The following is a 56225-nucleotide window of genomic DNA, read 5'->3' as shown; positions in this document are numbered from 1 at the left end:
ATCTTCGACAGGACATCGGAAGCCATGCGCGCCTTGCACAGCCGCTGGGTGGAATAGTAGATGCCCGCAAACATCATGTTCCCCACAAAGGCAAAGATCACCGCATTTGTGTGCAGCGGGCGCAGACGACCAAAGGACAGCCAGGAGGTGAGATTGAGCTGATGGAAATTCAATTGAGACGCAATGATCACTCCCACCAGCATGCCCACGATGCCCCATAGAATGGATGCCCACATGAACTGACGGACGATCTGGTCATCAAAGGTGATGAGCTGTTTTTTAGCGTGAGTATTCATGGCAGATCAGCGGTCGGCAGCATCAGATTCCAGGGGCAGCAGGGACATCTGCTCCAGCGAGCGACGCTGCCGCTGGGTGCGTTCAGCAAAAAACAGGACGGCAAAGAGCACCGCAAAAGCGAGGCTCATAAAAATGGTGACAGCAAAGACTTCCATACTGCGACCAAGGAAGCCGAAGGCCTCCTCCATTGCTCTCCGCACCTTGTTTGATGCTGCACCGATCTTGTGTCTGATAAACCAACACCGGAACAACGTTTGTGTTGGCAGCCCATGAACCGTCGCCGCTTTCTCCAGACCACCGCCGCTTCCACCCTCGGTTTTCCTGCCATTTTGCGCAGTGCCTCACCGAATTCCATGCTCCAGGTCGCCAGCATCGGCGTGGCCCGCATGGGTGGCAGGACCATGCAGAGCGTGGCCACGCATGAAAAAGTGAAAATCGTCAGCATCTGCGATGTGGATGCGGCCCATCTGGCGCAGGCAGCGAAACTTTTCCCCGATGCCAGCCAGCACAAAGACTGGCGCGAAATGCTGGCCAAGCTGGGGGATAAATATGATGCAGTGACTGTCGGCACGCCGGACCACAGCCACGCAGGCCCCTGTGTGACCGCCCTACGCGCCAAAAAGCACGTTTACCTGCAAAAGCCCATGGCCCCCACGCTGCATGAGTGCCGGGTCATCACCGAAGAGGCCAAAAAAGCAGGTGTGGTCACCCAGCTCGGTAACCAGGGGCGCTCCAGCATCGAGGCCCGCATGACGGTGCAGATCATCCAGAGCGGGGCCATCGGCAAAGTGAAGGAGGTAATCATGTGGGAAAACAAACCGCTGAGCTGGTGGCCGAAAAACACCGAGCTGCGCCCGCAGGCCGATGTCTTGCCTGAAGGGCTGGACTGGGATCTCTGGTGCGGGGTGCGCAATCCAGTGCCTTACCTGAAGGATACCTACCATCCGCAGAACTGGCGCGCATGGTTCGACTTCGGCTGTGGCGAGATGGGAGACATGGGCTGCCATCACTTTGATGCCACCTTTGATGCACTGAAACTCACCACGCCCACCCGTGCCCGGCTGACGCACGGCGGCAGCAGTGGTGCCCTGTGGGGTGAGAAACGCATCGTAGAACTGGACTTCCCCGGCAGTGAATACACGGCGGAAAACACCCTGCGCATCACCTGGAATGATGGCGGGATGGAGCCCGACATGACCAAAGTGAAGATGCCCAAAGTACTGACCAAGTTCCCCCAGTCCGGCACATTCTGGGTGGGCACGGAGGGCAGCATCTTCAAACCTTACGGTCAGCGCCCCTTTGTGCTGCCCGAGGATAGTTTCCCTGCGGAAAAATACCCGAAAGGGCTCAAAGGTCAGGATCACTACCACGACTGGGTGGACGCCATTCTCACGGGCAAAAAGAGCTGTGCGGATTTCAGCCACGGCGGCCCCCTAACAGAAAGTGTTCTCGTGGGCACAATCACCGATCGTTTCCCAGGCCAGTGGCTGGAATTTGACCGCGAGACCTGCCAGATCACCAACCACGAAGCCGCCAACAAGCTGGTGAAACGCGCCTACCGCGATGGCTGGAAAGTCGAAGGCCTGGGCTGAGAAATCACGCTGCTAGCCGTTTGACTCCTGCTCACTGAGCCCCTGCACAATCCTTTGCAAAGTCTCCAGTCCGAAACCGATCTTTTGGAAAAAGGACGGGTGATGGGGGACGAGGCTGAAGGCAGGATGGCGGGACCAAAGGGCGCGGAGTTTCGAGTCGAGGGCGATGGCTTGGTCCAGCGTTTCGTTGCGCACCGGGTTGCCGCCTTCAATGGATGAGCCTCCCACGGCGGCTGTCTCAAAGAAGATGACGGCATCATAGCGGGCGAGCTCGGTCTCATGGGTGGTCTGGTGGGCGGCGAAGTACTCTTCCTCCGGTCCGGGCCAGTAGGCGGCTCCATCGATGGTGCCACGATCACAGAGGAGGATGCGGCCGGGGTAAATGGCCCGGTATTCGTCCTCCAGATGGCGCTGGACGTGATAGATGGCACTCTGGATGTGGCGCAGCGCGCCGGGCTGGGTGGCGCGGGGAAAGCCGCCCTGAAAGAGAATCGTGGCGGCCTCAGGCACGATGACGACAGAGTCGCCGATCTCGCGGCGAAAGAGGTCGGCTGAGGTCGTCTTACCGCCACCGGGTCCACCGGAAAGTGCGATGCGAAAGGGATGGGGATGCATTTGTAATGAAGCGCCTGCAAGTAAGAGGTTTCTTCCAGATAAAAGCAACATCGGTGAAGAATGAACCGCCGGATCGGCGTTCTGGCTCCATCACCCGACCTTTATGAAATCTCTTCTTTGTCTCCTTTTGCCACTTTCTGCTTTGGCGGCAGATTCGCTCCCGGATCCTGCGGAGGTGACCACGGCGATGAAAAAAGCGGCGACGTTTTACACGGAGAAGCTTGCGGTGCACGGCGGCTACGCTTCAGCCTGGACCAAGGATCTCAGCATGGCCTTTGTGGAAGGAAAGAAAGGTCACGAGTACATCTCCATGCAACCGCCCGGGACCACGACGGTGGGTCTCTCGCTGCTGAAAGCCTATCAGGCGACGGGGGATGTGCAGTTCCTCGAGGCGGCCAGGGGTGCGGCGAAGGCCCTGATCGAATGCCAGCTCGCCAGTGGCGGCTGGCTCTCGGAGTATGATTTTTCGGGGGCTTACGAGAAGAAATACCACCTGCGCCAGCAGGTGCTGGCCGGAGATACGGAACCGGGAAAGCGTAACTTTTACAGCACGCTGGATGACAACAAGACCCAGTCCGCTCTGCTCTTCCTGCTGGAACTGGCGAGCCTGCCAGAGAGCAAGGACGACAAGGCGCTGCACGACTGCCTGAAATTCGGGATGGACAGTTTGTTAGGCGCTCAATACCCCAACGGGGCCTGGCCTCAGCAGTTTGGAAAACCCGCAGATCCCGCCACACCTGTGCTGAAGGCAGCTTATCCAAAAACCTGGCCGCGCACCTTTCCCAAAGAAAACTACGTCAGCTTTTACACGCTCAATGACGGTAACATGCAAAAGATCGTCCAGTTGCTGCTGCGCGCGCATGATCTGACCCAGGATGAGCGCTATCTGAACTCCGCCAAGAAGGCTGGGGACTTTTTCATCCTGGCGCAGATGCCCGAACCTCAGACCGTCTGGGCGCAGCAGTACAATCACCAGATGGAGCCCGTGTGGGCGCGCAAGTTCGAGCCGCCTTGTGTGACCGGCGGGGAGAGCCTGAGCACCATGGAGACACTGCATGAGCTCTATGTGGTGACGGGCGACGAGAAGTTTCTGAAACCCATGGCGGCCGCCTTTGCCTGGTATGAAAAATCTGCGCTGCCCGATGGCAAATATGCGCGGTTCTATGAATTGCAGACCAATAAGCCGCTCTACTTTGTGAAAGACACCTACGAGCTGGTGTATGATGACGGCAATCTGCCGACCCACTATGGATTCAAGCTGGACTATGTGCAGCGCGACCTGGAACGGCTGAACGAGGCGCTGAAAAAACCGCGTGAGGAGCTGCTGGCAAAACGTGCCGCTCCCACGACTGAAAAAAGCTGGGCCAGCCGCGCGAAAGGTGCAGCAGACAAAACGGTGCAGGCGCTGAAGACCCAGGAGGCCGAGGGCTTCTGGCTGAAAGGGGATGAGATTGATGCGGGGGAGTTTGTCCGTCACTTCAATGCCATGAGCTTGTATGTGGAAGGGGCTAAAAAGGGCGGCGAAGCCTTTGCGAAACTACAGGGCCGCTAAGGCGGGGCCACTCCCTGGCCCTGGGGGCGCAGGTTCAGGGAGCGGCCATTTTTGAAAGCTTTCAGCGTGGCTTCCGACTCACGGAAAGCGATGCCGATGCTGCCATCGGCTTCGAGGTCAAAAAGAGGCAGCCGCTGCTCGAGGCAAAAGTCTCGCAGGCGCTGCGGCAGGGCCTCTTCGGGGCGATAGGAGTCGTTGGAACTGATGATGGCCTGGGGACGGGCGGCCAGCAGCAGTTCCGTGAGGCCCGAGACATCCGCGCTGTGCTGGTGGCGTACCAGGAGGTCGCACTTCAGGTCAGTGCGCCGTTCCAGCAGCCGCTTTTCAGTGATGAATCCTGCATCGTTCAGGCAAAGAATGCGAAAGCCGCCCACCTGTAGCAGCAGCACAAGACCACGGTCATCGGCCTTTTCATGAAGGTCGTCAGTGCCAGGATGCAGAACCCTCGCTGTTACGGGCATGACTTCCCCCGACGTCAGCGGGATGGTTTCCTGGAGACCATGCCGCCGCCAAACAGGACCATCTGGGGCCACCTGGAGGCTCAGCTTTTTCAGGCTGGCAAAAGGGGGATCAGGTTTCCAGGGTTCGAGCACACTGGTGTGGATCTGGGGCACCTTTTGGGCAGACATGACCCAGGGCACCGCCCCGACATGGGAAATGTCGGCATGGCTCAGCACCAGGCCGTCCAGGCGGTCCACTCCCTGGTGACGGAGAAAGGGGCGCAGGACATAGCGCCAGTTGTTTTCATTGCCGGTATCCAGCAGCCAGTGGTGGCCGCCGCTGCGCAGGTAGCTGGCACCCCCTCCGTAAGGGAGCTGCAAGACATGGAACTCGGCAGCAGGCGGATTTTTCTCAAAGCGCAGATCCAGCGTCTGATTGGCCCCAGGCAGACTGGCAAACCAACTGGCCCAAGTGACCATGACGCTGGCCAGGGTGGCATTCAGATGATTCATCGCGACCACGGCCCAACTCCAGGATGTCGCGGCGAGCAGCAAACTCAGGCAGGAAAGCAGGAGGCAGATCTCCGAGGCGGGAACCAGCACCAGATTCGAAATGAGCGCCACGGGGGTGACGGTCTGGAAATGGCCGATCATGAAAGGTAGGCTCCCTGCCCAGGCAGCCAGGGAGGTGCAGACCAGGGCTGCGGCAAAGGTGCGACCGCGCACTCCATAGCGCTGCATCCGGGTGGCCAAAACCGGCGGCAGGAAAGGGTCCAGATCACACCAAGGTTTGATCATCTCCATCAGCCCCGCAGCCACCAGGACGATGGATAGCAGGACCACGAAAGAGAGCTGAAAGCCCGGCAGGAAAAGCTGGTGAGTATCCACCACCAGCAACAGCAGGGCGGCAGCACCCAGCGTATTGGCGATCTGGGATTTCCGGTTCAGCAAAGGGGCCGCGAGGACAAAGGCCGTCATGAAGGCGGCGCGTGCAGCGGAAGGCCGCCAACCGGTGATGAAGGCATAGGCAAACACCAGCACGATGAGAAAGACGCTCATGCGCTGTTTGCCCAGCCACTGCAGGCCAAAGGAGGCGATGTGTGCCAGCATGGCGACATGCAGTCCGCTGACGGCAAAGACATGCAGCGTGCCACTGTCGCGAAAGGCATCCTCAATGTCCTCCCCGGCGGCATCAGAGGCACCCAGGGCCATGGCCAGAATCACCCCGGCATGGGGCTGCGCATTTTCCAGGCCCTGGGTGAGCTGCCGCGTGATCCATTGGCGGGAAGCCTCAGCCGCCTCCTGCAGACGATAGCGGAGGTCCAGCGGATCCTCCTTCACCAAGGTGACTTTCCGCGCCTGGCTCACCGCGATGCAGCCCATGCGTAGCGAGTAAGTCACGCCATCAAACTGGCCAGGATTGGCAGGCGCGCCCGGCAGTGTGAGCGGACCTTCGATCTCATAAAGGCCAGGGGCGGTCAGCCGTATCCCTTCAGGCAGGCGCACCTTGATTTTTGCTTTCACTGGCTTCCAGTCGCCTGCTTGGCCCCAGCGCAGTTGGCTGACTTCGCAGAGGGCAGCATCGGGATCCATCTCCGCACCATCCACCCAGGGATAGAGGAGGCCGCGCACCGCCGCCGTCTTCTTGTGTTCCGGCTGGGTCAGCAGGTGTTCCCGCACCGGATGGGCAAAGGTGTCCTGCAGCCTGAGAGCATGCAAAAAGACAAAGCTGAACAGCACCCCAGGAAGCGCCATCCACAGGGTGGGTCTGCGCCAAAAAAGAAGCCAAACCAAAAGTGTGGCAACGGCCAGGCCCACTCCAGGGCGGCAGGTCAGCCATTCTGAAAGCAGGATGCCCGCGACTGCGGCCACCGTCAGCACCAGCATCGGGTGCAGATGCAGCCAGGAAAGAAAACGGGAGCGTGAAAACATCGTCCAGCAGCGCGAAGGCTCAGTGTTCGCGCTGGCTAGGACGGATGTCCAGCACCACCTCTTTTTGCCGCCGCCCGATGATACTCCGCTTGTTCCAGTTCATGGATCTTGTGATAGGCGTTGCCACTGTGACGGGTGTTCGGGAAGTCCGTGATGATTTGCTCCAGCATGGCCCGGGCGGTCGCCAGATCCTGGAAGTGATGGATCTCCAGGTCCACGAGGCGGAATCGCAGAAAAGCCGCGTCATCTTCCGGCCAGGCTGGGTTCTGCAAGTGGGTCTTCAGCACCTGCCTCGCGCGCTGGGGATCGCCCAGTCTTTCCGCGCAGATTTTGGCGATTTCGGCAATCGGATGAGTCTGTAGAGGTTGGGCCGCCAGCGCCTTCTCGTGTTCAGCGATGGCTCCCTCATAGTCGCCTTGAGCGAGTTTGGCGGCCGCCTTCAGGCCACCATTATTCGTGATTTTTTCGCCGGAAGAATACACCAGGGTGCCCACCGCATCACCAAACCGGGGCAGCACAAAAAGCACCACCAGCACGCCGCCGATGCCCCCCAGCGCCACGAAGTAAATCAGCATCATGCCGATGTCATCCTCCACCCGGTCCCAGCCAGCTTTGGCCAGCAGGAGGGCAGCGGCGATGAGGCACAGACGGAGGATCAGTGTGCGGTTCATGACCGCATTTTAGCGGGCAGACCCCGCTGCTGGCAAGCCTGAGGTCAAGGCTTCTTGACTTCGACTCCTGCTTCCTTGGCCACCTCTTCCTTTTTCTTGTCCACGGCTGCGTCGGTCAGCTCCAGCAGCTTTGGTGCCGCACCGCCCTTGGGCACATAGTTCAGGGCCACGCCGTTGATGCAAAAGCGGCGCTTGGTGGGAGTGTTGGCGGAAAGTTGTTCGCCTTCAAACACATGTCCCAGGTGGGCTCCACAGCGTTTGCACAGCGTCTCCACGCGGGCCATGCCATGGGAGTTGTCCGTGCGCTCCAGCACGTTTTTCGCGGTGGAGGCATCGTAGAAGGAAGGCCAGCCGCAGCCAGAATGAAATTTTTCCTTGGAGGTGAACAGCTCCACCCCACAGCAGATGCAGTAGTAGGTGCCTTCGCCCTGCTTTTCGAACTCTTCATAAATGGCACCAAAGGGCCGCTCGGTGCCAGCTTGGCGGGTCACGGCATACTGCTCGGCGGTCAGGCGTTTTTTCCAGTCGGCTTCAGTGAGGGAGACTTCAGGTTTTGGCATAGGATCAGGGGATTTGGGTTTCTCATCGGCACAAGCGGCGAGTGAGAGGCTGGACAATGCGATGAAAAGTAACGCTTTTTTGTTCATGGTAATGTATTCTTCAAACGTGCGAGAATGCGTCTTGATTGCTTATTCCCGCAAACTTTGAGATTACGAGACGCTCTGGCGGAGGTGGGCGAATTCTTCTTTAGCGGCGGCGGGGTCTTCGACGGTCTGCAAGATTTCCTGGTGCAGGGCTTCTTGGTAGTCCGCCATCATGCGCATTAAGGCCGTGCGCAAGGCCCCGTAATTCATGCCAGCGGCCTCTGCTAGCAGAGGGCCCTGTTCGCCACGCAGGCTTCCTCCATCCATGAGCACGGGCCGCAACACCTTGAAGAGCTGTTCCCGGCCTCGGGCCTTATACAGCTCACCCACGCGGCTCAGGGCGGCACCCAGCAGGGTGAGCGTCCACTTCCGGCCAAAAATCTGGTCGGGCGTTTCATGGTCCTGAAAGTTCTCGTGCTGGTAGCGTCGCTCAATGTCAGAATCCCCAGGAGCGGGGTCTTCCTCGATGCTGAACTCCGTGCGGCGGTGCTTGTTGGCACGTTCCCAACTGATCACAAAACGTTCCAGGCTCACATGCAGCATGCAGCGCAGGCGGCCTTTGGAGGCATCGGCTGAGGCAAAGCTCTCATTGCGCAGCAGTTTCATTAGGAAATCCTGAAGGATGTCGTCCGCATCCGAGTGCTGGTAACCTCGCCGCCGCAGGTAGCAATAAAGGGGGTAGCGATATTGGGAGATGAGCTCGTCAAGCGCCCGCTTGGCGTCCTGCGGATCGCCATGCCGCAATCGGGCAATCAGCGTCCACTGGGTCGCAGGCAGGTGGCTTTCAGCGTGGGGGGACGACATGACGAACACTCATAGCGAGGTTTTGCCGAATGCTCAAGCATGTGCTCTTTTGAACAATTTGTAGGATCTCAAACTTTGATCTAAAAGGTTGATTTCCAGGAGGCTGTGAAATGGCGCATGACTGAACAATTATTCGGCCGGGCAACAAAGAGGCCTCCTATTCCCCCCGCAGATCATAACAAACGATGCGGGTGCCGTTTTTCCGATCCAGCGATTCTGCCTGCTGGTGCACGTAAAGCAGGCCGTGGCTCAGGGAGGGCAGGCTCCAGGTATTCAATGCGTAAAAGAGCTGCGTGCGGGAGATTTCCTCACACCCCTGCGGGGAAAGTTTCAGCGTGTGCAGGCTGCCGGTTTCCCCCAGACAAAGAAAGTGGCCATCCACCTTCAAAAGGCTGGCGCGCAGGATGCTGAGACGCACCGGTTTGCTTCGGCCCTGGGCAGCGGCAAAGGCCGCATCTTCCCACTCAATGTTTTTTTCCCACACCTCCGCCCCCTTCTCCGCATTCACGCAGACGAGGCGGGAGTTGTTTTCGCGCTCGCCATCAATCGCGTAGAGATGGCCTTCATGATAAATGGGCGTCATCCAGTGCACGCCGATCTTTTTGGACTGCCAGACTTCCTTGGCCTGGAACTTCGCATCATACTCCACCATCACCCCGCCTAACGGTTGATTCTTCGGGTAGCAGGTGGTGATAAAGGCGCGGTTTTTCCCCGGCACCACCACGGGGCTGCTGCCAGTGGCTTGGATGTACTCCTCATCCCGCCAAGGGAAGCGGCTGTGCACGGTGCCGGTGGCGGGATCAATGCACAGCAGGCCACCGATGGCGGGATCACTCTCTCCCCCTGCATAGATGAGCACCTTCGTCTGGCCATGCAGCTTTGCCGGGATGGGCGAGGCATAACTGGCACCCCATTCATCCTCCACCTTCCATTTGACCGCCCCTGTGGTTAGGTCAAAAGCGGCCACGCTGACACCTTTCGTGGCCAGCTTGGCCGCACGATCCCGGCGGTCTTCAAAGCCATCAAACGCCTCCGCCTTCCCTCCCACATTGACAATCACGAGGCCATTCAAAATCAGCGGCGAGGACCCCGCGCCAAAGAAATCCTGCGGCACGTTGTGTTCCTTCCGCAGGTCGTGCATCCACAGCACCTTGCCAGTCTTTAAATCGTAAGCGTGGAGCAGGGACGTCACACCCATCGTCACCACCACGCCGTCGGAAATGACGGGGCTGCCACGGGGCCCATTCCCAAAACCGTAGCGGTCCTGATACTCGATGGGGTAGGCTTGGCTCCAGAATCGCTGGCCGGTTTCCCGGTGCAGGCACTCCACGGTTTCCTGCTTTTCCAGCGCATGAAAAATCACGCAGTAGTCCCCGCTGAGAATGGGGGAGGTGTAGGCCTCGCCGGTGGTCACTTCCCACACGGGAGTCAGGCCGGTCGCGGGCCAGGTTTTTAAAAGGTGGGTTTCGGGCGAGCTCGCATCATCGCTGGGGCCCAGCACGCGCGGCCAGTCACTGGTTTTCGCCCCTGCGGCCAGGGGTTTCGGCGCGTTGTGAAAGGTGAGCCGGTCAAAGGGCTGCGCCTCCTGGGCAATGAGGGCTCCAGAAAACAGGTACAGGCAGAAAAACAGTCTCGACGCTTCCTTCATGGTCACGCAGACTAAAGATCGCTATGCAAAAAGCCATCGCCATCTTCTCCTTTGCCGCCCTCAGCCTGCTCGCCTCCTGCACCAGTTGCCCCATGGGGCATAAGACCACCGCCCAGGGCAAGGTGGAGCACGTTGTCCTGCTGTGGCTCAAAAAGCCAGGCGATGCCGCCGATCGTGCCGCCATCATTGCGGCGGCCAAAGGTTTCCAAAAGGACATCCCCGGCATCCAGCACCTCAGCGTGGGAACCCCGCTGGCCAGTGAGCGCCCGGTGGTGGATGACAGCTTCGACGTGGGTCTGGTGATGCGCTTTGCCACCCCGGCGGATCTGGCTGTGTATGAAAAACACCCCGCACACGTGAAAGCCGTGAATGAGATCCTGAAGCCGAAGGCCAAAAAACTGCTCGTTTACGACGTCGTGGCCCAGTAGGCCGCGAATTGTCCGTCAAAACCCTTGCAGCCGGGGCTAGCGCATTTCATCACTGCGGGATGCCCAAGCCCGCACCCGTCGCCCGTCAGAACCGCCACTCGTCTCCCACCACGGGGCACGTGCCTGTGTATGATGAAGATGACCTGTCTCTCCTGCTGGATGGCAAAGAAAACCCGCTCGTGCTCATCCTGGACTGCATCCAGGATCCGCACAACCTGGGTGCCTGCCTGCGCACCGCAGATGCGGCGGGCTGCGACTGCGTGGTAATGCCCAAGGACAAGTCCGCCCCCATCTCCGACACGGTGATCCGCGTCTCCTGCGGCGGTGCCGAAAACATCCCCCTCGTGCGCGTGACCAACCTGGCACGCGCCATGGAGAAGCTGAAGAAACTGGGCATCTGGATCGTCGGCACGGCGGATGAAACCACCAAATCCATCTACGATCTGGACCTCAAAGGCCCCACCGCCATCGTTATGGGTGCTGAAGGCGACGGCATGCGCCGCCTGACCGGGGAGCATTGCGATTTCCTCGTCCGCATCCCCATGGTCGGTCGAGTACCCTGCCTGAATGTCTCCGTCGCCACGGGTGTGTCTCTGTTTGAAGTGGTGCGCCAGCGGCAGGGGAAGAAGTAGGGGGGAGGGCTGCGTGTCTATGTCGTTTGGTCTCGGTTAGCTGAAGACCATCCAGCCCTCGTTCGCTCTTCCATCCCGAGCTTCCAAAACATGTTCCCTCTCCCTCGGGAGAGGCTCAGGTGTGGGGTGGTCGCAGCACGCCTGACCCCGTCCGCAAAGGCTGTCCTCTATCCCAAAACGCCACCTCTGCACCACCACCTTCTGCGGACTATCTCCCCCTTGCCGATGAGTGGCTTTGTGGAACAATGTCCAACCCCCGTCGGTGGAAGTCGCGAATTCGCTTCAAGACAGCCCGTCAGTGGTTCAACGAGATGCATCTCATGGAAACTCCCCCACGCAGCATCCTGGAGCAGACCCGCATCGGTCTGGAAGCGCATCAGCGTGCCACGGCGAAGATGCTGGATCTCTACCAGCGCATGGGGATCCCGGTGACCCCCGAGATGACACGCGCTCCGGCCCCGCAACCTAAGGCGCAGAAGGCCGCCGCCGTGAGAAAATAACCGCAGATTTCCGCTCGACGTCGCGGCCCTCTCCCTGCTTTACTCCGGGCGATGTCTGACCCCTACGCGATTGATGCCGAACTACAGTCTGCGACGAAACCCATCGCGGCTCTGCGCCAGGCACTGAATGAGGTTTTGTTTGGCCAGAGTGAGTTGATTGATCTGGTGCTCTGCGGTGTCATCGCCCGCGGTCACGTGCTCTTGGAAGGTCTGCCGGGCCTGGGCAAAACGGAACTGGTGAAGGGCCTTTCCAAAGCGTTGAATCTCACCACCCGACGTGTGCAGTTCACGCCGGATCTGCTGCCCGGAGACATCACGGGAAATCCGGTGCTACAGGAGGTGGATGGGCGGCGCGAATTCGTCTTCCAGCCTGGGCCTATTTTTACCAACCTGCTGCTGGCGGATGAGATCAACCGCGCCTCACCCAAAACGCAGTCCGCCCTGCTGGAGGCCATGCAGGAGCGGCGCGTGACAGTGCTGGGCCACACCCACACCCTGCCAGATCCTTTCTTCGTGCTGGCCACTCAGAACCCCATCGAACTCGAGGGCACCTACCCGCTGCCAGAGGCGCAGGTGGACCGCTTTCTCTTCAAGCTGGAGGTGCTGCGCAACAGTGCAGAGACCTTGGCGAAGATCGTGTTGCATCGTGAGTTAGGCGTAGAGCCCACCGTACCCACCGTCACTACTCGGGAAGAGTTTGCCCACATCCAGCAGACCGCCCGGCGCATTTACCTGCCGGAGGTTGTGGCCGACTATATTGCCCGTCTCGTGGATGCCACGCACCCGGGACAGTCGAAGGCGGCGGAGGGCGTTCGTTACGGCGCCAGCCCCCGTGCCGCACTGAGTCTGGCCTCCGCGGCCAAAGCCCGTGCGCTCATGCACGGAAGGCCCAATGCCAGCTTTGAAGATGTGCAGGCCCTGGCTCCCGCCGTGCTAAATCACCGTGTCCTGCTAGATTACACCGCCCGCATGGATGGCCGCAGCAGCGCCAGTGTTGTGCGTGCCATCCTGGCCGAGGTGCCTGTGCAGAATGTCGCCACCCCTCGCACCTTGAAGGAGGCCGCATGAGACTCTGCCTTCCTAGCTGGGCAACCGCCCCTTTTTGCTGCGGTCAGGCCGCGCTGCTTCTCTCCGCCATGCTGATGGGGGCACCAGCGCATGGGCAGCAGAGAATCGTAGATGAACTGCTGGACGAGGGCGATGGGAGCCGTGTGGAAATCCGGAGCGTCTTTGATCCCTTGCCACCCAGCGGCTACGCCCCCCTGCGCATCGTCGCGACCAATGGCAGTGGCCGCGATGCCGTCTGGAATTTGGATTTCAATTCCCAGACTCAGGACTACCGGAATAACAATGTGCATCGCAGCGAGGTGAATCTGTCCTTGCCGGCACGCTCCACGCAGACGGCCCTTTTCCTGGCCCCTCTGGCCGTGGATTACGGGGACAGCTCCGGCTATGGCCAGTCCGGCCATGTCTTCTCAGGTTCCGTGACAGGGCCTGTGGTCCGCAGTTTCTCCAGCTACAGCAACCGCAATGCCGGCTTCCCCGCCATCGCCATCAGCAAGACCCTCGCCGATGGCAGCTTGGACCGGCTGAATGATGAATTGGAAAGAAAGCAAAAGGCGACTAGCAGCTACTCGCGGGGAGATCAGGTTTTCGGCAGCCGTTTCGTCCCGGCGGATCTGCCTGAGGATTGGCTGGCCTTCAGTGGCTTTGATTACGTCATGCTCACCGATACCGAATGGCAGAGCCTGAGGCCAGGTAGCCGGAATGCCCTTTTGCAATGGGTCCGGTTAGGCGGAAGGCTGCATTTTTATGCCACGAAGCTCCCCGCCAATGGACTGCCTGCGGATGACAAAGCCTTTTCGCTGGGGCAGATCGAGACCCTCACCTGGAACGGTCGCAACATCCCTGCCGATGAGACGGTCTCCCGTTATTGGCAAGGTGTGGAACGCCTGGAACAGCTGCGCCTTGAGCACACGCGGGATTCCGACTGGGGCCCGCTTGCAGCCCTGGGCAAACGCAGTTTTAATTCGTGGCAGGTCATCGTTTTCCTCGTTTTGTTCGGCGTTCTGGTCGGTCCGGTGAATCTGTACATCCTGGCTCCTTCAGGCCGTAGGCACCGCCTTTTTTTCACTACCCCTCTCCTCTCGCTGGGGGCCAGTCTGGCGATGGTAGGCATCATCCTTTTGCAGGATGGCATTGGCGGCATCGGTGCCCGCGTCGTGTTCATCAACGTGGAGCCCGACGAGGCCTCCGCCTACGTCACCCAAAAGCAGACCAGCCGCACCGGCGTGCTGCTAGGGGCGGGGTTTGAGCTCAAGCAACCTGCCTTGGTGGAGCCATTGGCCCTACCCGCCTCAGACTGGGTGAAGTTGAAGAACACCTCCGACTCGCAGCCCGTCAATCTCACCCAACAGGGCGCTGCCCGTGGCGGAAACTTCTTCCAGAGCCGGGCCGAGCAGGCTCAAATGATCCGCGCCGCCATCTCTACCCGCGCTCGTCTGGAGGTTCAGCCAGGGGCCACTCCGGATGCCCCGCCCACCCTGGTCTCTGCTCTCGGGTTTACGCTGGATGAACTCTATTATGCAGGCCCCGACGGCAAAATGTGGATGTTGAAATCCCCGCTCGCGACAGGTCAAAAAGCAGAGCTTAGTGCAGTGGAGTCTGGGCAAATGAGGGCGTGGTGGTACAAGCAGTCCACAGACCTGCGAAACGATTCATTGGAAAAGTTGGTGGATAGCCTGCCTAACCACTTCTTTGCCACAGCCAAATCGGCCCCCGGCTTCACCCAGGACACCCTCTCCGCCATCCGGTGGCAAGAAGACAAAATCCTCGTCTATGGCAGCGTCCCTCCCCCCTGATCATGCACCAGCCAGCCTCCCATGTTCCTGAAATGGACCTGAGCCAGCCCGCCATCGTGGTGGATAATCTGCAGCGTTCCTTTGGCAAGCTGCAGGCCGTGCAGGGCGTCTCCTTCAGCATCGGCCACGGCAAGGTGGTTGGTTTTGTCGGGGCCAATGGTGCGGGTAAGACCACCACCATGCGCATCCTGGCCACCCTGGATTACCCGAATGAGGGCACGGTGAAAATCGGTGGCCACAATGTCGTCCATTACCCGGCCAAAGTGCGTCGTTTGTTAGGCTGGATGCCGGACAGCTTTGGCACCTATGAGCACATGACCGTGCTGGAGTACCTGGATTTCTACGCCCGCGCACTCGGTTACAAAGGGCAGGAGCGGCTGAAGCGCATCCAGGAGGTGATGGATTTCACCGACCTCACGCCCCTGGCAGATCGCATGAGCAACAAGATGTCCAAGGGCCAGACCCAGCGCCTGTGCCTGGGACGTGCTCTTTTGCACGATCCGCAGATTCTCATCATGGACGAGCCCGCCGCCGGGCTGGACCCCAAGGCTCGGGTGGAGCTGAAGCAGCTCATCCGCATCCTGGCGGAGGAGGGCAAGACCATCCTCATTAGCTCCCACATCCTCAGCGAGCTGGGGGAAATGTGTGACAGCCTCCTGTTCATTGACAAAGGCCGCATCGTTCACCATGGCGATGCCGAGTCCATGACCCGTGGCACCGCTGCTGTGGCGGAGACATTGGTCTATGTGCAAGTGGTCGGAGACCCTGCCAAACTCGTGCAATGGGCCCTGACTGCGCCCATGATCGAGGTGGTGGAAGAAACCAAACGTGGCGCGCGGCTCCGTGTACAATCGGTAGATGAAGGCACGCTGGCAGGGGTCCTGCGCCGAATGATAACCGATGGTCTCCAGGTTACCGACTTCCACCGCGAAGAGCGCAAGCTCGAAGATGCCTTCATTGACATGCTGGGTCAGATTGACAAAGGCACGTTCAAGGGCGACACGCCACAGCATGTGCAGTGAGGATGCAGCAAAGCGGGCCCGGTGCCCATCTTCCCTCAGAGACAGGCTCCGCTGCCTCTCGGTGTCCCTGCTCTGCTGCGTGGCTGTCTCGGTGGCGGCCCAGGAATCAGACTCCGTGCATACCCTCCGCGAGGGCGGCGTCACCGTCACCGTTTCCGGCACGGATGCTGTGACTTGGGACAGCCTGGACACGATGCTGAAGGATCAGCTCACCCTGTCCGGCAGCAGCAGCCCCAGCGAGCCCCTGGCAGATGACCTGGCCTTTTTCACCCGTCAGCATTTCATTCGCGAAGGCTGGCCGCAGGCGGAAGTTCGCTGGGATCTCAAGGGCGATACCATCACCCTCACCATCTTGTCCGGCCAGCAGACCCGCGTGGGGAAAATCACTTGGCGCGGCGACCTAATCGTACCTGAGGAAGAACTGCGTAAATTCTTGCTGCGCCCCAGCATTGAAAAGGAGGGCGCCGATAAAACCAACCCCGTCTGGGTGGAGAGCGAACTTCAGAGCGGCACCGGACTGGTGCAGCGCCGTCTTCGTGCGGAAGGTTACCTCCAGGCAGAAGTTGTTTTGACACCTGAAGCCGCCACCGGCAGCGACGGCCTGCGCGACATCACCATGGAGGTGAAACCTGGCCCGCGCTTCACCTTCGGCAGCGTGGACTTTGCCGGCGGCCCTGTGGAGCTGGAAAAGCAGATGCGCGGCCTCATCGCCCAGACTCCTGGGGAGCCCTTCAATGAAGCACGCGTGCAGCAGATCGAAGGCCAGCTCAACAGCATCGCCAAAGAATCCGGCTGGTTAAATTCAGCCACCGTTTCCGATTACAAGCTCGGCCAGCAAGGCGGCACTGTCGATGTCGTCATCCGCATGACTCCGGGGGAACGGGTGCGTGTGGCGCAGATCGTCCCGCACCCAGACTTTAGCCGGGGCTCCAAGCGCGTGCTCACCGCAGGCTTCCGCGAAGCCGAGGGCAAATACTACATCGCCGAGGATCTCGACGTGATGTTCAAGCGTGCGCTGGATACCGGCATGTTTGCCCGGCTGGATGTGGAGCCCCAGTTGCAGCCCGGCATCAGCCCCGCCCAGGCAGATCTGCGCATCACCGGGGAGGAGACAAAACCCAAAACCCTGGGCTTTGAACTCGGCTTTGATACCTTCCTCGGCCCCCAGGCGGGTGTGAACTACCGCAATACGAATTTCCGTGATCAGGGCAATACCCTGGCTGCAGAACTGAACTGGAGCACCGCAGGTCCGCTCGGCTCTCTCAAGCTCACCAACCCCGCCATTTTTAATTCTGGTTATGCCAGCTCCGTCCAGCTCGCGGTGGAAAACTTCAATCTCTTCGAATACTCCCGCTACGGCACCAGCCTAAATCTCGAGCTCTCTCGTCGGGCCAGCAAGCACTTCACTTATTCTGTCTTTGCCGGCGTCTCCGCCAACACCGTCTCGACCGATGTCCTCACCGATGCCGAAATCGGCCCGGACACCTACACCCTCGGCAGCCTGGGCGGCAGCATGATGCTGGACTATCGCGACAGCCCCGTCCTGCCGCGTAAAGGCTGGTTTGTCAGCGCCCGCCTGGAGTCCACCATGGATGTCATGGGCTCCAATGTCAGCTACATGCGCACCGACCTTCGCGGCGCGTGGTATCGCCCAATCACCAAGAAGTTCCGCTTCGCCGCCGGGGCTGCCTTGCTCAGCATCCAGGGTGCAGCGGCAGAGGAGTTGCCCATCGATTCCCGCGTCTTCAATGGTGGGCCTAACAGCGTGCGTGCCTTTGCCGAACGTGAACTCGGTCCCGTGACCAACGGCGGCACTCCCCTCGGCGGTACTTCGGCCCTCTTTGCCAGCGCCGAGTTCAGTTACGAAATCTACCCCAACCTCGAACTCGCCTTCTTTGGCGACATCGGCAGTCTCGGTCGTGGCAGCAACAGCAGCGCCTTCGATTATTCATCAGACTTCCGCCCCGCCATCGGCGCTGGCCTCCGCTACAAGCTCCCCTTCGGTCCCGTCCGCATTGATTACGGCCACAACGTCGGCAAACGGGAAGGTGAGAGCGGTGGCATGCTGCATGTCACCGTCGGCTTCGCCTTTTAATGTAGCTGCTTGCTCCAGTAGGTGGCTGGGGACGCTTGCTGAGAGCCTTCTCACTTCGCGATTTTCTCATCGCCATGGCTCGCGTCATCTTTGCCAATCTTTTTGTTAGCGGCAGTTCGGCTGGCGAGGTAGGCGACGAGGTCGCGTAGATCACGTGGTGGCAGCGCAGTGCCGAGAGGTGGCATGGCCGAAACGGGCGGGGCAATGCTGGCGATGGTGCTGCGTGCGATCTTGGCTTGCTTGCCATCCATGCCGACGATTTCCACCTCTTCCTTTTTCTCCTTCGCCAGTCGGCCCATGAGTAGGGTGCCATCTTTCATGGTGATGGCGGCCAGACCGTAACCAGGGGCGATAACGGCATTCGGATTGACCAGGGATTCCACCAGTTTATCTGCCTTCAGTCGTTCACCAATTTTGGTTAGGTCAGGGCCCTGGATGCCGCCATCGCTGCCTACCTTGTGGCATTGCAGGCAGCCGCCTTGGTTGCGGAAGACTGCCTCTCCTCGTAGGGCATCGCCACCTGTTTCGCTAAGGCGATACACGGCGTCCGGTGCACTGGCCATGTGGGCGCTCACCAGGGCCTGGGTGTCGGGGGTTGTCTGTGCTTGCAGGGCAAGGAAAACATCCAGCCACAGGCCACGGCGCAGGTCATTGCTCTCGCGCTTTTGCCACAGCGTGGCGATCTCCTCTGGGTGTGTGGCCGTGAGGCCCGAGATGCCGGCGCGTGCTTTCACCAGCGGGCCGGAGGCGATGGCCTGGCGGGAGATTTCGGTGAGACCATCCAGCTTCAAGGTGTAGCCATGCGCCAAGGCGGCTGCGGAAACTGTGGGGCTGGCATCTGCGATCAAGCGGTGCACCAAGTCGCCAGCTTCTGTAGGGGCGGAAGTGACAAGGCTGTCCAGAGCGGCGATCCGGACCTCGGCAGCGAGGGCTTGGTTTGCGGCAAAACTCTGGAGCGTTTTAGGCTCCAGGCGAACGCCTGTTTCAGCGGCCAGCTTCAGAGCCAGTGAGGCGAGTTGTGGGGGCAGCTCCCCGGCCAGTAAAGCACGCAGGTCTGCCTCGATTGATTGACCCAAGCTGGCAAGTGTACGCTCAGCCTTTGGCAGCGGGCGGTAGAGGCCCAGCACGGGATCGGTGACGATCCGCTTTTCCCACAGGCGCAGCGCATGCAGGGCGGCGCTGCGGGTGGCGGCATCCAGTTTGGCATCCTTCACCATGACAAGAAGATTGCGTGCATTCTCAGCCGTTCCTCGGCGATAATTTGCGGCTACGATGCGCTGCTGGAGCGTGGGGGAAAAAGCAGCGGCCTCAGGGGCAAGGGCCGCTACGGCATCTCCCGCAGGGCCATCCACACCGGTGGTGTCATAGATGGCGCGCACGGCTTCACGGCGGATCTGGGCATCGTTATCCTTCAGGAAGATGGCGCACTCCGGGCTCTGATGACGACGCAGGAAAAGCAGGGCTGTGAGGCGCACCTCACGCTCGGCTGCCTGGGCGCGCGCGGTGGCGGCAGGCACAGTGCCGATGACATCCAGCGCGGACAGCACCGAATGGCGCAGCACCGGGTCCACCGGACCAGTGCCTTGACGGGCAGCCACTTCATAAAGAGCTTCCGTCACCTTCGCATCCCCAGGCTTCGTCACCCGCTGCAGCGCGATGGCAGCCAGCGAGCGCACTCGTGGCGATTCATCCTTTAACAGACCCAGCAGGGCCTCCTGGCTTTCCAGCGCCCGCACGCTGCCCAATGTCCGAGCAGCCTGGGCGCGAATTTCGGATTCCTTATCTTTGGTTAGGACGAGCAAGGTGCTGCTCACCGCTGCTCCTTGGCGGCCCAGTTGATCCAGCGCCCAGATGCCATGTAGGCGGGTCTGGATCGGCTTGGCCGCATTCGCTGTTAGGGCGGCCAGCGTGGCGGTTTCTTTCCGGTTCACCAGTTCAAACTGCGCTGCCTGACGCAGGCGTTTGTCGGGCGAATCCAGGTAAGCCATCAGCTTGGCCACGGGCTCCTCTTTGAGACCTTTGGCAAAGATGACCTGGGTCTCAGCCCCGGCTTTTCTGAGGGCTTCATCCTTCGGGGTCAGTTTCTCGATGGCCCCATTGGTATTGATGCTCCAGCCGCCGCCAAAGTCGCACAGGTAAATGCTGCCGTCATAGCCTAGCTCCACATCCGTGACACCCACACCTTCCACCAAGACGTCTTCGGAGTTGGCCACATACCCGGCTCCTTTTGGCTCGATGCCAACCGTCAGCACCGTGCAGCCCTGGGAGGCCCCGCGATAATTCGCCAGCAGGAATTTGCCACGCAGATCTTCAGGCAAAGAAGCTCCGGTGAGGAAGGTCACTCCAGATGGGCCGCGCGCCACATGCGAGGCTGGTGGGTATACCCACTGCGGCTGCTCTTCATTGAAGGTCTCAAACATCTTTTCCGCCACCCACATGGAGGTCTTGGGGTGAAAGTCCTCCCAGTCGAGCATGGTTACGTATTGATGGGCAGACTGGTGGCTCATGTCCCAGCCCGAGTCGCTGCCTTCCAGGGCATAAACCATGCGCGCAAGGTCACCGATATCGCCCGTGTTATCGAAGGTGAAAAGATTGCCCGCTTCATCGAAGGCCAGCTCCTGCGGATTGCGCAGCCCTTTGCAAAAAACCTCAAAACCGCTGCCGTCCGATTCACAACGAAAGATGGCCCCGCGCCCGGCACCGGAGAGCACCCGGCCATCCTGCGTGGTGACGTGGTAACCACGATCCCCCACGGAAAAGTACAGTCGCCCATCCGGCCCGCGAGTGATGCCATGCAGGTCATGCCCGATAAAGGACACCCGCACGCCAAAGCCACCCACCAGCGCCTTTTCCGCATCCGCCACGCCGTCATCGTTGGCATCCGTCAGCTTCCAGAGATTCGGGATGCAGGTGAAATACACCGCATCATCCTCCGCCAGCACGGAAAAGCCGATGCCATCCAGGGGCTCGTGGAAACGGTCTGAAAACAGCGTGCGGTGATCTGCCGCGCCATTGCCATCGCGGTCTTCTAGTCGGATCAGGCGGTCTGCCGTATTGGTGAAAAAGGTGGTGGGAAAACGTGCAGCCCAGGTCTTGTAGAGATTCGTTCGGTCCTCCAGCGTGCTCGCCTGGAAATCTCCCCGGATCATTTCATTGGCCCCGCGTAGGTCCGGCACCCCGCGCCAAAAGCGGTTGGCCTCCGCCACGAACAAACGGCCTTTCGGGTCGAAGCCAAAGCTGCCAGGATTTTCGACGAACGGAAACCGCACCCAGGTATGCGCCTCGTAGCCAGCATGTTTAACGATGCCGGGAAACGGCTCGGGTTTATTCTTCAGCGGTGGCAGGTCCTTTTCCGGTACGGTCGGCATCGGCTGCTGCCGCTGGTTCATCTCCTCCAGCGTGAGGGCTGAAAGGGAGGAGCAGATGAGACCGAAGGCCGAAAGGTAAAGAAACGAGCGCTGCATGGAAAGGGGATTGGGGAGGGCCGCTTTATGCGACATCTTTGAGATACGTCAAATGCTGGCTTACCTGACTGACAAAAGGTGTGCCGTCATGATCCTGTTTTGACAATGAGAGCCTTGGTATCACCGAAGTCCTAGTTTCAGCATTGGCGGAGATTTGGCAGGCTGGGTTCACTTCTGAGGAAACCCATGTTTCAGCAAGGTGGCCATGAGGGAGCTTCATGTTCAGCGGTGTTTTCAAAATGGGGTAGGTCTTGACCCGTCAAGAGAGGGGACCAGGGTCGCTGCGCTCCCGATGGGCTTAGATGCGGACAGAGTGTCCACGCTCCTCTCGGGGGAGTGCTGCTGGTTAGGCCAAAGGTGCATGGATCAAAATTCCGGGGGGCCGTTCAGGTGCTCGCATTTCTCGGGGAGGCCGGGGATGAAATCGACGTCCTGCCAAAGGTTCTTCGATTCATGAACATTAAGTGAAGCAAGGAAGCGCCTGAGCCGCAAGATCAACCGAAGGTTGGGAGGCGAGCGAATGGGGAATGGGGAGTTTTTTAAATTATCCCCATTTGGGGATTTGGGTGGTTAATGAGTTGGTTATCAGGGGTTTAGGATGGGGGTTTTTTGGGGATAGGTTTCCCCATCGGGGGATTTTTGGGGGTGATGGGGAGCGATCATTGCCGTTTTGTGATGATGGTAAATATCGGTTACGGATGCCGTGTTGGCAAGGAATGGTTGGCCGTCGAAAGAGGCTGGGCGGGGGCGGGAAATTTGGACAGGATTGCAGGATTGGCATGATTGACAGGAGGGGGGAAGTGGGGGGCGCAGAGAAAGAGGGGCAGGCGGTGAGAAAGTCCCCTGAAGCTGCCGAAACGAGCGTCGAATCTGAGACGGGATTTTGGCGAGCTAAAGCTCTGGAGTACTTTGGCTGTGCCTCTTCGCCTGCCCGCCAGGGTAAACTCTATCACCAGCACCATGCCCGCATCGCCGCCCTGTGTCTCCATGGGCGAGGTGATGATCCGGTCAATCCGCGAGTCCGGCAGGAGTGAGACATAAAACCAGGTGGCTTCTTCGGCTTGCCCGTCAAAGGAAAGAAAAGCGGGTCTTTTGGGCGATTTTCATAACGTTTAGAAAACATGGTCGCCGGGGAATGGCTTGTTCGAGTTCGTGCCTTTCGCACAAAACCAGGGGCCAAGACCGGATTTTTATGAGAATGCCGAACTGGTTCGCGATGCCTTTGGTCACCCATCCATTTGCGGCGTTATGCGGCATGAGTCCGTCATCGGCACCTGCGTGGGCGGGGAGGTCTTTTGTTCTCAATCCTTTGGCCACAGCCACACCATGTAGCCCACATAGGCGGTCAGCAGCAGCACCCCCTCCCATCGCATCAGTTTCTGGCCCGTTCTCAGGATCGGCACCAGGATGACGGCAAAGGCGATGGTGATGTAGATGTCCGTCATCTGGATGCCAACTCCATGAAGAGGTTTCACCAGACCGGCCCCGCCTAGGATGCCCAGGATGTTGAAGATGTTCGAGCCGATGATGTTCCCCAGAGCGATGTCCGGCTCTTTTTTCAGCGCCGCCACCACGCAGGTCACCAGCTCCGGCATGCTCGTGCCCGCTGCGACGATGGTTAGGCCGATCACGGCCTCGCTGATGCCATACAGTCGCGCCAGACTGACTGCGCCATCCACCATGAAGCGCGAGCCTACCACCAGCAGGCCCAGGCCGCCGATCATGAAGACCACATCCCGCCCCACACTGCCCTTCGGCGGCGGCAGTGCCTCCGCATACTCCGCCACCACCGCAGGCGGCTGCTTCACTCGTTTCGCATACATCACTGTAAAGATCACATAAGCCACCAGCCCCGCCATCAGCAGCCCGCCCTCGAGTCGGCTGAGGTAAAGATCATGCAGCATCCACCCGCTGATCACTGAGACGACCACCATGATCGGTGCATCAATGCGCAAAATTTGAAGCTGCACCTTCAGCGGGCAGATCAACGCCGTCAGCCCCAGAATCAGGCCGATGTTCAGTGCGTTGGATCCCAGCACATTGCCTATCGCAATCGCCCCCTCCCCATCCAGCGCCGCCTTCACGCTCACCACCAGCTCCGGCGCACTCGTGCCAAACGCCACCACCGTCAGCCCCACCACCAGCGGCGTCAGCCCCAGCCGCAGCGCCAGCGCCGAGCTCCCCTTCACCAGCCCCTCCCCGCCAAAATAGAGCAGGATCAGGCCGAGTAGGATGAACGTCAGAGATTCAATCATGGTAGAAGGAGAGTGGCACCCATGTAACAGCACCCGCCGGGATTTGTCATGCCAAGATCCCGCCCCCCTCGCCTAACCTGGGGGATGCGGCGACGCCCCAGCTCTTCCCTCGTAGGGCGGGTGTGTCCGGCGCAAAAGATCCCGCAAGCTCAGCCACCACATCGCCGGATTACCCGCCTTTCTTGGAAGGCCGAGTCCTCCAAACCGTCACCGTTTTGGGGGGATCGCGTCGTTAGCCATTAGGGCACCGCTGGTATGCTTCCAGGATGCGGCGTTGAGTGGGAATGACGATCTTGCCTAACCAGGGGTGCGGTCGCCTGGGCTCCCTTACCGCCTGGCTACCGGCTGGGATGCCTCCGGCATCATGGGGAGGTGAAGGCGGAGGCCGGGGAATTTTACACCGCGAGAGATTGGAAGACCGCAGAGAATGCGGTTTTGTTCCTCTCTGCGGTTTTCGGTCCTCTGTGCTGTTATTCTTTCCAAAGGTTCTTGCCTGTCGGATGAGCAAGCCGGGCCATCACGCGAGTCATCTCCCCAGCCCCAGCGGGGCGGGACAACCCAGCCCAGGGTCAGCGAGCCCTAGCGAGCGCAGCCCTGGGACCCCCGATAAGAAACCGTCATCCCTCCCCAAGCCCTGAAAGGGCGAGGCATGGGAGATGGCTTGCCCCTTTTGTCCCGCCCTTTCAGGGCTCGTTGGCATGGGAACACATCCCCTTCCTCTTACCCAGGGCTTTGTTGCCTCGTCCCTTCGGGACTTTTGAAGTCGCTCCTACTTTGCCCGTTTCTCCTAACCAAAAGGACGACGCACATGGCCTCAGCAAAGCAGCCCGAGCTTTAGCTCGCCCAGGCCACGTCTGGTCGCGGGCGTTGATGGGGGAATGACGATCTCGCCTAACTAGGTGTGCGGTCGTTCCGCATGCGGGACTCCCTGCCTACCAGCTAGGATGCCTGGAGCGTAAAGGGGCGGTGAAGACGGGAGCCGTGTGTCGCGGCTGCTCGCGCGCCTGAGTCTTGGGTGTGTAAGATGTTGAATTTCAATCGATTAGACGCATTTAATTTACATTAATCCCTACATCTTTTCTTAATCCTGTTTGTGTATATCCCAGTAGCTAAAAAGCCGTTGAGACTCCAACTCCTGTTTCGCCTTCTTTAATCCCTCCCTGCTTTCGTCTGTTTTGAAGATTTGAGAGGCTAGTGCAAATAAGAATTCAGTTCTTGCATTTACAGCTCGAATCCTTTCCAACCTATGTGCAAGATAAGCGAACCCTGCATAAGCCAACTTCGGGTCAGAGTTAATCTCTTCAAGTAACGTGCGGTAATCAGCAGAAACGTCCATCCATTCAATCAAGTCGTCGGCTTCCTTGTCAAAATGAGCCGGTGCAGTCTTGCTTGATTCTAAGCCGTTTAAAATTCCAATATTGGCTTTACAATAACTTTTTGAGGCAAATTCAGAACAAAATGATGAGGTTTTATTGCCTGGCATCATATACGCATAATTATATTTCTGTGCAAGATGGTAATTAGAGCTTCCGAGTAATAAACGTTCCTGCTCTTTAGTCAAGGAGCGAAGCCTAATGATTCTCCAGTCATCAGTGCAGTCCTTTATGATGTCTGGAAAAAACGCAAGATGAACTCCTTTATCGGTCGTGGAATGAATAAATGCACCACCGCCAAGACTAAAAGCCACGTGACTTGAGCGCGCCTGATTATATAGTGCTTTTTGTAGGGTGGCGAGAGCCGAAGAGTGTTTTGCTGTTCCCGTAACAAGAAGTATGTCGCCGACTGCGGTTTGGTATTCCATAAGTATTATATAAGGCGAATATTCAATATACTTTGATTGTTGGGTGGGGCCGAACGTGGAAATGGAAGGCGGACTAGCGTCACATAAATGTATATCCGCAAGAGTAGCCCAAAGAATGTCCCCAGTGCGTTGTTCGATTCAGGTGGTGGAGAATATTTACTGCGAATCATCCCAGGCTGAAATAGTGTTCTTGATCTCGTCATCGAAATCATAAATAAGAAAAGGTACAACATCTTCCTGCTGACCGCTCTGACCGCGATATGGGAAAATAGCATCTGATCGAGAAAAGCGAATATTAGTGGAAGTCAAAAAGGCAGCGAATGTATCACTATATTGTGGTCGCAACCTGATATTCACGATCCCAGTAATGGGATCCCTGGTGGAATCAACGATGGTCTTCATGAAATTGGTGTTGTGTTCTATTTCGCTGGAGCTCAGTCATTCTTCTTTGCGATGATCTGCCTTTCTGGGCGCATCTTTAATGTGATTATGACAATACTCTATCAATCTTTGGATCTATAAATATTATCCCTTTCTAAAAAATCGGGAATAATCCCTTGCCGTGTATAGTATCTACATTTTGGTTGTGTTAGATCGTGTTATCAAAAACCGCTGAAGTTCTGCATCTCCTGTCTCAATCATGATCTTGCGTAGTGGTTTCATTGCAAAAGCAAACGTGCCTACGATAGTTGGATCATTCGTGGCGATGACAGAGTGATTCATTATTTGAAATGTTATGTTTGATTTAGCCTTTAGCTGAAAGTTGTATAGCCAAGTAAATGATGTTCCAATATTTTGTCTATATTTTTCAAGAGCGTTTATTCAAGTAAATGTTTTTCTAGGTAAGGATTTACTCCCCCTATATTACATAAAAAAGATTTAGACAAAGCTTTTGCTGATTGCTAAGATGTGGGTGAATCGGTCGAGAGAAATAAACTGGGCTGACGCCGAACTCCCTAAGCATTAATGACCGCTCCATTTCAGGTCACGCATCCGCCAACAATAAGCCCGGAAACCTTGCGGTTTCCGGGCTGGTGAGAGATTAACGAGATCGCTTCAGTTAACCGCCAATATTCGCTGCACCATTCACCTGCGAATTCACGCGGAGGCGGAGGCCGTTGAGGCGGATGAAGCCGGTGGCGTCGTCTTGGTTGTAGGCCTTCGTGGGGTCGGCTTCCATGGTGGCGATGTGGGGGTTGTACATGCTGAACTGGCTCTGGCGGCCGGCGGCGTGGATGCCACCTTTGTAGAGCTTCACGCGGACGGTGCCGGAGACATTCTTTTGGCTCTCGGTGACGAGGGCCTGGAGGGCGAGGCGCTCGGGCGCGTACCAGAAGCCGTTGTACACGAGCTTGGCGTACTCGGGGATGAGGCTGTCGCGCAGGTGCATGACTTCGCGGTCCATGGTGAGGGACTCGATCTGGCGATGGGCGAAGTGGAGGATGGCACCGCCGGGGGTCTCATACACACCGCGGCTCTTCATGCCGACGAAGCGATTTTCCACCATGTCCACGCGGCCGACGCCGTGCTTGCCGCCGAGCTTGTTGAGGGCCTTCATGACCTGGAGGGGGTTCATGGGCTTGCTGTTGACGGCGACGCAGTTGCCTTTGTCAAAGTCGAGCACGACGTATTCGGACTTGTCGGGGGCGTCTTCAGGGAAGACGGAGAGGGTGGTGAAGTAGTCGCGATACTTCACGTCGCCAGCATTGAACCAAGGGTCCTCAAGGATGCCGGCCTCGTAGCTGATGTGCAGGAGGTTGCGGTCCATGGAGAAGGGCTTCTTCGCGCTGGCCTGGATGGGGATCTTTTTCTCTTCGCAGTAGGCGATCATTTCGGCACGGCCAGGGAACTGGGTGCGGAAACGCTCGTCACGCCAAGGGGCGATGATTTCGAGGTCGGGGGCGAGGGCGGCGGTGGTGAGCTCGAAGCGGACCTGGTCGTTGCCTTTGCCGGTGGCACCGTGGCCGATGGCGGTGGCGCCTTCGAGCTTGGCGATCTCGACCATGCGCTTGGCGATGAGGGGGCGGGCGATGGAGGTGCCGAGGAAGTACTGGCCTTCGTAGATGGCCCCGGCCTGCATCATGGGGAAGATGAAGTCCTTGGCGAACTCTTCCTGGAGGTCATCCACGTAGATTTTCAGAGCGCCGGTCTTTTTGGCTTTGGCGTTCAGGCCTTTCAGTTCGTCGTCCTGACCGATGTTGGCGCAGAAGGCGATGACTTCGGCATCATAGGTTTCTTTGATCCAGGAGAGCAGGACGGAGGTGTCGAGGCCGCCGGAATAAGCGAGGACGATTTTCTTTTTCATGTGTGGGAAAGGGAGCGCGGAGAATAAACGGTTCGGCGGGATTGTCGAATGGAGAGGTGGGGGAGGGGACGGAGTTCGGTTTTGAGAGTTCGGTGTTCGGAATGGAGGGGGCAGGAGAGAGCGGGGTGAATCCTGTAAGTGAGGCAGCTTTCGGTGGAAAGGTGTGCTGGGCAGGCTTCGTTTTCGCGCGGTGATGAAGCTGCCCTCCTGTTGGATCGCCCTCCTTTTCTTTGGCCTCGCCCTGCCTGCTCTGGCGGCTGAGGCTCCGCGCCCGAACATCGTTTTTATCCTGGCCGATGATCTGGGGCGGGCGGACTGCGGGTTCATGGGCGGGAAGGAGATCGCGACGCCGCATCTGGACAAGCTGGCGAAGGCGGGGGCGGTTTTGGACCAATTTTATGTGCAGCCGGTGTGCAGTCCGACGCGGGCGGCGCTGATGACGGGGCGCTACCCGATGCGGCACGGTCTGCAGGTGGGCGTGGTGCGGCCCTGGGCGGACTATGGGCTGCCGCTGACGGAGCGTGTTTTGCCGCAGGCGCTGAAGGAGACGGGCTACCAGACGGCGATCGTGGGCAAGTGGCACCTGGGTTTTGTGACGAGGGATTACCTGCCGACGCGGCGGGGGTTCGATCAACAGTATGGCCACTACAATGGGGCGATTGATTACTTTAAGCTGGATCGCGATGGCGGGCATGACTGGCATCGCAATGACCAGCGCAGCGATGATCAGGGTTATTCGACGCATTTGTTAGGCCAGGAGGCGGCGCGGGTGATCCGCGAGCGGGACAAGTCGAAGCCGCTTTTTCTCTATGTGCCTTTCAATGCGGTGCACAGCCCCTGGCAGGTGCCGGAGGAGTATGTGAAACCGTATGCGCACCTGAAGGGGAACAGGGCGACCTATGCGGGGATGCTGGCGTGCATGGATGAGGCTGTGGGCAAGATCGCTGCGGCGGTGGATGAAGCGGGGATCCGGGACAATACGCTGTTCATTTTCTCAAGCGACAATGGTGGGCCCAGCCCGGGTACGATCACGGATAATGGGCTGCTGCGCGCGGGCAAAGGCACGCTGTATGAAGGGGGAACACGGGTGGTGGCCTTTGCGACGTGGCAGGGGAAGATCCAGGAAGGCAGTGTGGTGAAGGCCCCGCTGCACATGGTGGACTGGTACCCGACTTTGCTGAAGCTGGCGGGGGCTTCCCTGGAGCAGAAGGAGCTGCTGGATGGTCGCGATGCCTGGCCTGCCATCACGGAAGGGGCTGCCTCTCCGCATGAGGTCATTTTGTACAACACGGCGCCTAACAATGGGGCTGTGCGCATGGGTGACTGGAAGCTGGTGCTGAATGGTGGGGCGGGTGACTCGGATGGAGGGCCGAAGGCGAAGAAGAAAAAGAAAGCGGCCGCCAAGGCGAACGTGGAGCTGTTTAACCTGGCTGAAGATCCGAATGAAAAGACGAATCTGGCCGCGAGCCAGCCGGAGAAGGTGGCGGTGCTGAAAGCGAAGCTGGCGGAGTTCGCCGCCGAGGCCCTGCCGCCCAAGGGTGGCCCGCAGCCGAAGAACTACGTGGTGCCGAAAGTGTGGGGCGAGTGAGCGGATGAAAAGGCGGGAGCGCTCCAGGGTTGCCCATCGGTCTTTTCTCGGGCACTAGGCTGCCATGCTGCAACCGGTGCTCACGCCTGACGGACTTCTCCTCATGGAGGGGGAGCGCGGGACTGTAGAGGAGCGGCGGTTGGGCGAGCTCGTCCGTGAGGGGCCGGGGGCGCTTTTCATCGGCCTCGGCACGGAGCTGCTACTGGCAGATCTGGATGCACCCTGGCGGTGGCTGCGGGGGTGGGTGCGACCGTTTTTAACACGCCTGTGCCAGACCCGCGATCTGGCCCTGGTGGCGCTGCCGACGGAGGCGGAGCGGCAGAGTTGGCTGGCCACTGCGCCGCCTTTTCCGGGGGCGGAGCATCTCTCGCCGGTGGTCTTGGAGCGCTGGTGGCAGGCCATGGCAGGGCAGGTGGCATCAAAGATGGCCGGGCATCCTGAGGGGCTGGAAGGCTGGCTGCAGGCGGCGAATGCGGCCTGGCACCTGGTGGGGCGGGTGACCTTTCATCTGGCAGAAAACAAGACGGATCCGCAGCGGCCTTTTGCCTTTTTGGCCACCTTTACGGAAAAGCTGAGCGCCAGCGGCCAGGTGCAGCATCTGCCGCTGGCCCGTGCCCTGCAGATGTATGCGGGGCAGAAGGACCAGGCCGCGATGCAGGCCCTGCTGGAGCCGGTGCGGCTGGCTGCGGCCCAGAGTGCGCTGCTGCGCGAGTGGCTGGAGACGCGGCGGCTGTTCCAACCCCTGGCGCTGGACCCTGCGGAGGCCTACCGTTGGCTGCGCGACAGTCACCTTTTTCAGGAGAGCGGCATCGTCGTGAAACTGCCGAACTGGTGGCGTGAGGGAAAGGGGACGCGGCCCACGGTTCAGGTCACCATCGATGCTCCGCAGGAGGGCAAGCTGCATGCCGGGGCCATGCTGTCCTTCAGGGCCGAAGCCACGCTGGAAGGCAGCCCGCTGACCGAAGCCGAGTGGGAAAAGCTGCTGAGCGCGGAGACGGGCCTCGTCTCCCTGCGCGGGCAGTGGGTGGAGGTGCATGGGGCCAAGTTGCAGCAGGTGCTGGATCACTGGAGCCGGGTGCAGAATGCGGTGGGGGAGGGGCTCATCGGCTTTCTGGACGGCATGCGCCTGCTGGCCAGGTATGTGCCGAAGACGACGGCGGAAGAAGGGGTGGCTGCGGAAACGCTGCATGACTGGTCGGACATTGTGGCTGGCAAGGGGCTGGCGGAGGTGTTGGAAAAGATGCTGGACCCGGCCCAGGTGGAGCCTCCGGACAATTTGCGCGCCACCTTGCGGCCCTATCAGCAAAAGGGGCTGGCGTGGCTGTATTTCATGACACGCTTGGGGTTAGGCGCGTGTCTGGCCGATGACATGGGGCTGGGGAAAACCGTGCAGGTCATTGCGCTGCTGCTGCTGCGTCAGGGGCAGGCGAAGGAGCCGACTTTGCTGGTGGTGCCTGCTTCATTGATTGGCAACTGGAAAGCGGAGATTGCCAAATTTGCGCCGGATCTGAAGCTGCTCATTGCGCATCCTTCGGCCCTAGAGCGGACGGATCTGCAACGCCTGGCCAGCCAGCCCGCGGCGATGCTGCGCGGCTGCGATGTCATGCTGACGACCTACACCTTTCTGCAAAGGACGGAGAGCTGGCAGGAGCACCCCTGGAGCCTCGTCATCCTGGATGAGGCGCAGGCCATCAAGAACCCCGCCAGTGGCAGCACCCAGGCGGTGAAAAGATTGCAGGCCCCGGCACGGATCGCACTCACGGGCACGCCGGTGGAAAACCGTCCGGGGGATCTGTGGAGCCTGTTTGATTTCCTCAATCCCGGCCTGCTGGGGCCTGCCTCGGTCTTTGCCGAAGTGGTGAAACAATGCGCGACGGGGCGTGAAGGCTACGCCCCGCTGCGGCGGGTGGTGCAGCCTTACATCCTGCGCCGGATGAAGACGGACAGGAGCATCATCAGCGACCTGCCGGAAAAGATCGAGGTGAAGGCCTGGTGCGGCCTAACTAAAAGGCAGACAACGATCTATGCCAAGCTGGTGGATCAGATGGCGAAACTGATGCGGGATGCCACGATGGACCCGATCAAGCGCCAGGGGCTGGTGCTGAGTTTCCTGATCCAGTTCAAACAGGTGTGCAACCATCCCAGCCACTGGAATGGAGATGGCGTGTGGGGCCGTGAGGACAGCGGGAAATTTGCGCGGCTGGGGGAGATCTGCAGCCAGATCGCCGAGCACCGAGAGCGTGCGCTCATCTTCACGCAGTTTCAGGAAACCTGCGATCCCCTGGCGCGCTTTCTGGCGAAGGTTTTTGGTCGTGATGGCCTCGTACTGCATGGTGGCACGCCGGTGAAAAAACGACCGCAGTTGGTGGAGGCCTTTCAGCAGCCGGACGGGCCGCCCTTCATGGTCATCAGTGTCAAGGCAGGCGGCACGGGCCTCACGCTCACAGCGGCCAGCCACGTCATTCATTTTGATCGCTGGTGGAATCCGGCCATTGAAAATCAGGCCACGGATCGCGCGTTCCGCATCGGCCAGAAAAAGAACGTACTCGTCCACAAGTTCATCTGCCAGGGCACCATTGAGCAGCGGATTGATGCCCTGTTAGAAAAGAAGATGGCGCTGTCCGAGGCCCTGCTGTCTCAGGATGGGACTGCGGAGTCCGCGCTCATGGACATGAGCACGGACGAGCTGCTGCACTTCGTCTCGCTGGACGTGAATGCGGCACTGGTGTGAGCCAGGCCTAGCTTTTGCGCATGAACATCATCACCAGGAGGGTGATGAGGCCGGCGGCAAAGGAACCGATGCCCACCATGAGGTTGATGGTCGTGTCTTTGGACCCACCGACGATGATGGCGCTGTTTTCGACATCGGCGGCCAGGTAACGAACTTTCACGGCCGGGTCCGTGATGGTGCTTTCATGGGTACGGGAGGAAAAGAAATCGGAGGTCACCGGGAAGCTCTTGGTGATGGCAGGACCGCCTTGAGGAGTGAAGACGACCTCAAAATTGTAGCTGCGGGAGCGCTTGCCACTGCGTTCGGAGGCTCCGCCTTCGATGGTCCCGTCCACCGTGATGCCTTCTTTTTCGATTTTGGCCAGGCGTTCTTTTTCCTGGTAACCATTGTAGGCAAAGAAGGGGCCTGCGAGGAGGGCAATGACGGCGACAATCTTGATTTGAGTGGATTTTTCCATTTTGTGCGCGGGAATTAAGCGGTGCTTTTAATGAACGGCAATAGGCGTATCAAGGCAAATCCTCGCCACGCCTTCCCTTCTCCTTACTTTTTAGCTTCCATGTCACTAAGCTGCATGTCCAGGGCGCGGCCTGAGATGACCACTTCGTTCAGGGTCAAGCTGAGGGACAGGATCATGAACACCAGGCTGATGGCAAAGAAGAACTGGCCCCCTGGCTGGTGGCTGATGAAAAGGAACATGGTGCTGACGGTGCAAGCAATCAGGCTGATGATGCCCGCTGCCTGCATGTTCCGGATGAGGACGAGTCGGCGGCGCAGATTGGCGATTTGGGCCTCCAGCAGCGGATCGTGAGTTTGGCGCCAGGAGGCGTGCAGGTTTCGCACGATGGTGGCCAGGGCCAGGAAGCGGTTGGTGTAGGCCAGCATCAGCAGGGAGATGGCCGGAAACAGCAGGGAGGGCGTGGTGATGGGCAGGTCCGGAAGCGACATGATGAAATCTAGAGCACATCCCTGGCCGATGAAACGGTGTGTTTTCATTCGCGTCCCTTGAATGCAGCGCGCCCGACCCTATGATGCGGCATGGCAGACGCGTTTCCCCCAGCAATTGGCATCATCGGCGGCTCTGGTTTGTATGACATCGAAGGCTTCGAAGGCCGTGAAGAGATCGAGGTCTCCACCCCTTATGGTGCACCTTCGGACAAAATCGTCAGCGGCCTATATGCAGGGCGGCGCATCTTTTTCCTGCCGCGTCATGCGAAAGGCCACCGCATCCTGCCCACGGAGCTGAACCACCGGGCCAACATTTGGGCGATGCGTTCGCTGAACGTCCGCTGGATCATTGCCGTTACCGCCGTGGGGAGTCTGAAGGAAGAATACCGTCCCCGCGATGTGGTGCTGCCGGATCAGTTCTATGACCGCACGAGCCGTCGTGAGCATCACACCTTTTTTGGCAACGGGGTGGTGGCGCATGTGGCGTTTGCGGATCCGATCAGCTCCGGGCTGCGGGAATTGCTGGCGGAGGAGGCCACCGCCGCAGGGGCCTGCGTACATAATGGCGGCACCTATGTGAACATGGATGGGCCGGCCTTTTCGACCCGGGCGGAGTCCAATGCCAACCGTCAGCTCGGCTTCGATGTCATCGGCATGACGAATTTACCTGAGGCCAAACTGGCCCGCGAAGCCGAAATCTCTCTGGCCACGCTCGCCATGATCACGGACTACGACTGCTGGAAAACGGATGAAGCCCACGTCACGGCGGAGGCGGTGATGGCCCATGTCTCCGCCAATGCGGCGATGGCCAAGGCGGTGATCGCCAAGGTGATCCCCCGCATTCCTCTGGAGCCCTCCTGGCCTGAGCACCATGCCTTGGACGGTGCCATCATGACCGAACGCAAGCTGTGGCCGGAAGCGGTGACCGCCAATCTGAAGCCGATCCTCGAACGTTACCTCTAAGCCCCGCCTGCCATGTCCCTGCCTGCCTCCATCACGCTCAGCGAAGCCATCCCCGGCTATCCCACCTTCACGGTCAATCATGCTACCTGCACCGCCCGCGTGGCGCTCAATGGGGCCCATGTCATGGAGTGGACGCCGACTGGTCACTCCCCGGTGCTGTATCTCAGCCCCGAGGCCGTTCTGGAGCCAGGCAAACCCATTCGCGGGGGCATCCCGGTCTGCTGGCCGTGGTTCAATGCGCATCCTTCCGATGCCAGCAAACCCATGCACGGCTTTGCTCGCAACCGCCCCTGGACGCTGATGGAGGCCAGTGAATCTGAGGAAGGTGTGAAGATGTCCTTTGTGCTGTGCAGCGATGCCGCGACCCATGAACTCTGGCCCTTTGAGTTTGAGGCCCATCTTACCGTGATCCTGGGGGCGAAGCTGGATGTCTCCCTGCAGACCATCAACAAGAGTGGTTCCGAGTTTAGCGTGGCCGAGGCATTGCACACTTACCTGACGGTGGGCGACATCGCCCAGGTCACGGTCAAAGGGCTGGCCGAGACCACCTACCTGGACACCGTGGGTGAACGCACCCTGCGGCATCAGACGGGTGACATCACCTTTGATCAGGAAGTGGACCGCCAGTACTTCAGTGGTGGGACCGTGGTGGTGGAGGATCCGGCTTTGGGCCGGAAGCTGACCGTGGAAAAGAATGGCAGCGGCACCACCGTGGTGTGGAATCCCTGGATCGAAAAATCCAAACGTCTCGGGGATCTGCCGGATGAAGCCTACCACCAGTTTCTGTGTGTAGAGGCGGCCAATGCAGGGGAAGCAGTGGTGACGGTGCCCCCCGGAGGTGCCCATGTCATCCAGACTATCATTAGCCTCTGATCATCCCTGTCTTGTCTTTGCGTGAGGATGGCGCCGCTGTGTGGATCGCAGTGGCATTCTTTCTGCACCGTGCCATCCTCCGCGCTCTCTTATGACCCCTGACTGGACCCACTGGCAACCCGGCATCCGTGCCACCCTCATGTTCATCGTGGACGAACCTGGGGACCGGGTGCTGCTGATCCGCAAAAAGCGCGGCCTGGGGGCAGGCAAGATCAATGGCCCTGGCGGCAAGATGGATCCCGGCGAAACCTCCGCCGAGTGTGCGATCCGGGAGACGCAAGAAGAGCTGGGAGTCACGGCCTTGAACCCCGTGAAGCATGGGGAGCTGTGGTTCCAGTTTGTGGATGGGCTGGCCCTCCACGTGGATGTCTTCCGCGCCACGGAGTGGGAAGGGGAAGCCTATGAAACACCTGAGGCAGTGCCACTGTGGACCTCGCTCAAGGAACTGCCTTTTGATGAAATGTGGGCCGATGACCGCTTTTGGCTGGCGGAGCTGCTCATTGAAAAGAAGCACTTTCTCGGGCGCTTCCTTTTCGATGATGACCGGATGCTGACGAATGAGATCCAGTGGCGCTAGAGGTCGCTAAGATTTCGCCGGCGTGCTGGGGGGAGGAGAGGAGGATCCTGCCGAGTCTTTCTTGGCTGCGGCCTTGTAGGAGTCGCTGCGGTAATCCGTGATGTAGAAGCCGCTGCCTTTGAAGATGAGTCCGGAGCCCAGGCCGATCTTGCGTTTCACCGGCCCGGCACAGGCCTCCACCGGGCAGTCGGTGAGGTGCGGGTCTTTCATGGACTGGCGTGCCTCGAACTGGTGTCCGCAGGTCTGGCATTCGTAGTCGTAGGTGGGCATGGCGTGAACAGGTAGGTTTTAAAAGAAACGGGGAACCGGATGTATGCGGGATACGCCGCTGAGGTGCAAAGGGAAATTCTTCGGATGCGCCCCGCAGCCTTGCGGCTTGGCAGATTGCCATCCACCTTTGCCTCCGCATGGAAGACACCGCCCCAGCCTCCACACCCCAACTTTCGGCCCTTGAGGCCCGCATCATCGGCTGCCTGATCGAGAAGGAGATCACTCTGCCAGACTACTATCCGCTGACGCTGAATGCCCTGGTTTCCGCCTGCAACCAGTCCACCAACCGGGATCCCGTGATGAGCCTGGACGAGGGTACTGTGCAGCGTGCCTTGGAAGGCTTGAAGACACGCGGCTGGGTCTTCCAGGTGACTGTGGCCGGGGCGCGGGTGCAGAAATTCCGCCACAACCTGAAGGGCAAGCTGCCCCGGCTGGAAAAGCCCGGTAGCTCCCTGCTGGCAGTGCTGCTCCTGCGTGGGGCCCAGACGGTGGGGGAACTGCGCCAGCGCACAGAACGTTTGCAGACTTTCCCGGATTTGGAGAGCGTGGAGGCAGAACTGACGGGGTTGATCAGTTACCCGGAAGGGCCCGTGGTAGCCTGCCTGCCCGCTGGCCCAGGGCGGCGCGTGGCCCTTTATGCCCAGCTTTTGACGGGTGAGCCGAGTGGCATCGCACCCCAGGAGGAGATCATTGTTCCGGCTGCCGCACCCCAGTTGAGCACGGAAGACCAGGAATGGAAACAGCGCATGGAGATCGAGATCCAACTGCTGAAGACCCAGCTCGCAAGGCTGAAAGCCAGCCTTGGCGTCGAGGATTGAGAAGTTGTATCCCCTGTTGACTGCCAGAAGCCAGAGCGCATTCTAAGAGCGCTTCCGTGCCCCCTTCTATGATCGCCCCTCGTATCTCAGGATCTTTTGTCCTGTCTCTCTGCACTGCCGTCTGTCTCACCACTCACGCGGCGGACTTGAACCTGACAGAAGTGACTGATTTTGAGTCGCTGCAAAAGCTGGCGGCGCAGGTCGCCCAGAAGCCTTACCAGGCACCTTCCCAGCAGTTGGATCCGTTTTTCGAGGGACTCAAATACGATGGGCATCGGCAGATCCGGTTTTTGGAGGACAAGTCTCTCTACGGCGAGAATCAGGAAGCCTACCGCGTGCAGTTTTTCCACCCGGGCTGGATGTTCAAGAAGCCTGTGGGTTTCTTCAATGTGAACGGCGTCACCACGACCCAGGTTCCCTTTGACGCGAGCCTCTTTGACTACGGCAACCTGAAGCTGCCTGAAGGGTTCAAAAAACCCGAAGGCTACTCGGGTTTCCGGGTTTTGGCACCGCACTCCCTGCTGAACAAGCGGTTTGAGTTCATGGTCTTCATGGGGGCCAGTTACTTCCGGGCCGTGACGACGGAGCTGGGGTATGGCATCAGTGCCCGTGCCGTGGCCGTCAACACCATCGGCGGCAAGCCGGAGGAGTTCCCCGACTTCACGCATTTCTGGTTTGAGCAGCCCAAGGTCGGACAGAAGTATTTTCGCGTGTTCGCTTTGCTGAACGGACCCAGCATCAGCGGGGCTTATCAGTTCGACGTTTCACCCGGCAAGACCACAGACATGCTGGTGAAAGCCACCCTGTTTCTGCGCCAGCCTGTGGAGATGCTGGGCATCGCCCCTTTTTCCAGCATGTTTTGGTTCGGCGAAAACAGCCATCCGAAGCCCTATGACTTCCGCCCTGAGGTGCATGACAGCGATGGCTTACAGATCGAGGTCGAAGGCGGTCCTTCCATTTGGCGTCCGCTCGATGTGAGCCGGGATCTGCGCTTGAGCGTCTTTGAAATGGACAAGCTGAAAGGCTTCGGCCTGGGCGAACGTGACCGCGACTTTAACAATTTCCAGGATCTAGAAGCCATGTATCACCGGCGTCCGGCCGTGTGGGTGGAGCCGATCAAGGGCTTTTCCAAAGGCTCCGTCGTCCTGGTGGAGCTGTCCACGGGTGAAGAAACCTGGGACAACATCGTGGCCATGTGGCGTCCGACAGAACTGCCGAAGACCCCGGCGGAACCGCTCAACTTCGAATATCGCCTTGCCTGGCTGGAGGAGCAACTCCCTGGACTGCTCTGCAAAGTCACCGACACCCGCCGTGGTTTCGTGATGAAAAAAGACGACCACGAGTACGTCGTGGATTTTACCAAAGGCGGCATGAAGCTGGAAAAACCTGCCGACTGGGTGCCTGAACTGGATGTGGTGGTCAGCAACGGCAACGCGAAGGTTCTGGACAAGCGGGTGATGTTCAATCGTGAAACCGGTGGCTGGCGGGCCTTTTTTAAACTGGATGTGCCCGATGAAACCAATCTCCTGGAGATGATGTGCGAGATGAAAGACGGGGACAAAGTGATTTCCGAGCGCTGGATGTACCAGTGGCGTCGTTGAACCGTTTTGGTGGGTGGATTGTTTTATCTTGCAGATCGCAGGTAAATTTGATTTTTGTGCGTAAATTGCTTAACCTTTAGGCAGATGCGCTCATTCTTTTACTGGCTTTTCTCGATTGCTTTGGCCACTTTGGCTACAGCCGCGTCAGATCATACTGACAAGACTGGTGAGTTTTTGTGGACTCCGACTGTTGCTGCGGACGTGCTGCCAGTGCCGGAGCCTTCTCGTGCCATCTTGCTGGGAGTGGGGATCTTGGCCATTGCCTTTACCTATCGTCAGGCTTGGCTGAACCTGAAGCGCGGGAATTGATCACCACAGGAGCAAAGTGAAGGGCGAGCTGTCCTTAACGCGACCGCCTGCGGGTGTGCGGGTGATCTGCTCAAATTGGCCAGCCCATTCGCGAACAATCTTGCGGGCGGCACTGTAGGGATTGTAGTCGTGGACGGAGAGGATGAGGGCGGAGCGGTTGTGCTCTGCATCGGCAAACTCGTAGAGGCTTTGTTTTTGCTCAGGGTCGTAGACCCGGCCTTCAATGGCGATGTTGCCTTTCAGAGGCCTGCCGACCAGGGATTCCGCACCTGGTACGGCCAGGATGTTGATGGCACGGCGGGTGACGCCGGCGGCGATGGAATTGGGGTTGAACTCCACCACAGCGATCTCAAGCGTCACGCTGTCTTTCTGCGGAGCATCCACAAGCTGGTAGCGAGGATTGGCGGAGGAACGAAAGGCCTGGGAAAATTGGTCGTGGATGTAGGTGGCGAGTTTCTTCGCTTCTTTTTGACGGGATTTTTCCCGCACTTCCACCCTTGAGAGCGGCTTGGTCATGGGCCGCAGGTGCTCAAGATTGACGGGGGCGATGAAGAGAGTCTTTTTGGTCTCGGCTTTGGCCCAGGCTTCCTTGGACGGGTTTCGCCACACGCGCAGGAAGGGATCGTGTTTCGCCTGGGTCTTCTTCATTTCCGCGCCATGGGCGAGAAAGGGGGAGGGTTTGGCGGCCCCCGCTTTGGCGAGACGCTCCAGCGAACTGCAGGCTGAGAAGCTGAACAGGAGAAGACAAAAACAGAGGCGGACTGCAATCATTTCACGAGGGAGGATGGACGTGTGTGGATAGAATCGCTACGTTTAGTGTCATGAAACTGCTGTTTTGTTCCTTTTTTGTCGGAATACTGGTGTTTTCCGCCGCAGGTCAGGAACCAGGTTTTGCACGATTCGCAGCAGCCACGGTTCATCCTTTGGCCACCGATGCCGCCACGGCAGCCTATGCGCGTGGGGGAAATGCAGTGGATGCCGCGATTGCAGCGGCGCTGACCCTGGGGGTGGTGGACGGTCACAATTCCGGCATTGGAGGCGGTTGTTTCATCGTCATCCGGGCGGCGGACGGAAGCCAGACGGCAATTGATGGCCGTGAAATGGCCCCGGCTGCGGCTCACCGGGACATGTATGTCATCGGTGGAAAGGTGGATGATGAGGCTAGCAAGACGGGGGCGCTGGCACCGGGCATCCCGGGGGCGCTGAGGGCCTATGAACTGGCCCTGAAAAAGCATGGAAGGCTGTCTCTGGCGGATCTGCTACGTCCGGCGGCGGACCTGGCCGAAAGGGGATTTCCGGTGGATGAGGTCTATGCGCGGAAATTGTCTGCCACGGCTGAAAAGCTGCGCCGATTTCCAGCGGCAGCGGCCATCTTTCTGCATGCAGATGGCACTCCACTAAAAAAGGGGGAGTTGCTGGTGCAGAAGGACCTCGCTGTGACTTATCGCGCTGTGGCGGATCAGGGGCTGGCGTGGTTTTATGGAGGCGAGTTTGCCCAAAAGACGGCGGCCTGGATGAAGGAAAATGGGGGCATCGCCACCGTGGCCGATTTTGAGAATTACCGGGCGATCGAGCGCGAGCCGGTGCGCACTTCCTATCGGGGGTTTGAGCTGGTCTGCATGCCCCCGCCGAGCAGTGGCGGAGTGCATGTGGCGCAGATCCTGAATATTCTGGAGAACTTTCCTCTCCGGCATCTTCGCGAAAGCAGCCGCATCCACGTGGTGACGGAGGCCATGAAACTGGCCTTTGCCGACCGGGCGCACTGGCTGGGAGATCCTGACTTTGCACCCGTGCCCAAGGGCCTCGTGGACAAGGCCTATGCGGCAGACTTGGCCCGTCAAATCGACCTGGATCATGTCACGCCCGTACCCGCCCACCACACGCCGCCGCGCTGGGAAGGGGATGTTTTTGGCAAGCACACGACCCACCTTTCCACCGCCGATGCGGAGGGTAACTGGGTGGCCCTGAATCAGACCATCAACACCGCCTTTGGCAGCAAGGTGGTGATCCCTGGGACGGGGGTGCTGCTGAACAACGAAATGGATGACTTCTCTGTGCAGCCCGGAGTGCCGAATGCCTTCAAGCTCATCGGTGCTGAGGCCAATGCCATCGCTCCAGGGAAGCGGCCTCTTTCCAGCATGAGCCCGACGCTGGTCTTCAAGGACGGTGCGCCGCTGTTAAGTGTGGGGGCGGCAGGCGGGCCGACGATCATTACGCAAACGCTGCTGTTGATCAGCCGGGTGATTGATGATGGCCTGGGTCCAAATGCGGCCCTGGCCCAGCCGCGTTTTCATCATCAATGGAATCCAGATGAGCTGAAGATCGAGACCCAATTCGATGTGGAGACTCTTCAGAGAGTGGAGGCCTTGGGGCACAGGCTGGATCGCACCTCTGCCTTTGGGGCCTGTCAGGCGGTGATGTGGGACAGCCAGCGGAATAAGCTGGTGCCAGCCCATGACCCACGCGTGCCGGGCAAGGCCGACGGCCTTTGATCTTGTGGGATTAGGCAGCCGCAGCAGCGTCTTGCTGGGGGGAGGACATCACTGGGACGGAGGTAGTCTTGGAGGTCGGGGTGGCCAGGTAGCGTGGTTTTTGTGTCTCCTTTTTCATGCCACCGATGAGGACGACGCGGATGGTGTCGAGCAAGATGAGGAGATCAAAAACGATGCCTGCGTGCTTCAGGTAGTAGAGGTCGTACTCGAGCTTGCAGCGGGCGTCGTCGGTGGTGGACCCATAGGGATAACTCACCTGGGCCCAGCCGGTGAGTCCGGGGTGGATCATGTGGCGCTCCTGATAAAAGGCGAGTTCCTCGGCCAGCTTCGTGACAAAGGCAGGCTGCTCTGGGCGCGGCCCGACGAAGGACATGTCTCCGCGCAGGATGTTGAAGAGCTGGGGGATTTCATCGATGCGGTACTGGCGCAGCAGCTTTCCGCCTGGGAATACACGGGGATCCTTGGTGCCGCTGGACCATTGTGGGCCGTTGACTTCGGCATCGGTGCGCATGGAGCGCAGCTTGAGAATCTTGAACTTTTTGCCAAAACGGCCGATCCGTTCCTGGGTGAAAAACAGCGGGCCGTCCGGGGAGAAGATCTTTACGATGGCCATCCCGACCAGAAGCGGTCCGGAAAGTAGGATGAGCAGCATCAGGGAGGTGAGGACATCAAAGGTGCGCTTCAGTTTACGAAAGTAGAAATCCCGTGGTGCGCTTTCCGAGTGCATCAGCCACTCATTGGTCACGAGATGCAGAGGCACATACTGGAGGTATTCTTCACAGAGACTGATCAACGGACTACAGGTCATGCCGGAGTAGCGCAACTGCCTGAGCAGCGGGCGCGAGTAAGGATCGCCCAGCCGCCAGTCGGCAAAAACGATGCGGTCAATCTTGTGACGTGTGATGAGGGACCCAGCATGCTTCAGGCGGCCAAGAACATCCGAACCCCGGTCTGATTCCCGAACGGAGAGGCGACCGACGATTTCAATGCCGCGAGGCTTCAATTCCCGCAGGGACTGATATTCTTCGAGTTCGCTCGGCGTCTCTGCCACGAAGGCCACGCGCTCTGGGGCAAAGCGATGTTTGTTAAACATCACCCAATGATGGAGCATGAGAGAGGGATAGGCCGTCGTAAGTCCCAGCAGCATAAAGCCGCGCCCCACCCGGGTGCCAAAATCCACATAACCGACCACGATCACGGCTATGAAAGCTGCCAGGAAGGCGAGGCTGAAAAAGAGCCCGTGGACAAAAAAGCGTGAGCGCCCCCGTGACTCCACCGAATACAGGCCCAGGATGTAGGAGGCCGTGACGAGGATGAGCGCCCCCACGCCGATGGGCAGCAGGTAATGGTCGAGTTTCCAAAAGGTTTGAAACCTCACGTAGTTCGCTGCAAGAAAGCAGAACACGAAAAGTAGTCCGTCGCGACTGCCGCGACGGGCGATGGACATCCAATGACTTGTGCCGGGAAGAAGCATGGAGCGGGAGAACTGTGTTGCCACAGAAGGTCATTCGAAGGACTTTCGATAAGTACTACTTCAAATATAACCTTACGTTACGGAGTTTTTTGCTCAGATCAAACAACTGCTGCCAATAAGTTTGGGCGCATTTGGGCCAAGAATGACTTTGTGCATACTTGCTTAGGGCGATTTCATTCGGAGGCTGGGATAGTGCCTGGTGAAGCGTCTCGGCATAGTCGGCGGGTTGGCGTCCCTTAACGAGAAATCCTCCGGAGGGTGAGAGGGAGGTGATTTCTGAAATGCCGCCGACGGCGGTGGAGACAAAGGCACGGCCGCTGGAAAAGGCTTCCAGGAGGACGTTGGGTACTCCTTCATTGAGGCTGGAAAGACACACAGCATCGGCGGCGCGCATGTAGTGTGCCACTTCGGCGGGGCCTTTGCGTCCGGCAAAGGTGACCTGCTCAGTCCCCAACCCTCGCGTTTGGCAGAGGCTGCGCAGTTCCGGCTCCAAGGGACCGCTGCCGATGAGGACAAGATGCACGGGAGTCTTTTGATTGAGCAAGGCAGTGGCCTCAATGAGCAGATCCAGCCCTTTGACCGGCAAAAAATTGCCGACAAACAGCAGGGTGCTAGGTGCAAGGGGCAATCCCAGCCGCTGTCTGGCCTCCTGCTTGTCGCCAGGATGGAAGGTGTGGATGTCCACCCCGTTGTAAACGGTGCTTACATTTTCCGGTGGGGCCTGGGATCGCAGCAGCCGCTGCCGCAGATCTTCGCTGCGAGTGATGATGTGGGCGCGCTGGCTAAGGGCCAGGATGGCTTTCCGCCGCAGGGGCATGTCCAGGTATTGATGAACGTCTGAACCCTGCGCGACGGACAAGAGTGGCAGCCATTCCAATTCGCGGACACGGTTGACGCCGCAGGCATCGGGAAACAGCCAGGGCACCAGCAGCGCCTCCGGTTTCCAGCCTTGGGGAAGTGATTTCAGGGCGCGGCGCACGGCCAGTGAGTAGAGGCGGTCATTCAGCCCGCCAAATTTGGGCACGTAAGGGGTCCAGTGGTAGCTGGGGTGCAGGGACTCATCCCCAGCACGGCATTGAAGCGGGCATGTTTTTCCTGCCCAGAAGCCATGGCCGGGACGCATGCAGAGCACGCGGATATCGGCCTCGGGCATCTCTGCCTTCATGGCGTGGAGCAGCGTCACATTGTCCAGTCCCCGCCAGGGCTGGTGGGTATCGGGGAAAAGGTTCGTCAGGCAGAGCAGGCGCATGCGGGCATGCCAATGTCAGCAGCGGGAGGCAAAGTCCACCGCCATTTTGCCGGCGGCCTCGCCGGTGGCCATGCAGGTGCCCATGACTCGCAGGGAGGCGAGGGCTTCATGATCGGCCGAAAGGCAACGGCCTGCAAAAAAGAGGCCGGGCGCATCCTGGCGCCGCAGGCAGCGTGCGGGGATGCCGGGTGGCGTGTGCTGATCGAAGTAACGAAACTTGGGGCCGCGGGCATTTTCGCGCTTTTCCATCGGCCAGCCTGCGAGAGCGACATCGTCTTCAAAACGACGGCTGGTGGCCAGGTCCTCTCCGGTGATCACGTAGTCGCCGATGTAACGCGCCGTTTCGCGGATGCCTGCCTTCACTGGCAGCATGGGGGGCGGGCATGCCTGGAAGTCGGGATGCGTCTGGCGCAGGTGGCTCCACAGCGCCATCACCACTTCGCGGCCTTCTTGCTCCACCCGGGCACGCTTCACGGGATCGAAGGGGTCCCAGTCGCCCTGACCTGCTTCCAAATCCACGGTGACAAAGGTTTCGCCAGGGAAAGGGGAGTCCCGAAAGGCAGCACCAATGGCTGGGCCGGGCAGCAGGCCATCGCGGATGGCGCGCACGATCATCGCGCCGGTTTGCAAACGCCAGCCATCATCGTGTACTCCCTGCACGCCGTGAAAGCAGGCGATGTAGGCGGGGCGGTAGAGGCGGGCGGGCTCGGCCTGCTGGCACCAGTCTGGCTGCAGGAGGCGGGCTCCCGTGGCATCGCCGGAGGTGTCTATGAGAGATTTGGCCCGCAAAGATCTCCGGGCACCCCGGGTGATGACCTCGAGATGCCAACCTTGCGCGGCCCTTTCCAGGCCAGTCCATTCGGTGCCGGTCAGGATGGTGAGATTTGGCTCGGCGCGGCAGAGTTCATCGGCGATGAGCGCATAGAGGGAGGGGTGCTGGCGTAAGACGTAAACCTTGCCCATCAGGTCCGGGGCTGTTTGTCCGGTGCGCTCCATCATGGTCTGGCCGATCTCGATGGAGATGCCTGGATTCAGCCAGGCCCAGGGTTGGGAGACATCCGGGTGAAAGAGGCCGCAGAAAGTATGGACGAGGGCATGGGTGCCCATGCCTCCTAGCTTGGTCTGGCGCTCCAGCAGCACGGTGCGTGCTCCGGCGCGCGCGGCGGCTAGCCCGGCGGCCAGCCCTGCACTGCCGCCGCCTGCCACGATGACATCGGCCTCCAGAGTCATGCGGCGCTGCGGTTGGGGTGGGAAAGCCAGCCGGCGAGCACCCGGGCGGTGGCGAAGTGATTGCGCGTCATGTCGGCAGGCGAGATGCGCACGCCGAATTCCCGCTCCAGATGGAGCATGAGCTGCATCATGGCCATCGAGTCGAGCCCTTTGGCGAACAGGTCCGCATCGGCCATCAGGGCCTCGTCTGTTTCCACAATCTGGTGCTGAAGGATGAGGGTGATGACGGCTTCAGGTGAGATGTCTGGCATGACTTCACTGTGAAAAGGCCCGCCGTCAGGGCAAGGGCGGGAAAAACCAGATTGCCAGGAAATCTAACGGCGTTTGCGGCGCAGGATGGAGGGGATCACACCGAGACCGAGAAGCAGCATTCGGGAAGGCTCGGGCACAGTGGAAAACTGGATGGACTCGTAATAGACCGTGCGGGGTGGGATGATGGTGGCCTGGCCATTGTTATCGCCCCAGTAAACCTGCTGTGTCCCGTTCCCTGCGATGCTGGATCCCGAATAGGTCTTCCACACTTCGCCATCAATGGTGATGGTCGCCAGGGCGGTCACCGGATCATAAATGAGGCTGTAGTCGTGATAGCCAGGGGAAAGCGTGCGCGTACCGGATACCCCGTAGGCAGCCACCAAAGTGTCACCATTGGCTGCACGCCCGAACATCAGGGCCCAGGCGCGGCGGTTGGTGGGGGTCTCGTTCACGATGAGCCCTACCCAGGCATTGCTGTCTGTGCCGATGGCGCTGCCGATGCTGGGATCATCTGTGGGGATGCTGAGGGTGGCGGAAAGATCCCAGCCGGAGGCCATCGTGGCACTCGCCAAGGTTGCGTTCATGACGGCGGCGTAAGTCAGGCTGGTGCCGCCACTGCTAAGGCCCGGATCATAGACCCGCCAGACGTCGCGACCATCGTCATCGAAAGCTTCCGCCACGACGGTGGTGGTGGATGTGCGGATCCAACCCTCAGTCGTAGGATTGGCCGCGCCGGTATGGGAGTAAAGCAGCGTTGAAGCCCAAGCCCCTGCGGGGGTGGTCAGGACAGCGATCAAGAGCAGGCATTTCATCGCAAGCCCTATGAGCAGGCTGCCAGCCACCTTTGCTGGAGGCTCCTGAACAAAGCTGACCTGAACCTATACTTTGTTGCCGCGTGTCTGGATTTCCTGAAGGGCCCACTCGGCGTGCTCGGCGATCAGTGGGTGATCATCCTGCGCGGCTGTCTCCAGGGCGGGCACATCCTCTTGCGTGCCCACATTGCCGAGAGCCACGCAGACATTGCGGAGAAAGGCCGGGCGTTTGATACGCTTGATGGGAGATTTGGCAAACAGGGCGCGAAAAGATTCATCTGTGAGGGTGAGGAAATCGCGCAACTTTTGGTTAAACATGGTCTCTCGGGCCTGAAAGGTCGCTTCCTGGGAAAGCTGGGCAAACTTGTTCCAAGGGCAGGCGCTGAGGCAGTCGTCACAGCCATAAATCCGGTCACCCATGGCCCGGCGAAATTCCAGAGGAATGGGGCCTTTGCTCTCAATGGTGAGGTAGCTCACACAGCGGCGTGCATCCATGCGGCGTGGGGCGGTGATGGCCTGGGTGGGGCAGGCCACCATGCAGCGGGTGCATTTGCCACACAGGTCACGGGCGGGGGTATCCACGGCCAGGTCCAGGGTGCTGATGAGTTCGGCTAGGAAAAACCACGTGCCGAGTTGGCGGTGGATCTGCATGGTGCTTTTCCCGCCCCAGCCTAGCCCAGCCTCGCTGGCAAAATCCCGCTCCAGCACCGGGCCGGTATCCACATAGTATCTCTGCGTGCCGCCATGCTGGATGAGAAAGGCATCCAGCGCCTTGAGCTTGGCCACGATGAGGTCATGGTAATCCTCATTCCAGGCATAACGGGCGATGCGGTAGCCGCCAGCGGCGGTGGCTGGCGCAGGCCCTTGATAATAATTCATGGCCAGCACGATCACCGTCTTGGCCCCCGGCTGCACCACGGTTGGGTCTGTGCGGCGGTCCATGTTCCGCGCCATCCAGGCCATGTCGCCATATTTCCCCTCAGCCACCCATTGCTCATAGATCTCCCGGTGCGCCGCTGGTCTGGCATGGGCGATTCGGCAGTCGGCAAAGCCCAGTTCATGAGCTTGGGCGATGAGCTGGGTCTTGAGATCCATGAGGCTCAGATTTTGGGGTCAAAGGCCAGCGCACGTGCCTGGGCCTCCATCTCCTCCCGCAGGCGGCGGCACATCATTTCACAAAGCTCATTCACCATGGGATCTGCGATGTAACAGTACGTGGACAATCCCTCTTTACGCATGCCGATCATTCCGGCGTCTCTTAGCAGGGCCAGGTGCTTGGACACATTGGCCTGCCCCAGGCCTGCGGCCTCCACCAGTTGGCCCACGGTGTGTTCCCCCTGCATCAGCAGATTCAGCAGCCGCAGCCGTGTCGGCTCTGACAGCGCTCGAAAGCGCATCGCCACCAATTCCAGGGCCTTGTCAGACATGGGAGTTTTGGCGGGCTCAGATTTTTTCCTTTTAGGCATGAAAGAATAATGTTTGATACATCGCTATATAGCGATATAGTTTCATCAACAACAAGACAGTTTAACTCTGCAACCGATCCTCGCAATGCAAACCACCATCACCCCCACCCAACTCAACACTCAGCTTCAGGCTGGCCGCTGCCAGCTCGTCGATGTCCGCGAACCCGTCGAGCATGCGGAAGAGCACATCTCCCAGGCCCAGCTCATTCCCCTGGGAGAGCTGGAAAAACGCGCTTCCGAATTGAGCCGAGACCAACCTATCGTCATCCACTGCCGCAGTGGGAAACGTGGAGAACAGGCCCTCGCGAAGCTGCAATCTTTAGGCTTTACCCAGGTGCAAAATTTGGAAGGCGGGATCCAGGCCTGGAAGGCTGCCGGGCTGCCCGTGGCCAGTGCTGCGAAAAAAGTCTTCCCCCTCATGCAGCAGGTACAGCTCACCATCGGCCTGGGGGTTCTCACGGGCGCGGTGCTGTCCCTCACGGTGCATCCTTACTGGATATTTCTCAGCGCCTTCTTCGGTGCGGGGCTGGTCTTCGCAGGCAGCACAGGCTGGTGCGGGCTGGCCATCCTGCTGTCCAAGATGCCTTGGAACCGCATCGAAGGCCAGGCCTGCTGCTCGCCCAAGAATTGTTCGGCCAGTTAATCCTTCACCTCTTTCACGCTCATGTTCCTTCGCCAAATCACCGATTCATCCCTGGCTCAAAATGCCTACCTCATTGGCTGCCAACGCACAGGTGAAGCTGTGATTGTGGACCCAGAGCGAGATGTGGACCGCTACCTCAAGCTGGCCGCTGAAAATGGCCTGCGCATCACCGCTGTGGCGGAGACCCATATCCATGCCGACTACCTCAGTGGTGCCCACGAGCTGGTGGAGCGTCATGGGGCCAAAGCCTACCTCTCTGCGGAGGGCGGACCGGATTGGCAGTTTGAATGGGCCCAAGGAAATCCCAACGCCCGCTTCCTGCGAGACGGAGATTCTTTCCATGTGGGTAACATCGAACTCACGGTGGTATTTTCCGCCGGCCATACGCCTGAGCACCTCAGTTACCTCGTCACGGACCACGGCAGTGGGGCTACGGAGCCCATGGGGCTGCTGAGTGGTGACTTCATCTTCGTGGGTGATGTGGGGCGGCCAGACCTGCTGGAAACAGCGGCCGGACAGGCGGGTGTCATGGAGTCCAGCGCCCGCACCCTTTACGCCAGCCTGCGGAGCACCCAGCGGCTGCCCGAGCATCTACAAATCCTGCCTGCGCACGGCGCTGGGAGTGCCTGCGGCAAGGCCCTGGGTGCAGTCCCCAGCAGCGTCTTGGGGTATGAGCGGCGCTTTAATCCCGCCTTTAAGGAGGCCCTCACCCAAAGTGAGGATGAGTTTGTGAAAGACATCCTCACTGGACAACCGGAGCCACCGCTGTACTTCGCCCGCATGAAGCGGGACAACCGCATGGGGCCCGCGCTGCTGCCTGACGGCCAGTTGCCCCAGCCTCGGCACCTCACTGCCATGGAAGTTCCCACCTATTTGGCGGAATCGCGTGGGGTCGTGCTGGATCTGCGTGCGGATCGTACCCCCTTCCTGCAACGGCACATCAAGGGTGCGTTGCTGGCTCCACTGGCTGGCGGGAAGCTGCCCATCGCCGCAGGATCGTATGTCGAGGAACACTCCCCGCTCCTCCTCATTGTCCAGACCCCGGCGGAGGTGGAAGAAGCCGTGCGGCAGCTCATCCGCATCGGGCTGGATCAAGTCACCGCCTGGATGACCGTGGCGGAGACGCAGGAGATCAGTGATGGGCTGATGACCACGCAGCCCTACATCACCCCAGATCAATTGCAGGAAGCCCTGAAGGCCCACCCCGAAGCTCTCGTGCTGGACGTGCGCGGGGCCGATGAATTTGCTGAGCGCCATGTCCAGGGAGCGAGGAACATCGCCTACACACGGCTAGCTGCACGGCTCTCTGAAGTGCCCAGTAACCGCCGGATCTATGTCCACTGTGGCAGCGGCCTGCGTGCCAGCCTTGCCGTGGCCTTTCTGGCCGGGCAGGGGCGTGAGGTCGTGCTGGTGGATGGCGCCTTTGCTAAAATCTCTAGCGAGTTAAAAACAACCTCCGCCTAACAAACGATGAAAATGCTTAATTTCATGCTGATCTGCATGCTTTCCCTGCTGGCCATGCCACCTGCGCATGCAGCGGATGTACCCGTCATTCCGCTGCAAGTGCGGGAAAATCTGCGCATTGTCTATCAGGTTACCGATGACCTGACCCATGAGGGCGTGAACAAGGGACTGTTCTATGCCCGCAAACTCATCAACACGTATGAAGGGCAGGGCATCGCTGCGGATCAGGTTCACCTGCATCTGGTCTATCATGGCACCGGCATCAATGCCGTGGTGAATGCCAGCGCGCGGACCCGCCTGAAGGCGGACAAAGCTGAAAATCCCAATGGGGAAATTTTGGCAGAATTGGTTAAACGTGGCGTGCAGATTGAACTCTGTGAGAACACCATGCAGCAAAAAGGCGTGACGCCTGGAGAACTGATGCCTGGAGTGAAACTGGTGGTGGGTGCCTTTCCCCGGCTAGTGGATCTGCAACTCCAAGGCTACGCCTACATCAAGTTTGAGTAACGAAAGCCACTCATGCGTATTTGGACCCATCCTGCCCTCTATGCCCTTGGCGGCATGGGCGCTGCCGCACTGCTGCTCTGGTGGTTCATGGACCATCGGCACGGCACGGCCTGGGCCATCTCCGTGGTGAGAGATCGTTTTCCTGACGTGGCGCAGCTTTCGGTGGCAGAACTTGAACGCTTGGTGGCAGGCGAAGCTGGCTCGCGCCCGGTGCTTCTTGATGCTCGTTCGACTGAAGAATACGCCGTCAGCCACTTACCGGGGGCCCTTTCCCTGCCTGTGAAAACAGTGACGGATGAGACCCTGCGTGAGCTGGCTGCATCCGCCCCATACGTGGTTTATTGCTCGGCCGGGTATCGTGCCTGTGAGCTAGCACGGCGGCTGCATCAGGCGGGCATTCATCAAGTGCAGAATTTGGAAGGAGGCATCTTTGCCTGGGCCAATGCAGGCCACCCCGTTCATCGCGCAGGCCAGCCTGTGCAGGCCGTGCATGCCTATCACCGTCTTTTTTCCCGCCTGCTGAAACCGGAGCGTCGCCAGCCATGAATGCGCTTGCCATCTCGGGGGCTTTGTTCATCGGCCTGTCGCTGGGGCTGACGGGGGCTGGAGGCAGCATCATCACGCTGCCCGTGCTGGTGTATGTGGCAGGCCTGCCGGCGAAGGAGGCTGTGGGCGTCAGCCTTTTTGTGGTGGGCATCGCAGCGTTGCTGGGCGCCGTGCAGCGGGCGCGGGCGGGAGAATTCCATGCACGCGCTTCCCTGCTGTTTGCCCTTTCCGGCATGGCCGGGGCCACTGTCGGCGCACGGCTTACGCCTTGGGTCCCTGCGCCGGTTTTGATGACTCTTTTTTCGCTGCTCATGCTGACGGTGGCGCTGCATATGTGGTTAGGCCGGCCCGAAGGGCTCTCCCTGCCAGCAGAATGCCGACCCATGCGCTGTCTGTTGGCCGGGACGGGTGTGGGGCTGCTCACCGGGTTCATCGGAGTCGGCGGGGGATTTCTGCTGGTGCCTGCCTTGATCAAATTTGCCCGCTTGCCTCAGCGGATCGCGACGGGGACATCCCTGGCGGTGATCGCCTTCAATTCAGCCGCAGGTTTTTTCAGTCACGTGGGAGAGGCTACGGCGCATTGGCCCTTGGCGCTGCTGTTTGCCGGGATGGCTGTCGTGGGGGTCCTCCTGGGCAGCTTTTTTGCCAGTCGCCTGCCCGTCAAAAACCTGCAAAAGGGTTTTGCTCTCCTGGTTTTTGCCACCGGGGTCTATGTGCTGTGGCAGAATGGGCTTTCGCTGGTTTAATGCCCTTTGCGCCATGGAAGACGACGAACCTATCCGCATCCCCATCACCGACGAGCTGGATCTGCACACCTTCCGGCCCAATGAGGTGGGGGATCTGCTGGTGGACTACCTGGGCGAATGCCAAAAGATCGGCATCCGGAATGTGCGTGTCATTCATGGCAAGGGCACCGGCACGCTGCGCATCGGCGTGCATGCCGCCTTGGATCGAATGGAGATCGTCGAAGGCTGGACCTGGCCCGCCGGGGAAAGATCCGGCGGCTGGGGTGCGACTTGGGTGCAGGTGAAAGGGCTCACCTGAAAGCCAACTTGCTTTGCAGTGAGCTTCCGGTTAAACTCCCTCCATGACAACGAGTGTCGTACCTCCAGAAGACCTGTTGGATCCGTTTGTCGGCATGATGGACGCAGAGGCCGCCAAGGCGATCCTGAGCCTAAAATCCTCACCTGCAATGCAGGATCGTGCCGAGGTGATGGCGCACAAATCGCGCGAGGGACAGCTCACGGACGAAGAACAGCGCCAGTATGAATCCTATGCGGATACTGTGGCGATGATCTCCCTGATGCAGGCACATGCAAGACGAGTTCTACGTCAAGCCGGCAAACTGTGATGGAGCCAGGAATTCGTCAGCTTGTCTGGCAACGAGCAGCCGGTCGTTGCGAGTATTGTCGTCTCAAACAAGAGCATGAGGTGGCTCAGCTTTTTCATGTTGAGCACATTATCGCCCTGCAACATCGCGGAGAGAGTGCTATGGAAAACCTGGCGTTGTCTTGTGCCAAATGCAATGCCTACAAAGGGCCTAATTTAACCTCGCGAGATCCTGACACAGGAAAAGTTGAGGAGCTGTTTCATCCTCGAAATCATCGTTGGGAAGATCATTTCTGCATGAATGGACCGAGAATTCTCGGAATCACCACGACGGGGAGGACGACTGTTTGGCTCCTGCAAATGAATAGCGCACGCCGATTGGCACTCCGGCAAGTGTTGATTGAGGACGGAGACTGGGACTGAGCGCACCCGCCAATGAGGCTGCAACAGTGCGTGCTCACGCTTGCCCGCGCACGGCTCCCGTTTACCATTGGCGCTTCTCATGTCTCACGCCGTCCTTAGCCTCCTCAAAGAAAGCCGTCACCCCATGCGCATTGACCTCATCGGCGTGGCCGGGTCGGGTATGAGTGGGCTGGCCTCCCTGCTGCTGGCACTAGGGCATAAGGTGAATGGATCGGACAAAGTCACCACGCTGGAGACGGATCGGCTGGTGAAGCTGGGGCTTACTTTTTTCTCCCCTCACTCCGAAAAGGAAGTGGAGGAGTGCGACATGGTCATCTACTCCAGCGCCATCAAGCCCGGGAACGTGGCCTATGAGGCCGCCTACAAGCAGGGCATCCCCCTGGTGCGCCGGGCTGAGGCCCTGGCTGCCGTGATGGCCAATAAGAAGGGCGTGGTCGTGGGTGGCACCCATGGAAAGACCACCACCTCCGCCCTCACGGCCCACGTTTTGCGCCAGGGCGGCCTAAAGCCCAGCCACTATGTAGGTGCGGAAATCCCCATCCTGGGGGCCAATGCCCACTGGGACCCCGAGGGCGAACTCTTCGTGGCTGAAGGCGATGAGAGTGACGGCACGCTGGTGAACTTCCACCCAGAGCATTCCATCATCCTGAACATCGAGGCCGAGCACCTGGACTTTTACGACGGCATCGAGGCCATCAAAGACGTGTTCCGCCGCCTGCTCTCCCAGACCCCAGGTCACTGGGTGCACTGCGCGGAAGATCCCGTGGCGCGGGAAGTCTGTGCTGGCCCTCAGGGGGTGAGCTACGGCTGGTCTCGCGACTTTGATTTCTCCGCCAACATTCTGGCCATGAAGCCGGACCATTCGGACTTCGAGGTGTATCAAAAGAATACCTTGTTAGGCATCGCGACCCTGGGAATCCCCGGCAAGCACAATGTCTCGAATGCTCTCGCCGCCATCGCTTTGGCCACCCGGCTGGGCGTGCCGTTTGAAAACATCCAGCATGCGCTGAAAAGCTTTCGCGGGGCCAAACGCCGCTTTGAGATCCGCCACAGTGGCGAGCGCTTCACCGTAGTGGATGACTACGGCCACCACCCCAGCGAGATCGCCGCCACGCTGGCCACGGCGAAGGGGCTGCAGCCAAAGCGCATCGTCTGCCTCTTCCAGCCACACCGTTACAGCCGCACGCAACTGCTGAAAAAGGAGTTTGGCGCGAGCTTTGGTGACGTGGACGAACTTTTTGTTACCGACGTTTATGCTGCCAGTGAAAAGCCGCTGCCCGGCGTCAGTGGTGAGACGATCGTGGAAGAGGTGAAAGCCCAGTCGGCCACCAAGGCCCAGTCCACGCCGACCCTGCTCCTGTCTCGCGATAAAGTGGGCAATGCCCTACGACCAGGCGATCTACTCATCACGCTCGGTGCCGGGAACGTGCATGAAGTGGGGCGCTGCATCGCCAAGGACCTGCCCGTTTTGGAGCAACTGTGGGCACTTCTGGAAGATCACGGCGGCGGTGCAGCCCGGCTGTATGAGCCGATGAACCGCCACACCACCTTCCTCATCGGCGGCCCAGCCCAGTATTGGGTGGAGCCACGCACCGTGGAGGGTTTTGCCGAGATCGTCCGTTACCTGCGCTCCCAGTCCGTGCCTATTCGCGTCATCGGCCGTGGGTCCAATCTGCTGGTCAAAGATGGAGGCATCCGCGGTGCGGTGATCCATCCGGCGAAAGGCGACTTCGAAGACGTGCGTGTGGAAGGAGAGACCCTCATTGTCGGAGTCGGCGCGCGGTTGAAAAAGATCGCCAGTGCGGCCCGCAATGCTGGGCTGGGCGGGTTTGAGTGGATGGAGGGCGTGCCTGGAAATCTGGGCGGAGCCATTCGCATGAACGCCGGTGCCATGGGCACGGAAACGTTCGACCAAATCGTCAGCGTGCGATTCATCGACACCGATGGCCAGATCAAAGAAAAGCCCCTGGCCGAGATCGTCCACCACTACCGAAACGTGCCGGAATTTGAAGAGCGCTACATTGTCTCCGCCGTGCTGAAAGGCAGCCCCGCTCCACAGGCCGAGATTGATGTGAAACTCGCCGCCTCTCATCAGAAGCGCCGCACCAGCCAGCCCGTGGGGGCCAGCGCTGGCTGTGCCTTCAAGAACCCGGAAGTCTGCGGGGCTGGCAAGCTCATTGACGAATTGGGCCTCAAAGGCCGAAGCGTGGGTGCCGCCATCGTTTCCGACATTCATGGCAACTTCATCGTCAACAGCGGCGGTGCCACCGCCCGTGAAGTCCTCGACCTCGTCGCCGAGATCCAGGAGATCGCCCAGCGCGAGCGCGGCGTGCAGTTGGAGATGGAGGTCAAGGTGATCGGGGAAGACCAGCCGATGGGGATGTAGCTAGCTATCACCTGCCTTGGCAAGGGTCACAAAAATTGCTTGAGCAATTCAGGAGTGCAGTCGGTCATAATTTGATCCTTGGTAATGAAAAAATTCCAGAGATGCTGATCATGGGAAAAGGAGCAATAAACCTCGTAGGGGCTGGTGCAGCTATGAAGACTGCTCTGGATGAGCGGAATGAGCTTTTTGTCCAGCATCACGTCGGAGGTCAGTTCGAGGCCAATTCCACGAGATAGCATTACTTGATCTCCAATGTAATAATCACCTTCGCCGTAAGCATTCCATTCGCCTAGAGCATCGAGTGTTTGCATCAATCGTTCGCGAACACCATCCCATTCAGAGATGAAGGCGGCCTCATCTTCGGGACTGTTGATGACGGGTGGATTGAACGGCCTGTTTAGCCTGTCATATGCAGCATCCGAGGTTATGAATGCGACAGGCATAAACAAGGGTCACCCTCATTCCACCTCCGCCACTTGACCATCCACGGAGTCGCGATGGGCGCGGCCTTCGAGGGTGTAAACGAGGTGGGGGGTGTAGAGCTCGGGTTCCAGGAGGAAGGAGTCGTGGCCTTTGGCTGAGTGCACAGTGATGTGCATGGAGGAGGTCCTGGCCTTTTCCAGGGCGCTGACCATTTCCGCCTGCTCTTCAGGGTAGAAACAGAAGTCTGAATCAATGCTGAAGACGAGGTAGTGGTGGCCTGCAGCGGTGCTGCGGGCAAAGAGCTGCTCGTAGTTGTCCACCCCGGCATCGCGCAGCGGGTCAAAGCGCAGCCACATGTTGATGATGCGCAGGTAGCTGTTGGCATCGAAGCGGCTGACGAATTTTTTGCCCTGGTGGAGCATGTAGCTTTCGACGTTGTGCCCCACCTTGTACCACGAAAGCTGGCCATCGGGCTGGCTGACGGTATCCTTGGCCCGCTTTTCGATGGCATCCAGGTGCACGAAGGTCTTGTGCGAGATCATCCGCGCCAGGGCGAGGCCGTAGGCTGGGGGAGGGCCGTCGTAATAATCCCCGCCGTGAAAGTGAGGGTCGTTTTCGATGGCCATGACCTGCTCAAACAAAGTCAGGCGGGTGAGGACGGTGGTCTTCAGTCCGGTGGCAACGGGCATGACGATGCGGACGCGCTCTGGGTAAAGGGTGGCCAGGTTCAAGGCCAGAAGACCGCCGATGCTGGTGCCGATGACGGCGTGAAGTTGCTCGATGCCCAGATGATCCAGCAGGGCGATCTGGCTGCGTACGACATCGGTGGTGAGCACTGGCGGGAAGGTACTGCCGTAAGGTTTGCCCGTGGCGGGATTGATGGATGCCGGGCCGCTGCTGCCGTAGCAGCCGCCGAGGTAATTGGCGCAGATGACGCAATAGCGTTTGGTATCCAGCGCCTTGCCTGGGCCAATGAAAAGGTCCCACCAGCCGGCTTTGATATCGTTGGTCCAGCGCTCATCGGTACCCTCTACTTCCTCCGTGTGGCCTGCCGCGTGCTGGCTGCCTGAGAGCGCGTGGAAAAGCAGGATGGCGTTGGACTTTTTGGCGTTCAGCTTGCCATACATTTCGTAGGCCACCGTGATGCCTGGCAGGGTATCGCCATTGGCAAAGACGAAGGGTTCGGCCTCGGAGCCGAGATGAAAGAAATGCGTGGCAGTTTTGCCCTGACCTTTAGACATAAGCGGAAGACGTAGCAGGAGGAAGGGCCGTCTTCAAGGTGCAAGGTGCCTGTCT

At 59.5% G+C, this 56225-nt stretch carries 54 protein-coding genes (2 of these 54 cut by a window edge); 26 read left to right on the top strand and 28 right to left on the bottom strand.

What is annotated here, in order from left to right; translation table 11 throughout:
• Positions 1-296, bottom strand: partial view of a cytochrome-c oxidase, cbb3-type subunit I gene (ccoN, locus tag ABEB25_RS05505; protein ID WP_345735381.1) — the start only. Its footprint begins 2089 nt before the window's first position; only the first 296 of its 2385 coding nucleotides appear in the window; it begins with the start codon at positions 294-296; the stop codon falls past the left edge of the window.
• Between the two features lie 6 nt (positions 297-302).
• Complete coding sequence (locus ABEB25_RS05500; RefSeq protein ID WP_345735380.1) at positions 303-452, bottom strand: hypothetical protein; 150 nt, start codon at positions 450-452, stop codon at positions 303-305.
• A gap of 114 nt (positions 453-566) precedes the next feature.
• On the opposite strand from ABEB25_RS05500, the gene ABEB25_RS05495 reads away from it, so the two are divergent.
• Positions 567-1889 carry a Gfo/Idh/MocA family protein gene (locus ABEB25_RS05495; protein WP_345735379.1) on the top strand — a complete coding sequence of 441 codons (1323 nt, stop codon included), beginning with the start codon at positions 567-569 and terminating at the stop codon, positions 1887-1889.
• Positions 1890-1901: 12 nt separating this feature from the next.
• Here ABEB25_RS05495 and ABEB25_RS05490 read toward each other — a convergent pair whose 3' ends face one another.
• A complete protein-coding gene (locus tag ABEB25_RS05490) occupies positions 1902-2504 on the bottom strand; it encodes an ATP/GTP-binding protein (protein ID WP_345735378.1) in 603 nt (200 codons plus the stop codon).
• Between the two features lie 103 nt (positions 2505-2607).
• Between ABEB25_RS05490 and ABEB25_RS05485 the strand changes: the two genes are divergently transcribed.
• Positions 2608-4056 (top strand): pectate lyase, encoded by a 1449-nt coding sequence (locus ABEB25_RS05485; RefSeq protein WP_345735377.1) that lies wholly within the window; start codon positions 2608-2610, stop codon positions 4054-4056.
• On the opposite strand, the gene ABEB25_RS05480 is transcribed toward ABEB25_RS05485, so the two are convergent.
• From ABEB25_RS05480 to ABEB25_RS05460, 5 genes are all read right to left on the bottom strand, one after another.
• On the bottom strand, positions 4053-6428 hold the full coding sequence (locus tag ABEB25_RS05480) for a ComEC/Rec2 family competence protein (protein ID WP_345735376.1): 2376 nt from the start codon (positions 6426-6428) through the stop codon (positions 4053-4055). The two genes, ABEB25_RS05485 and ABEB25_RS05480, sit on opposite strands and share 4 nt — an antisense overlap.
• Positions 6429-6463: 35 nt before the next feature.
• On the bottom strand, positions 6464-7099 hold the full coding sequence (locus tag ABEB25_RS05475) for a tetratricopeptide repeat protein (RefSeq protein WP_345735375.1): 636 nt from the start codon (positions 7097-7099) through the stop codon (positions 6464-6466).
• 44 nt (positions 7100-7143) lie between these two features.
• Positions 7144-7746: a peptide-methionine (R)-S-oxide reductase MsrB gene (gene msrB / locus ABEB25_RS05470; RefSeq protein ID WP_345735374.1), complete on the bottom strand. Its 603-nt coding sequence runs from the start codon at positions 7744-7746 to the stop codon at positions 7144-7146.
• Positions 7747-7809: 63 nt separating this feature from the next.
• Entirely contained in the window at positions 7810-8547 is a 738-nt protein-coding gene (locus ABEB25_RS05465; RefSeq protein WP_345735373.1) for an RNA polymerase sigma factor, read from the bottom strand.
• Between the two features lie 157 nt (positions 8548-8704).
• Entirely contained in the window at positions 8705-10195 is a 1491-nt protein-coding gene (locus ABEB25_RS05460; RefSeq protein WP_345735372.1) for an outer membrane protein assembly factor BamB family protein, read from the bottom strand.
• A gap of 23 nt (positions 10196-10218) precedes the next feature.
• On the opposite strand from ABEB25_RS05460, the gene ABEB25_RS05455 reads away from it, so the two are divergent.
• The 7 genes from ABEB25_RS05455 to ABEB25_RS05425 all read left to right on the top strand — a co-directional run bounded on the left by ABEB25_RS05455 (position 10219) and on the right by ABEB25_RS05425 (position 17733).
• Complete coding sequence (locus ABEB25_RS05455) at positions 10219-10623, top strand: Dabb family protein (protein WP_345735371.1); 405 nt, start codon at positions 10219-10221, stop codon at positions 10621-10623.
• Between the two features lie 59 nt (positions 10624-10682).
• A complete protein-coding gene (gene rlmB, locus ABEB25_RS05450) occupies positions 10683-11255 on the top strand; it encodes a 23S rRNA (guanosine(2251)-2'-O)-methyltransferase RlmB (RefSeq protein WP_345735370.1) in 573 nt (190 codons plus the stop codon).
• Between the two features lie 245 nt (positions 11256-11500).
• Positions 11501-11755: a hypothetical protein gene (locus ABEB25_RS05445; protein WP_345735369.1), complete on the top strand. Its 255-nt coding sequence runs from the start codon at positions 11501-11503 to the stop codon at positions 11753-11755.
• 51 nt (positions 11756-11806) lie between these two features.
• A complete protein-coding gene (locus ABEB25_RS05440; RefSeq protein ID WP_345735368.1) occupies positions 11807-12823 on the top strand; it encodes an AAA family ATPase in 1017 nt (338 codons plus the stop codon).
• The gene (locus tag ABEB25_RS05435; RefSeq protein ID WP_345735367.1) at positions 12820-14616 is read left to right on the top strand and encodes a hypothetical protein; all 1797 of its coding nucleotides are present in this window, start codon (positions 12820-12822) and stop codon (positions 14614-14616) included. Before ABEB25_RS05440 ends, ABEB25_RS05435 begins: the two co-directional genes overlap by 4 nt.
• Before the next feature lie 2 nt (positions 14617-14618).
• Positions 14619-15638: an ABC transporter ATP-binding protein gene (locus ABEB25_RS05430; protein ID WP_345735366.1), complete on the top strand. Its 1020-nt coding sequence runs from the start codon at positions 14619-14621 to the stop codon at positions 15636-15638.
• Positions 15639-15699: 61 nt separating this feature from the next.
• Positions 15700-17733: a BamA/OMP85 family outer membrane protein gene (locus tag ABEB25_RS05425; RefSeq protein WP_345735365.1), complete on the top strand. Its 2034-nt coding sequence runs from the start codon at positions 15700-15702 to the stop codon at positions 17731-17733.
• Between the two features lie 50 nt (positions 17734-17783).
• Here the strand turns inward: ABEB25_RS05425 and ABEB25_RS05420 are convergent, their stop codons facing one another.
• The 6 genes from ABEB25_RS05420 to ABEB25_RS05395 form a co-directional block, all read right to left on the bottom strand.
• Entirely contained in the window at positions 17784-21197 is a 3414-nt protein-coding gene (locus ABEB25_RS05420) for a PVC-type heme-binding CxxCH protein (RefSeq protein WP_345735364.1), read from the bottom strand.
• 692 nt (positions 21198-21889) lie between these two features.
• Positions 21890-22225 carry a hypothetical protein gene (locus ABEB25_RS05415; RefSeq protein WP_345735625.1) on the bottom strand — a complete coding sequence of 112 codons (336 nt, stop codon included), beginning with the start codon at positions 22223-22225 and terminating at the stop codon, positions 21890-21892.
• A 273-nt stretch (positions 22226-22498) separates the two neighbouring features.
• Positions 22499-23452 carry a calcium/sodium antiporter gene (locus tag ABEB25_RS05410; protein WP_345735363.1) on the bottom strand — a complete coding sequence of 318 codons (954 nt, stop codon included), beginning with the start codon at positions 23450-23452 and terminating at the stop codon, positions 22499-22501.
• A 1081-nt stretch (positions 23453-24533) separates the two neighbouring features.
• Complete coding sequence (locus ABEB25_RS05405; protein WP_345735362.1) at positions 24534-25253, bottom strand: YiiX/YebB-like N1pC/P60 family cysteine hydrolase; 720 nt, start codon at positions 25251-25253, stop codon at positions 24534-24536.
• Between the two features lie 156 nt (positions 25254-25409).
• Complete coding sequence (locus ABEB25_RS05400; protein WP_345735361.1) at positions 25410-25655, bottom strand: hypothetical protein; 246 nt, start codon at positions 25653-25655, stop codon at positions 25410-25412.
• Positions 25656-26313: 658 nt separating this feature from the next.
• The gene (locus ABEB25_RS05395) at positions 26314-27558 is read right to left on the bottom strand and encodes an argininosuccinate synthase (RefSeq protein ID WP_345735360.1); all 1245 of its coding nucleotides are present in this window, start codon (positions 27556-27558) and stop codon (positions 26314-26316) included.
• Positions 27559-27751: 193 nt separating this feature from the next.
• Between ABEB25_RS05395 and ABEB25_RS05390 the strand changes: the two genes are divergently transcribed.
• Positions 27752-29146, top strand: a complete 1395-nt coding sequence (locus ABEB25_RS05390) for an arylsulfatase B (protein WP_345735359.1) — start codon at positions 27752-27754, stop codon at positions 29144-29146.
• 64 nt (positions 29147-29210) lie between these two features.
• Positions 29211-31877 carry a DEAD/DEAH box helicase gene (locus ABEB25_RS05385; protein ID WP_345735358.1) on the top strand — a complete coding sequence of 889 codons (2667 nt, stop codon included), beginning with the start codon at positions 29211-29213 and terminating at the stop codon, positions 31875-31877.
• A 7-nt stretch (positions 31878-31884) separates the two neighbouring features.
• Here the strand turns inward: ABEB25_RS05385 and ABEB25_RS05380 are convergent, their stop codons facing one another.
• Both ABEB25_RS05380 and ABEB25_RS05375 read right to left on the bottom strand, forming a co-directional pair.
• Entirely contained in the window at positions 31885-32334 is a 450-nt protein-coding gene (locus ABEB25_RS05380; protein ID WP_345735357.1) for a DUF3592 domain-containing protein, read from the bottom strand.
• 83 nt (positions 32335-32417) lie between these two features.
• A complete protein-coding gene (locus ABEB25_RS05375; protein ID WP_345735356.1) occupies positions 32418-32870 on the bottom strand; it encodes a DUF2721 domain-containing protein in 453 nt (150 codons plus the stop codon).
• A gap of 42 nt (positions 32871-32912) precedes the next feature.
• On the opposite strand from ABEB25_RS05375, the gene mtnP reads away from it, so the two are divergent.
• The 3 genes from mtnP (at position 32913) to ABEB25_RS05360 (ending at position 35235) form a co-directional block, all read left to right on the top strand.
• Positions 32913-33785 (top strand): S-methyl-5'-thioadenosine phosphorylase, encoded by an 873-nt coding sequence (gene mtnP / locus ABEB25_RS05370; RefSeq protein WP_345735355.1) that lies wholly within the window; start codon positions 32913-32915, stop codon positions 33783-33785.
• A gap of 12 nt (positions 33786-33797) precedes the next feature.
• On the top strand, positions 33798-34658 hold the full coding sequence (locus ABEB25_RS05365) for a D-hexose-6-phosphate mutarotase (protein ID WP_345735354.1): 861 nt from the start codon (positions 33798-33800) through the stop codon (positions 34656-34658).
• A gap of 91 nt (positions 34659-34749) precedes the next feature.
• Positions 34750-35235, top strand: coding sequence for an 8-oxo-dGTP diphosphatase (locus ABEB25_RS05360; protein ID WP_345735353.1), 486 nt, complete (start codon positions 34750-34752; stop codon positions 35233-35235).
• A gap of 6 nt (positions 35236-35241) precedes the next feature.
• On the opposite strand, the gene ABEB25_RS05355 is transcribed toward ABEB25_RS05360, so the two are convergent.
• Positions 35242-35505, bottom strand: a complete 264-nt coding sequence (locus ABEB25_RS05355) for an FmdB family zinc ribbon protein (RefSeq protein ID WP_345735352.1) — start codon at positions 35503-35505, stop codon at positions 35242-35244.
• Positions 35506-35642: 137 nt separating this feature from the next.
• Between ABEB25_RS05355 and ABEB25_RS05350 the strand changes: the two genes are divergently transcribed.
• Positions 35643-36323: a YceH family protein gene (locus ABEB25_RS05350; protein WP_345735351.1), complete on the top strand. Its 681-nt coding sequence runs from the start codon at positions 35643-35645 to the stop codon at positions 36321-36323.
• A gap of 68 nt (positions 36324-36391) precedes the next feature.
• Complete coding sequence (locus tag ABEB25_RS05345; RefSeq protein ID WP_345735350.1) at positions 36392-37924, top strand: OpgD/OpgG family glucan biosynthesis protein; 1533 nt, start codon at positions 36392-36394, stop codon at positions 37922-37924.
• Positions 37925-38233: 309 nt separating this feature from the next.
• Here the strand turns inward: ABEB25_RS05345 and ABEB25_RS05340 are convergent, their stop codons facing one another.
• Complete coding sequence (locus tag ABEB25_RS05340; RefSeq protein WP_345735349.1) at positions 38234-39004, bottom strand: DUF3313 family protein; 771 nt, start codon at positions 39002-39004, stop codon at positions 38234-38236.
• A 50-nt stretch (positions 39005-39054) separates the two neighbouring features.
• Between ABEB25_RS05340 and ggt the strand changes: the two genes are divergently transcribed.
• On the top strand, positions 39055-40725 hold the full coding sequence (gene ggt / locus ABEB25_RS05335; protein ID WP_345735348.1) for a gamma-glutamyltransferase: 1671 nt from the start codon (positions 39055-39057) through the stop codon (positions 40723-40725).
• Between the two features lie 10 nt (positions 40726-40735).
• On the opposite strand, the gene ABEB25_RS05330 is transcribed toward ggt, so the two are convergent.
• From ABEB25_RS05330 to ABEB25_RS05300, 7 genes are all read right to left on the bottom strand, one after another.
• Positions 40736-42172 carry an exopolysaccharide biosynthesis polyprenyl glycosylphosphotransferase gene (locus ABEB25_RS05330; RefSeq protein ID WP_345735347.1) on the bottom strand — a complete coding sequence of 479 codons (1437 nt, stop codon included), beginning with the start codon at positions 42170-42172 and terminating at the stop codon, positions 40736-40738.
• Positions 42173-42254: 82 nt separating this feature from the next.
• The gene (locus tag ABEB25_RS05325; RefSeq protein ID WP_345735346.1) at positions 42255-43448 is read right to left on the bottom strand and encodes a glycosyltransferase; all 1194 of its coding nucleotides are present in this window, start codon (positions 43446-43448) and stop codon (positions 42255-42257) included.
• A gap of 15 nt (positions 43449-43463) precedes the next feature.
• Positions 43464-44678: an FAD-dependent oxidoreductase gene (locus ABEB25_RS05320; protein ID WP_345735345.1), complete on the bottom strand. Its 1215-nt coding sequence runs from the start codon at positions 44676-44678 to the stop codon at positions 43464-43466.
• Positions 44675-44929 (bottom strand): phosphopantetheine-binding protein, encoded by a 255-nt coding sequence (locus ABEB25_RS05315; RefSeq protein ID WP_345735344.1) that lies wholly within the window; start codon positions 44927-44929, stop codon positions 44675-44677. The genes ABEB25_RS05320 and ABEB25_RS05315 overlap by 4 nt, the downstream gene beginning before the upstream one ends.
• Before the next feature lie 63 nt (positions 44930-44992).
• Complete coding sequence (locus tag ABEB25_RS05310; protein WP_345735343.1) at positions 44993-45742, bottom strand: PEP-CTERM sorting domain-containing protein; 750 nt, start codon at positions 45740-45742, stop codon at positions 44993-44995.
• Positions 45743-45808: 66 nt separating this feature from the next.
• On the bottom strand, positions 45809-46837 hold the full coding sequence (gene queG / locus ABEB25_RS05305; RefSeq protein WP_345735342.1) for a tRNA epoxyqueuosine(34) reductase QueG: 1029 nt from the start codon (positions 46835-46837) through the stop codon (positions 45809-45811).
• Between the two features lie 5 nt (positions 46838-46842).
• Positions 46843-47169 (bottom strand): ArsR/SmtB family transcription factor, encoded by a 327-nt coding sequence (locus ABEB25_RS05300; protein WP_345735341.1) that lies wholly within the window; start codon positions 47167-47169, stop codon positions 46843-46845.
• Between the two features lie 124 nt (positions 47170-47293).
• Between ABEB25_RS05300 and ABEB25_RS05295 the strand changes: the two genes are divergently transcribed.
• The 9 genes from ABEB25_RS05295 (at position 47294) to murC (ending at position 54506) form a co-directional block, all read left to right on the top strand.
• A complete protein-coding gene (locus ABEB25_RS05295; RefSeq protein WP_345735340.1) occupies positions 47294-47851 on the top strand; it encodes a rhodanese-like domain-containing protein in 558 nt (185 codons plus the stop codon).
• A 21-nt stretch (positions 47852-47872) separates the two neighbouring features.
• A complete protein-coding gene (locus tag ABEB25_RS05290; RefSeq protein ID WP_345735339.1) occupies positions 47873-49315 on the top strand; it encodes an MBL fold metallo-hydrolase in 1443 nt (480 codons plus the stop codon).
• Positions 49316-49321: 6 nt separating this feature from the next.
• On the top strand, positions 49322-49822 hold the full coding sequence (locus ABEB25_RS05285; protein WP_345735338.1) for a DsrE family protein: 501 nt from the start codon (positions 49322-49324) through the stop codon (positions 49820-49822).
• A 12-nt stretch (positions 49823-49834) separates the two neighbouring features.
• Positions 49835-50368 carry a rhodanese-like domain-containing protein gene (locus ABEB25_RS05280; protein ID WP_345735337.1) on the top strand — a complete coding sequence of 178 codons (534 nt, stop codon included), beginning with the start codon at positions 49835-49837 and terminating at the stop codon, positions 50366-50368.
• Positions 50365-51114 carry a sulfite exporter TauE/SafE family protein gene (locus tag ABEB25_RS05275; protein ID WP_345735336.1) on the top strand — a complete coding sequence of 250 codons (750 nt, stop codon included), beginning with the start codon at positions 50365-50367 and terminating at the stop codon, positions 51112-51114. Before ABEB25_RS05280 ends, ABEB25_RS05275 begins: the two co-directional genes overlap by 4 nt.
• A gap of 13 nt (positions 51115-51127) precedes the next feature.
• Complete coding sequence (locus ABEB25_RS05270; protein WP_345735335.1) at positions 51128-51412, top strand: Smr/MutS family protein; 285 nt, start codon at positions 51128-51130, stop codon at positions 51410-51412.
• A gap of 43 nt (positions 51413-51455) precedes the next feature.
• Positions 51456-51719, top strand: a complete 264-nt coding sequence (locus ABEB25_RS05265) for a hypothetical protein (RefSeq protein WP_345735334.1) — start codon at positions 51456-51458, stop codon at positions 51717-51719.
• Positions 51719-52120: an HNH endonuclease gene (locus ABEB25_RS05260; protein WP_345735333.1), complete on the top strand. Its 402-nt coding sequence runs from the start codon at positions 51719-51721 to the stop codon at positions 52118-52120. Before ABEB25_RS05265 ends, ABEB25_RS05260 begins: the two co-directional genes overlap by 1 nt.
• A 79-nt stretch (positions 52121-52199) precedes the next feature.
• A complete protein-coding gene (gene murC, locus ABEB25_RS05255; RefSeq protein ID WP_345735332.1) occupies positions 52200-54506 on the top strand; it encodes a UDP-N-acetylmuramate--L-alanine ligase in 2307 nt (768 codons plus the stop codon).
• 26 nt (positions 54507-54532) lie between these two features.
• Here the strand turns inward: murC and ABEB25_RS05250 are convergent, their stop codons facing one another.
• The 3 genes in view from ABEB25_RS05250 to ABEB25_RS05240 are tightly spaced (at most 54 nt apart) and all read right to left on the bottom strand, a layout consistent with a single transcriptional unit that may run on beyond the window.
• Positions 54533-54949 carry a hypothetical protein gene (locus tag ABEB25_RS05250; RefSeq protein WP_345735331.1) on the bottom strand — a complete coding sequence of 139 codons (417 nt, stop codon included), beginning with the start codon at positions 54947-54949 and terminating at the stop codon, positions 54533-54535.
• A 15-nt stretch (positions 54950-54964) separates the two neighbouring features.
• Entirely contained in the window at positions 54965-56170 is a 1206-nt protein-coding gene (gene metX, locus ABEB25_RS05245; protein WP_345735330.1) for a homoserine O-acetyltransferase MetX, read from the bottom strand.
• Between the two features lie 54 nt (positions 56171-56224).
• On the bottom strand, position 56225 holds a 1-nt sliver of the coding sequence (locus ABEB25_RS05240; RefSeq protein WP_345735329.1) for an A/G-specific adenine glycosylase. Its footprint extends 1019 nt past the window's final position; a 1-nt sliver of its 1020-nt coding sequence is all that appears in the window; its start codon lies beyond the right edge, outside the window — the gene reads right to left on this strand; only part of the stop codon is in view: it crosses the right edge, with 1 base visible at position 56225.

Source organism: Prosthecobacter algae, assembly GCF_039542385.1.
Taxonomy (GTDB): Bacteria; Verrucomicrobiota; Verrucomicrobiia; order Verrucomicrobiales; family Verrucomicrobiaceae; genus Prosthecobacter; species Prosthecobacter algae.
Note: the sequence above shows the minus strand (reverse complement) of the source record. Positions and strands in the feature narration are given on the sequence as shown.

Coding starts and splice junctions, on each gene's coding strand:
- ABEB25_RS05500 (WP_345735380.1), bottom strand. CDS start 452: ATGGAAGTCTTTGCTGTCACCATTTTTATGAGCCTCGCTTTTGCGGTG.
- ABEB25_RS05495 (WP_345735379.1), top strand. CDS start 567: ATGAACCGTCGCCGCTTTCTCCAGACCACCGCCGCTTCCACCCTCGGT.
- ABEB25_RS05490 (WP_345735378.1), bottom strand. CDS start 2,504: ATGCATCCCCATCCCTTTCGCATCGCACTTTCCGGTGGACCCGGTGGC.
- ABEB25_RS05485 (WP_345735377.1), top strand. CDS start 2,608: ATGAAATCTCTTCTTTGTCTCCTTTTGCCACTTTCTGCTTTGGCGGCA.
- ABEB25_RS05480 (WP_345735376.1), bottom strand. CDS start 6,428: ATGTTTTCACGCTCCCGTTTTCTTTCCTGGCTGCATCTGCACCCGATG.
- ABEB25_RS05475 (WP_345735375.1), bottom strand. CDS start 7,099: ATGAACCGCACACTGATCCTCCGTCTGTGCCTCATCGCCGCTGCCCTC.
- msrB (WP_345735374.1), bottom strand. CDS start 7,746: ATGAACAAAAAAGCGTTACTTTTCATCGCATTGTCCAGCCTCTCACTC.
- ABEB25_RS05465 (WP_345735373.1), bottom strand. CDS start 8,547: ATGTCGTCCCCCCACGCTGAAAGCCACCTGCCTGCGACCCAGTGGACG.
- ABEB25_RS05460 (WP_345735372.1), bottom strand. CDS start 10,195: ATGAAGGAAGCGTCGAGACTGTTTTTCTGCCTGTACCTGTTTTCTGGA.
- ABEB25_RS05455 (WP_345735371.1), top strand. CDS start 10,219: ATGCAAAAAGCCATCGCCATCTTCTCCTTTGCCGCCCTCAGCCTGCTC.
- rlmB (WP_345735370.1), top strand. CDS start 10,683: ATGCCCAAGCCCGCACCCGTCGCCCGTCAGAACCGCCACTCGTCTCCC.
- ABEB25_RS05445 (WP_345735369.1), top strand. CDS start 11,501: ATGTCCAACCCCCGTCGGTGGAAGTCGCGAATTCGCTTCAAGACAGCC.
- ABEB25_RS05440 (WP_345735368.1), top strand. CDS start 11,807: ATGTCTGACCCCTACGCGATTGATGCCGAACTACAGTCTGCGACGAAA.
- ABEB25_RS05435 (WP_345735367.1), top strand. CDS start 12,820: ATGAGACTCTGCCTTCCTAGCTGGGCAACCGCCCCTTTTTGCTGCGGT.
- ABEB25_RS05430 (WP_345735366.1), top strand. CDS start 14,619: ATGCACCAGCCAGCCTCCCATGTTCCTGAAATGGACCTGAGCCAGCCC.
- ABEB25_RS05420 (WP_345735364.1), bottom strand. CDS start 21,197: ATGCAGCGCTCGTTTCTTTACCTTTCGGCCTTCGGTCTCATCTGCTCC.
- ABEB25_RS05410 (WP_345735363.1), bottom strand. CDS start 23,452: ATGATTGAATCTCTGACGTTCATCCTACTCGGCCTGATCCTGCTCTAT.
- ABEB25_RS05405 (WP_345735362.1), bottom strand. CDS start 25,253: ATGGAATACCAAACCGCAGTCGGCGACATACTTCTTGTTACGGGAACA.
- ABEB25_RS05400 (WP_345735361.1), bottom strand. CDS start 25,655: ATGAAGACCATCGTTGATTCCACCAGGGATCCCATTACTGGGATCGTG.
- ABEB25_RS05395 (WP_345735360.1), bottom strand. CDS start 27,558: ATGAAAAAGAAAATCGTCCTCGCTTATTCCGGCGGCCTCGACACCTCC.
- ABEB25_RS05390 (WP_345735359.1), top strand. CDS start 27,752: ATGAAGCTGCCCTCCTGTTGGATCGCCCTCCTTTTCTTTGGCCTCGCC.
- ABEB25_RS05385 (WP_345735358.1), top strand. CDS start 29,211: ATGCTGCAACCGGTGCTCACGCCTGACGGACTTCTCCTCATGGAGGGG.
- ABEB25_RS05380 (WP_345735357.1), bottom strand. CDS start 32,334: ATGGAAAAATCCACTCAAATCAAGATTGTCGCCGTCATTGCCCTCCTC.
- ABEB25_RS05375 (WP_345735356.1), bottom strand. CDS start 32,870: ATGAAAACACACCGTTTCATCGGCCAGGGATGTGCTCTAGATTTCATC.
- mtnP (WP_345735355.1), top strand. CDS start 32,913: ATGGCAGACGCGTTTCCCCCAGCAATTGGCATCATCGGCGGCTCTGGT.
- ABEB25_RS05365 (WP_345735354.1), top strand. CDS start 33,798: ATGTCCCTGCCTGCCTCCATCACGCTCAGCGAAGCCATCCCCGGCTAT.
- ABEB25_RS05360 (WP_345735353.1), top strand. CDS start 34,750: ATGACCCCTGACTGGACCCACTGGCAACCCGGCATCCGTGCCACCCTC.
- ABEB25_RS05355 (WP_345735352.1), bottom strand. CDS start 35,505: ATGCCCACCTACGACTACGAATGCCAGACCTGCGGACACCAGTTCGAG.
- ABEB25_RS05350 (WP_345735351.1), top strand. CDS start 35,643: ATGGAAGACACCGCCCCAGCCTCCACACCCCAACTTTCGGCCCTTGAG.
- ABEB25_RS05345 (WP_345735350.1), top strand. CDS start 36,392: ATGATCGCCCCTCGTATCTCAGGATCTTTTGTCCTGTCTCTCTGCACT.
- ABEB25_RS05340 (WP_345735349.1), bottom strand. CDS start 39,004: ATGATTGCAGTCCGCCTCTGTTTTTGTCTTCTCCTGTTCAGCTTCTCA.
- ggt (WP_345735348.1), top strand. CDS start 39,055: ATGAAACTGCTGTTTTGTTCCTTTTTTGTCGGAATACTGGTGTTTTCC.
- ABEB25_RS05330 (WP_345735347.1), bottom strand. CDS start 42,172: ATGTCCATCGCCCGTCGCGGCAGTCGCGACGGACTACTTTTCGTGTTC.
- ABEB25_RS05325 (WP_345735346.1), bottom strand. CDS start 43,448: ATGCGCCTGCTCTGCCTGACGAACCTTTTCCCCGATACCCACCAGCCC.
- ABEB25_RS05320 (WP_345735345.1), bottom strand. CDS start 44,678: ATGACTCTGGAGGCCGATGTCATCGTGGCAGGCGGCGGCAGTGCAGGG.
- ABEB25_RS05315 (WP_345735344.1), bottom strand. CDS start 44,929: ATGCCAGACATCTCACCTGAAGCCGTCATCACCCTCATCCTTCAGCAC.
- ABEB25_RS05310 (WP_345735343.1), bottom strand. CDS start 45,742: ATGAAATGCCTGCTCTTGATCGCTGTCCTGACCACCCCCGCAGGGGCT.
- queG (WP_345735342.1), bottom strand. CDS start 46,837: ATGGATCTCAAGACCCAGCTCATCGCCCAAGCTCATGAACTGGGCTTT.
- ABEB25_RS05300 (WP_345735341.1), bottom strand. CDS start 47,169: ATGTCTGACAAGGCCCTGGAATTGGTGGCGATGCGCTTTCGAGCGCTG.
- ABEB25_RS05295 (WP_345735340.1), top strand. CDS start 47,294: ATGCAAACCACCATCACCCCCACCCAACTCAACACTCAGCTTCAGGCT.
- ABEB25_RS05290 (WP_345735339.1), top strand. CDS start 47,873: ATGTTCCTTCGCCAAATCACCGATTCATCCCTGGCTCAAAATGCCTAC.
- ABEB25_RS05285 (WP_345735338.1), top strand. CDS start 49,322: ATGAAAATGCTTAATTTCATGCTGATCTGCATGCTTTCCCTGCTGGCC.
- ABEB25_RS05280 (WP_345735337.1), top strand. CDS start 49,835: ATGCGTATTTGGACCCATCCTGCCCTCTATGCCCTTGGCGGCATGGGC.
- ABEB25_RS05275 (WP_345735336.1), top strand. CDS start 50,365: ATGAATGCGCTTGCCATCTCGGGGGCTTTGTTCATCGGCCTGTCGCTG.
- ABEB25_RS05270 (WP_345735335.1), top strand. CDS start 51,128: ATGGAAGACGACGAACCTATCCGCATCCCCATCACCGACGAGCTGGAT.
- ABEB25_RS05265 (WP_345735334.1), top strand. CDS start 51,456: ATGACAACGAGTGTCGTACCTCCAGAAGACCTGTTGGATCCGTTTGTC.
- ABEB25_RS05260 (WP_345735333.1), top strand. CDS start 51,719: ATGGAGCCAGGAATTCGTCAGCTTGTCTGGCAACGAGCAGCCGGTCGT.
- murC (WP_345735332.1), top strand. CDS start 52,200: ATGTCTCACGCCGTCCTTAGCCTCCTCAAAGAAAGCCGTCACCCCATG.
- ABEB25_RS05250 (WP_345735331.1), bottom strand. CDS start 54,949: ATGCCTGTCGCATTCATAACCTCGGATGCTGCATATGACAGGCTAAAC.
- metX (WP_345735330.1), bottom strand. CDS start 56,170: ATGTCTAAAGGTCAGGGCAAAACTGCCACGCATTTCTTTCATCTCGGC.